Source organism: Citrobacter freundii complex sp. 2025EL-00176 (assembly GCF_053309355.1).
This window is the reverse complement of sequence record NZ_JBRYHT010000007.1, coordinates 1-57172: the sequence shown is the minus strand read 5'-3', so window position 1 is coordinate 57172 and position 57172 is coordinate 1. Positions and strand designations below refer to the sequence as shown.

57 protein-coding genes (1 of these 57 cut by a window edge) are annotated in these 57172 nt (G+C 51.8%); 13 read left to right on the top strand and 44 right to left on the bottom strand.

Annotation, left to right across the window (positions count from 1 at the left end; translation table 11 throughout):
- On the bottom strand, positions 1–570 hold the 5' portion of the coding sequence (cysQ, locus tag ACVXHP_RS14820) for a 3'(2'),5'-bisphosphate nucleotidase CysQ (protein ID WP_137371450.1). 171 nt of this gene lie to the left of the window's left edge; the window shows 570 of its 741 coding nt (coding positions 1–570); its start codon is at positions 568–570; its stop codon lies off the left edge, out of view.
- Between the two features lie 186 nt (positions 571–756).
- On the opposite strand from cysQ, the gene ACVXHP_RS14815 reads away from it, so the two are divergent.
- A complete protein-coding gene (locus ACVXHP_RS14815; RefSeq protein ID WP_447571724.1) occupies positions 757–2700 on the top strand; it encodes a bifunctional 2',3'-cyclic-nucleotide 2'-phosphodiesterase/3'-nucleotidase in 1944 nt (647 codons plus the stop codon).
- A 90-nt stretch (positions 2701–2790) separates the two neighbouring features.
- On the opposite strand, the gene ACVXHP_RS14810 is transcribed toward ACVXHP_RS14815, so the two are convergent.
- Entirely contained in the window at positions 2791–3165 is a 375-nt protein-coding gene (locus tag ACVXHP_RS14810) for a winged helix-turn-helix transcriptional regulator (protein ID WP_316128883.1), read from the bottom strand.
- A 90-nt stretch (positions 3166–3255) separates the two neighbouring features.
- Here ACVXHP_RS14810 and ACVXHP_RS14805 point away from each other — a divergent pair, with 90 nt between their 5' ends.
- The 3 genes from ACVXHP_RS14805 (at position 3256) to ACVXHP_RS14795 (ending at position 6055) form a co-directional block, all read left to right on the top strand.
- A complete protein-coding gene (locus tag ACVXHP_RS14805) occupies positions 3256–4104 on the top strand; it encodes an SDR family oxidoreductase (RefSeq protein ID WP_200008216.1) in 849 nt (282 codons plus the stop codon).
- Positions 4105–4185: 81 nt separating this feature from the next.
- A complete protein-coding gene (locus ACVXHP_RS14800; protein WP_304702484.1) occupies positions 4186–5010 on the top strand; it encodes an AraC family transcriptional regulator in 825 nt (274 codons plus the stop codon).
- A gap of 76 nt (positions 5011–5086) precedes the next feature.
- Positions 5087–6055, top strand: coding sequence for a DMT family transporter (locus ACVXHP_RS14795; RefSeq protein WP_447571791.1), 969 nt, complete (start codon positions 5087–5089; stop codon positions 6053–6055).
- 61 nt (positions 6056–6116) lie between these two features.
- On the opposite strand, the gene ACVXHP_RS14790 is transcribed toward ACVXHP_RS14795, so the two are convergent.
- Positions 6117–7688: a methyl-accepting chemotaxis protein gene (locus ACVXHP_RS14790; RefSeq protein ID WP_447571723.1), complete on the bottom strand. Its 1572-nt coding sequence runs from the start codon at positions 7686–7688 to the stop codon at positions 6117–6119.
- Positions 7689–7932: 244 nt separating this feature from the next.
- Here ACVXHP_RS14790 and ytfE point away from each other — a divergent pair, with 244 nt between their 5' ends.
- Positions 7933–8595, top strand: a complete 663-nt coding sequence (ytfE, locus tag ACVXHP_RS14785) for an iron-sulfur cluster repair protein YtfE (protein WP_079225626.1) — start codon at positions 7933–7935, stop codon at positions 8593–8595.
- A gap of 171 nt (positions 8596–8766) precedes the next feature.
- Here the strand turns inward: ytfE and cycA are convergent, their stop codons facing one another.
- The gene (cycA, locus tag ACVXHP_RS14780) at positions 8767–10176 is read right to left on the bottom strand and encodes a D-serine/D-alanine/glycine transporter (RefSeq protein WP_447571722.1); all 1410 of its coding nucleotides are present in this window, start codon (positions 10174–10176) and stop codon (positions 8767–8769) included.
- A gap of 308 nt (positions 10177–10484) precedes the next feature.
- Entirely contained in the window at positions 10485–11105 is a 621-nt protein-coding gene (gene fklB, locus ACVXHP_RS14775) for an FKBP-type peptidyl-prolyl cis-trans isomerase (protein ID WP_038642968.1), read from the bottom strand.
- A 219-nt stretch (positions 11106–11324) separates the two neighbouring features.
- Here fklB and ACVXHP_RS14770 point away from each other — a divergent pair, with 219 nt between their 5' ends.
- A complete protein-coding gene (locus ACVXHP_RS14770; protein WP_316128887.1) occupies positions 11325–11975 on the top strand; it encodes an OapA family protein in 651 nt (216 codons plus the stop codon).
- Positions 11976–12028: 53 nt separating this feature from the next.
- Here ACVXHP_RS14770 and ACVXHP_RS14765 read toward each other — a convergent pair whose 3' ends face one another.
- The 6 genes from ACVXHP_RS14765 to ACVXHP_RS14740 all read right to left on the bottom strand — a co-directional run bounded on the left by ACVXHP_RS14765 (position 12029) and on the right by ACVXHP_RS14740 (position 15456).
- Entirely contained in the window at positions 12029–12952 is a 924-nt protein-coding gene (locus ACVXHP_RS14765) for a DMT family transporter (protein WP_200008206.1), read from the bottom strand.
- A gap of 141 nt (positions 12953–13093) precedes the next feature.
- Entirely contained in the window at positions 13094–13543 is a 450-nt protein-coding gene (rplI, locus tag ACVXHP_RS14760) for a 50S ribosomal protein L9 (protein ID WP_003025676.1), read from the bottom strand.
- Positions 13544–13584: 41 nt separating this feature from the next.
- Positions 13585–13812 carry a 30S ribosomal protein S18 gene (gene rpsR, locus ACVXHP_RS14755; RefSeq protein WP_000135199.1) on the bottom strand — a complete coding sequence of 76 codons (228 nt, stop codon included), beginning with the start codon at positions 13810–13812 and terminating at the stop codon, positions 13585–13587.
- Between the two features lie 4 nt (positions 13813–13816).
- Positions 13817–14131 carry a primosomal replication protein N gene (gene priB, locus ACVXHP_RS14750; protein ID WP_006686338.1) on the bottom strand — a complete coding sequence of 105 codons (315 nt, stop codon included), beginning with the start codon at positions 14129–14131 and terminating at the stop codon, positions 13817–13819.
- Positions 14132–14137: 6 nt separating this feature from the next.
- Positions 14138–14533, bottom strand: a complete 396-nt coding sequence (rpsF, locus tag ACVXHP_RS14745; RefSeq protein WP_003025672.1) for a 30S ribosomal protein S6 — start codon at positions 14531–14533, stop codon at positions 14138–14140.
- A 158-nt stretch (positions 14534–14691) separates the two neighbouring features.
- Entirely contained in the window at positions 14692–15456 is a 765-nt protein-coding gene (locus ACVXHP_RS14740) for a TSUP family transporter (RefSeq protein ID WP_200008204.1), read from the bottom strand.
- 298 nt (positions 15457–15754) lie between these two features.
- Between ACVXHP_RS14740 and yjfY the strand changes: the two genes are divergently transcribed.
- Positions 15755–16030: a DUF1471 family protein YjfY gene (gene yjfY / locus ACVXHP_RS14735; protein ID WP_447571721.1), complete on the top strand. Its 276-nt coding sequence runs from the start codon at positions 15755–15757 to the stop codon at positions 16028–16030.
- Positions 16031–16200: 170 nt separating this feature from the next.
- Positions 16201–17394, top strand: coding sequence for an MFS transporter (locus ACVXHP_RS14730; RefSeq protein WP_447571720.1), 1194 nt, complete (start codon positions 16201–16203; stop codon positions 17392–17394).
- 62 nt (positions 17395–17456) lie between these two features.
- Here the strand turns inward: ACVXHP_RS14730 and ACVXHP_RS14725 are convergent, their stop codons facing one another.
- Genes ACVXHP_RS14725 through ulaA form a run of 6 tightly spaced genes read right to left on the bottom strand, consistent with a single transcriptional unit; the run spans position 17457 to position 21867 of the window.
- The gene (locus ACVXHP_RS14725) at positions 17457–18143 is read right to left on the bottom strand and encodes an L-ribulose-5-phosphate 4-epimerase (protein ID WP_447571719.1); all 687 of its coding nucleotides are present in this window, start codon (positions 18141–18143) and stop codon (positions 17457–17459) included.
- Complete coding sequence (locus ACVXHP_RS14720; protein WP_447571718.1) at positions 18143–18997, bottom strand: L-ribulose-5-phosphate 3-epimerase; 855 nt, start codon at positions 18995–18997, stop codon at positions 18143–18145. The genes ACVXHP_RS14725 and ACVXHP_RS14720 overlap by 1 nt, the downstream gene beginning before the upstream one ends.
- Positions 18998–19006: 9 nt before the next feature.
- Positions 19007–19657 (bottom strand): 3-keto-L-gulonate-6-phosphate decarboxylase UlaD, encoded by a 651-nt coding sequence (gene ulaD, locus ACVXHP_RS14715; protein WP_032940270.1) that lies wholly within the window; start codon positions 19655–19657, stop codon positions 19007–19009.
- A gap of 12 nt (positions 19658–19669) precedes the next feature.
- Positions 19670–20137, bottom strand: a complete 468-nt coding sequence (gene ulaC / locus ACVXHP_RS14710; RefSeq protein WP_038636563.1) for a PTS ascorbate transporter subunit IIA — start codon at positions 20135–20137, stop codon at positions 19670–19672.
- Positions 20138–20148: 11 nt separating this feature from the next.
- Positions 20149–20454 (bottom strand): PTS ascorbate transporter subunit IIB, encoded by a 306-nt coding sequence (gene ulaB, locus ACVXHP_RS14705; RefSeq protein ID WP_001577590.1) that lies wholly within the window; start codon positions 20452–20454, stop codon positions 20149–20151.
- A 15-nt stretch (positions 20455–20469) separates the two neighbouring features.
- Complete coding sequence (gene ulaA, locus ACVXHP_RS14700) at positions 20470–21867, bottom strand: PTS ascorbate transporter subunit IIC (protein ID WP_040232971.1); 1398 nt, start codon at positions 21865–21867, stop codon at positions 20470–20472.
- Between the two features lie 366 nt (positions 21868–22233).
- Between ulaA and ulaG the strand changes: the two genes are divergently transcribed.
- Both ulaG and ulaR read left to right on the top strand, forming a co-directional pair.
- A complete protein-coding gene (gene ulaG / locus ACVXHP_RS14695) occupies positions 22234–23298 on the top strand; it encodes an L-ascorbate 6-phosphate lactonase (RefSeq protein WP_304702495.1) in 1065 nt (354 codons plus the stop codon).
- 107 nt (positions 23299–23405) lie between these two features.
- Positions 23406–24161 carry an HTH-type transcriptional regulator UlaR gene (gene ulaR / locus ACVXHP_RS14690; protein WP_447571717.1) on the top strand — a complete coding sequence of 252 codons (756 nt, stop codon included), beginning with the start codon at positions 23406–23408 and terminating at the stop codon, positions 24159–24161.
- On the opposite strand, the gene yjfP is transcribed toward ulaR, so the two are convergent.
- Positions 24158–24907 carry an esterase gene (gene yjfP / locus ACVXHP_RS14685; protein WP_447571716.1) on the bottom strand — a complete coding sequence of 250 codons (750 nt, stop codon included), beginning with the start codon at positions 24905–24907 and terminating at the stop codon, positions 24158–24160. The two genes, ulaR and yjfP, sit on opposite strands and share 4 nt — an antisense overlap.
- Positions 24908–25089: 182 nt before the next feature.
- On the opposite strand from yjfP, the gene bsmA reads away from it, so the two are divergent.
- Positions 25090–25419: a biofilm peroxide resistance protein BsmA gene (gene bsmA, locus ACVXHP_RS14680; protein WP_200008191.1), complete on the top strand. Its 330-nt coding sequence runs from the start codon at positions 25090–25092 to the stop codon at positions 25417–25419.
- Positions 25420–25566: 147 nt separating this feature from the next.
- Positions 25567–25842, top strand: coding sequence for a DUF1471 family protease activator YjfN (gene yjfN / locus ACVXHP_RS14675; RefSeq protein ID WP_200008189.1), 276 nt, complete (start codon positions 25567–25569; stop codon positions 25840–25842).
- A gap of 87 nt (positions 25843–25929) precedes the next feature.
- Here the strand turns inward: yjfN and ACVXHP_RS14670 are convergent, their stop codons facing one another.
- The 26 genes from ACVXHP_RS14670 to nnr all read right to left on the bottom strand — a co-directional run bounded on the left by ACVXHP_RS14670 (position 25930) and on the right by nnr (position 55693).
- Positions 25930–27552: an isovaleryl-CoA dehydrogenase gene (locus tag ACVXHP_RS14670; RefSeq protein ID WP_447571715.1), complete on the bottom strand. Its 1623-nt coding sequence runs from the start codon at positions 27550–27552 to the stop codon at positions 25930–25932.
- Between the two features lie 120 nt (positions 27553–27672).
- Positions 27673–28404 carry a 23S rRNA (guanosine(2251)-2'-O)-methyltransferase RlmB gene (gene rlmB / locus ACVXHP_RS14665; protein WP_220393911.1) on the bottom strand — a complete coding sequence of 244 codons (732 nt, stop codon included), beginning with the start codon at positions 28402–28404 and terminating at the stop codon, positions 27673–27675.
- A gap of 72 nt (positions 28405–28476) precedes the next feature.
- Positions 28477–30939, bottom strand: coding sequence for a ribonuclease R (gene rnr, locus ACVXHP_RS14660; protein ID WP_200008184.1), 2463 nt, complete (start codon positions 30937–30939; stop codon positions 28477–28479).
- Positions 30940–30977: 38 nt separating this feature from the next.
- Positions 30978–31403, bottom strand: coding sequence for a nitric oxide-sensing transcriptional repressor NsrR (gene nsrR / locus ACVXHP_RS14655; RefSeq protein ID WP_003025609.1), 426 nt, complete (start codon positions 31401–31403; stop codon positions 30978–30980).
- A 216-nt stretch (positions 31404–31619) separates the two neighbouring features.
- On the bottom strand, positions 31620–32918 hold the full coding sequence (purA, locus tag ACVXHP_RS14650) for an adenylosuccinate synthase (protein WP_003025606.1): 1299 nt from the start codon (positions 32916–32918) through the stop codon (positions 31620–31622).
- A gap of 102 nt (positions 32919–33020) precedes the next feature.
- A complete protein-coding gene (locus ACVXHP_RS14645; RefSeq protein WP_304702500.1) occupies positions 33021–33218 on the bottom strand; it encodes a DUF2065 domain-containing protein in 198 nt (65 codons plus the stop codon).
- 51 nt (positions 33219–33269) lie between these two features.
- Complete coding sequence (locus ACVXHP_RS14640) at positions 33270–34007, bottom strand: SDR family NAD(P)-dependent oxidoreductase (protein ID WP_447571714.1); 738 nt, start codon at positions 34005–34007, stop codon at positions 33270–33272.
- A 2-nt stretch (positions 34008–34009) separates the two neighbouring features.
- Positions 34010–34258 carry an acyl carrier protein gene (locus ACVXHP_RS14635; protein ID WP_137361587.1) on the bottom strand — a complete coding sequence of 83 codons (249 nt, stop codon included), beginning with the start codon at positions 34256–34258 and terminating at the stop codon, positions 34010–34012.
- 10 nt (positions 34259–34268) lie between these two features.
- On the bottom strand, positions 34269–35045 hold the full coding sequence (locus ACVXHP_RS14630) for a MaoC/PaaZ C-terminal domain-containing protein (RefSeq protein WP_447571713.1): 777 nt from the start codon (positions 35043–35045) through the stop codon (positions 34269–34271).
- Positions 35045–36295: a beta-ketoacyl-[acyl-carrier-protein] synthase family protein gene (locus tag ACVXHP_RS14625; RefSeq protein WP_447571712.1), complete on the bottom strand. Its 1251-nt coding sequence runs from the start codon at positions 36293–36295 to the stop codon at positions 35045–35047. The genes ACVXHP_RS14630 and ACVXHP_RS14625 overlap by 1 nt, the downstream gene beginning before the upstream one ends.
- Positions 36292–37575, bottom strand: a complete 1284-nt coding sequence (locus ACVXHP_RS14620) for a TolC family protein (protein ID WP_447571711.1) — start codon at positions 37573–37575, stop codon at positions 36292–36294. Before ACVXHP_RS14620 ends, ACVXHP_RS14625 begins: the two co-directional genes overlap by 4 nt.
- Positions 37576–37670: 95 nt before the next feature.
- Entirely contained in the window at positions 37671–39596 is a 1926-nt protein-coding gene (locus ACVXHP_RS14615) for an ATP-binding cassette domain-containing protein (protein WP_447571790.1), read from the bottom strand.
- Positions 39589–40743, bottom strand: a complete 1155-nt coding sequence (locus tag ACVXHP_RS14610; RefSeq protein WP_447571710.1) for an efflux RND transporter periplasmic adaptor subunit — start codon at positions 40741–40743, stop codon at positions 39589–39591. Before ACVXHP_RS14610 ends, ACVXHP_RS14615 begins: the two co-directional genes overlap by 8 nt.
- Entirely contained in the window at positions 40733–42835 is a 2103-nt protein-coding gene (locus ACVXHP_RS14605) for a peptidase domain-containing ABC transporter (protein ID WP_447571709.1), read from the bottom strand. The genes ACVXHP_RS14610 and ACVXHP_RS14605 overlap by 11 nt, the downstream gene beginning before the upstream one ends.
- A 113-nt stretch (positions 42836–42948) precedes the next feature.
- The gene (locus ACVXHP_RS14600) at positions 42949–43146 is read right to left on the bottom strand and encodes a DUF4762 family protein (protein ID WP_447571708.1); all 198 of its coding nucleotides are present in this window, start codon (positions 43144–43146) and stop codon (positions 42949–42951) included.
- Between the two features lie 146 nt (positions 43147–43292).
- On the bottom strand, positions 43293–44237 hold the full coding sequence (locus ACVXHP_RS14595) for a hypothetical protein (protein ID WP_447571707.1): 945 nt from the start codon (positions 44235–44237) through the stop codon (positions 43293–43295).
- Positions 44237–44908 carry a DsbA family protein gene (locus ACVXHP_RS14590; RefSeq protein WP_316130027.1) on the bottom strand — a complete coding sequence of 224 codons (672 nt, stop codon included), beginning with the start codon at positions 44906–44908 and terminating at the stop codon, positions 44237–44239. The genes ACVXHP_RS14595 and ACVXHP_RS14590 overlap by 1 nt, the downstream gene beginning before the upstream one ends.
- Before the next feature lie 518 nt (positions 44909–45426).
- Positions 45427–46431 carry a protease modulator HflC gene (gene hflC / locus ACVXHP_RS14585; RefSeq protein WP_316130028.1) on the bottom strand — a complete coding sequence of 335 codons (1005 nt, stop codon included), beginning with the start codon at positions 46429–46431 and terminating at the stop codon, positions 45427–45429.
- 2 nt (positions 46432–46433) lie between these two features.
- Complete coding sequence (gene hflK, locus ACVXHP_RS14580; RefSeq protein WP_069324734.1) at positions 46434–47687, bottom strand: FtsH protease activity modulator HflK; 1254 nt, start codon at positions 47685–47687, stop codon at positions 46434–46436.
- A 126-nt stretch (positions 47688–47813) separates the two neighbouring features.
- Positions 47814–49094, bottom strand: coding sequence for a ribosome rescue GTPase HflX (gene hflX / locus ACVXHP_RS14575; protein ID WP_042312807.1), 1281 nt, complete (start codon positions 49092–49094; stop codon positions 47814–47816).
- Positions 49095–49168: 74 nt separating this feature from the next.
- Positions 49169–49477: an RNA chaperone Hfq gene (hfq, locus tag ACVXHP_RS14570; protein ID WP_003025584.1), complete on the bottom strand. Its 309-nt coding sequence runs from the start codon at positions 49475–49477 to the stop codon at positions 49169–49171.
- 84 nt (positions 49478–49561) lie between these two features.
- Entirely contained in the window at positions 49562–50512 is a 951-nt protein-coding gene (gene miaA, locus ACVXHP_RS14565; protein WP_447571706.1) for a tRNA (adenosine(37)-N6)-dimethylallyltransferase MiaA, read from the bottom strand.
- Positions 50505–52358 carry a DNA mismatch repair endonuclease MutL gene (gene mutL, locus ACVXHP_RS14560; RefSeq protein ID WP_447571705.1) on the bottom strand — a complete coding sequence of 618 codons (1854 nt, stop codon included), beginning with the start codon at positions 52356–52358 and terminating at the stop codon, positions 50505–50507. Before mutL ends, miaA begins: the two co-directional genes overlap by 8 nt.
- Before the next feature lie 9 nt (positions 52359–52367).
- The gene (amiB, locus tag ACVXHP_RS14555; RefSeq protein WP_304702503.1) at positions 52368–53696 is read right to left on the bottom strand and encodes an N-acetylmuramoyl-L-alanine amidase AmiB; all 1329 of its coding nucleotides are present in this window, start codon (positions 53694–53696) and stop codon (positions 52368–52370) included.
- 16 nt (positions 53697–53712) lie between these two features.
- A complete protein-coding gene (tsaE, locus tag ACVXHP_RS14550; RefSeq protein WP_008786002.1) occupies positions 53713–54174 on the bottom strand; it encodes a tRNA (adenosine(37)-N6)-threonylcarbamoyltransferase complex ATPase subunit type 1 TsaE in 462 nt (153 codons plus the stop codon).
- Positions 54146–55693, bottom strand: coding sequence for a bifunctional ADP-dependent NAD(P)H-hydrate dehydratase/NAD(P)H-hydrate epimerase (gene nnr, locus ACVXHP_RS14545; protein ID WP_447571704.1), 1548 nt, complete (start codon positions 55691–55693; stop codon positions 54146–54148). Before nnr ends, tsaE begins: the two co-directional genes overlap by 29 nt.
- Between nnr and queG the strand changes: the two genes are divergently transcribed.
- The gene (queG, locus tag ACVXHP_RS14540) at positions 55692–56831 is read left to right on the top strand and encodes a tRNA epoxyqueuosine(34) reductase QueG (protein WP_316130698.1); all 1140 of its coding nucleotides are present in this window, start codon (positions 55692–55694) and stop codon (positions 56829–56831) included. The two genes, nnr and queG, sit on opposite strands and share 2 nt — an antisense overlap.
- Positions 56832–57172: the final 341 nt, after the last annotated feature.

Genomic DNA, 57172 nt, shown 5'->3' with positions numbered 1-57172 from the left:
CCCTTCCGCCACCAGGCAGAATTTTAGCGACGAGCCAATCGACGTAGTCTGGTGTTCGCCCAGTTGTTGCAGATACTCTTTTAACTCATTGTCGGCATGCGAACGGCTAATCACCACCAGCGGTGGACGCGCGTCACGTACCTGAATTTGTTTGCGCACGCCGCACTCTTCTTTCCACGCTTTGCCTTCTGCCGCGCTGTACATCACCTTCATCACTGGCGCGTAAACCACGCCAAGTACCGGCTTTCCCTGCTCAATCAGCGCAATATTAACGGTAAATTCACCGTTACGTTTAATGAACTCTTTGGTGCCGTCCAACGGATCGACCAGCCAGTAGCGCTGCCAGTGCTGGCGAACATCCCAGCCAGGAGGGGCTTCTTCAGACAGAACCGGAATATCCGGCGTCAGCGCCTGTAATCCTTCGAGGATCACCGTGTGCGCAGCGATATCCGCCGCCGTGACCGGAGAATCATCCTGCTTGCTGGTAATCTCCATCGGTTTGATTCCATCGTAGACCTGCATAATGGCATCGCCCGCGTTCCGTGCAAGCTGGCATACATGTTCTAACATTCTCCACCTCGTTTGTCAGTGGTGTTAACTCGTTGTTTTACTTATACCCGATCGTCAGCGGATCCGCCAACTGTGATAGCGTTTGCGGTTTTAAACGCTATATTCATGTCATGATTCACAGTTCTGTAAGCAAGAAGATTTATATACATTTTCTTTTGTGGCTTAGATCTTAAAAGGATGCCCCTGATGATTAAGTTTAGTGCAACGCTTCTGGCAACGCTGATTGCAGCCAGCGTGAATGCCGCGACCGTCGATCTGCGTATAATGGAAACCACTGATTTGCATAGCAATATGATGGATTTCGATTATTACAAAGATACGCCGACTGAAAAATTTGGCCTGGTGCGTACGGCAAGTCTGATCAACGCCGCGCGTGGTGAAGTCAAAAACAGCGTGCTGGTTGATAACGGCGATCTGATTCAGGGCAGCCCGCTCGGGGATTACATGGCGGCCAAAGGGCTGAAAGCGGGCGAAATTCACCCGGTATATAAGGCGCTCAATACGCTGGATTACGCGGTGGGTAACCTCGGCAACCATGAATTCAACTACGGTCTGGAGTATTTGCACAACGCTCTGGCCGGGGCGAAGTTCCCCTACGTTAACGCCAATATCATCGACGTTAAGACCAAAAAGCCGCTGTTTACGCCTTATTTGATCAAAGATACTGAGGTGGTCGACCAGGAAGGTAACAAGCAGACGCTGAAAATTGGCTATATCGGCTTCGTGCCACCGCAGATTATGACCTGGGATAAAGCCAACCTCAGCGGCAAAGTGACGGTAAACGATATTACCGAAACCGCGCGTAAGTATGTGCCGGAAATGCGGAAAAAAGGTGCTGATGTCGTGGTGGTGGTTGCTCACTCCGGGCTTTCTGCCGACCCGTATCAAACGATGGCGGAAAACTCCGTTTATTATCTTAGTGAAGTACCGGGCGTGGATGCCATTATGTTTGGTCATGCCCACGCCGTCTTCCCGGGTAAAGATTTTGCCAACATTAAAGGCGCTGATATTACAAAAGGTACGCTCAATGGCGTGCCGGCGGTGATGCCGGGCATGTGGGGCGATCATCTGGGCGTCGTGGATTTGGTACTGAATAACGACAGCGGTAAATGGCAGGTCAGCCAGGCGAAAGCCGAGGCACGCCCCATTTATGACGCCGCGGCGAAAAAATCACTGGCAGCAGAAGACAAAAAAATCGTTGAGATCCTGAAAGCCGATCACGATGCCACACGTGAGTTTGTCAGCAAACCGATCGGTAAATCAGCCGACAACATGTACAGCTATCTGGCGCTGGTACAGGATGATCCGACCGTGCAGGTGGTGAATAACGCACAGAAAGCGTATGTGGAACACTTTATCCAGGGCGATCCGGACCTGGCAAAATTGCCGGTACTTTCTGCGGCCGCGCCGTTTAAGGTCGGTGGACGCAAGAACGATCCGGCCAGCTTTGTCGAAGTCGAAAAAGGCCAGTTAACCTTCCGTAACGCCGCTGATTTGTATCTTTATCCCAACACCCTGGTGGTAGTGAAAGCCAGCGGCAAAGAGGTGAAAGAGTGGCTGGAATGTTCCGCCGGGCAGTTTAATCAAATTGATATTCACAGCAGCAAGCCGCAGTCGCTAATTAACTGGGATGGATTCCGTACTTATAACTTTGACGTGATCGACGGCGTGAATTATCAAATTGATGTGTCACAGCCCGCCCGCTATGACGGCGAGTGCCAGGCCATCAATCCGAAAGCGGAGCGGATTAAGAATCTGACCTTTAACGGTAAGCCGGTCGATCCTAACGCCACTTTCCTCGTCGCGACCAACAACTATCGCGCCTACGGCGGTAAGTTTGCCGGAACTGGAGACAGCCACATCGCGTTTGCGTCACCAGATGATAACCGCTCGGTACTGGTGGCATGGATAGGTGCTCAGACGAAGAGCGCAGGCGAAATTCACCCGGCGGCAGATAACAACTGGCGTCTGGCGCCGATTCACAGTGATACGCCACTGGATATTCGCTTTGAAACATCACCGTCTGAGAAAGCCGCGGCGTTTATCAAAGAGAAAGGGCAATATCCGCTGAAAAAAGTCGCGACCGATGATATCGGCTTTGCCATTTATCAGTTGGATTTGAGTAAGTAAAAACCTGCCGGGTGGCGGCTTCGCCTTACCCGGCCTACGCGCGAGACCGCTTTGTAGGCCGGATAAGCGCAGCGCCATCCGGCACATCGTTCACGCCGGGATCCGTTGCGCCAAAACCTGCGGCAAATTCAGTTCTATCCAGTCCGCCAGCGCGGCGACTTTATCGCTCACCTGCTCACCCAACGGCGTCAGGCTATATTCCACGTGCGGCGGCACCACCGGATAAGACACCCGATTGATAAACCCGTCCTGCTCCAGCGCCTGCAGCGATTGCGCCAGCATTTTTTCACTGACGCCGCCCATCTTCCGGCGCAAATCGCTAAAGCGGTGGGTACCATCGCGCAGCGCCACCAGAATTAACACGCCCCAGCGGCTGGTGACGTGTTTTAACACCTCGCGGGAGGGACACTGTTCGGCAAACAAATTGCCGTCGCGTAATTGTTGGGAGAGGGTCGACGCTGTCATTTTCATACTAACCTTTTTGTATGTACTTACTAAAAGTAAGTTTAAGTGTTAGCGTGATTAAACACAAGACCAATACCAAGGAGTCACCCCATGATCGCAATTACCGGCGCCACCGGCCAACTGGGCCAACACGTTATTGAATCTCTACTGAAAACCGTTCCTGCCAGCCAGATTGTGGCTATCGTGCGTAATCCCGCTAAAGCGACGGCGCTTAGCCAGCAGGGCATTACCGTTCGTCAGGCGGATTACAGCGATGAAGCCGCCTTTACGACGGCTTTACAGGGTATCGACAAGCTGCTGCTGATCTCTTCCAGCGAAGTGGGACAACGTGCCCCACAGCATCGCAACGTGATTAACGCAGCAAAGGCTGCTCACGTGAAATTTATCGCCTACACCAGTCTGCTGCACGCCGACACCTCCCCGCTGGGGCTGGCTGATGAGCATGTGGCGACCGAGAAGATGCTGGCTGAATCCGGTATCGCCTACGCGCTGCTGCGTAACGGCTGGTACACCGAAAACTATCTCGCCAGCGCGCCGGCGGCACTGGAACACGGCGTCTTTATTGGGGCCGCGGGAGAAGGCAAAATCGCCTCGGCAACCCGTGCTGACTATGCCGCTGCCGCCGCGCGCGTCATCAGTGAAGAGGGGCACGCCGGTAAAACCTACGAACTGGCGGGCGACGCAGGCTGGACCCTAAGCCAGTTGGCTGCCGAGCTGGCAACACAGAGCGGTAAAAAAGTGGTGTATCAGAACCTGAGCGAAGCTGATTTTGCCGCGGCGCTGAAAGGCTTTGGTCTGCCCGCCGGTCTGGCGGACATGCTGGCTGATTCTGATGTCGGCGCCTCTAAAGGCGGTCTGTTCGATGACAGCCATACGTTGAGCAAACTGATTGGTCGCCCAACCACATCGTTGGCTGACAGCGTCAAAGGCATCGTGTAAGTGTTAAAAATTAGTTAATTGTGGTGGCATCCCCACGCATCCTCTCTGATAATGACAGGATGATGCGTGGGGAGAGAAAACGTGCAAGGTGTACCTGAGCAGTTTATTGATGAGAAAGACAGCGCCCGCTTTCGCCATCTGGCGCAGGTGCCGGGCGTTGAGCTGTATCATGCGCATATATCACGTTACGCCTTTGAGCCGCACACCCATGAAGCGTTTGGCATTGGCGCGATAGAAGCCGGAGCCGAACGTTTTCGCTATCGCGGTACGCAGTACGTCGCACCCGCCCATTCTGTCGTCACCATGAATCCCGATGAACTGCATACTGGCGAAGCCGAAACCGCCGACGGCTGGCGCTATCGGATGATCTACCTTGAGCCCGATCTTCTGGAAGAGGTCACCGGGATCCGCCACTGGTGGTTTCATGACGTCACGCGTCACGATCCGCTGCGCTCGCGGCAGATCTGCTCGCTGATCCATGGCCTGTGGAACACGGAGGATGCGCTGGCGCAAAAAGGGTTGTTGCTCGATCTGATCGATACGTTCCAGCCGCTGGCTCGCCATGCGCCAATATCTGCAGAGGGGGCGCATCGCTTTGAACGGGTACGCGAGTATCTGCATGATAATTACATGCACCCGATAACGCTCGACGAACTGGCGCGGGTGGCCTCACTGAGTCCCTGGCATTTTCAACGCCAGTTTAAATCTCATTTCCACGTTACGCCGCACCAAATGCTGATGGCCATTCGCCTGTGGCGAGCCAAAGGTTTTCTCACTCACGGAATGCCCGCCGCAGAGGTAGCCGCCGCCACCGGTTTGACCGACCAGTCGCATCTCACCCGCGCGTTTACCCATCGCTACGGCATTACGCCGGTACGTTATCAGAAGCAGGTTTATTCGCGCTAATGCGCAATCTCATACAATACGGCTGTGCTCTCCCTGCCTACACTCAACGCAATGTTTAATGATGTGGATGTTAACAATGATTAGCGGCGTGCTGTACGCCCTACTGGCAGGGCTGATGTGGGGATTAATTTTTGTCGGGCCGCTGATCGTGCCGGAATACCCGGCGGTGTTGCAGTCGATGGGACGCTATCTGGCGCTGGGGTTGATCGCGTTGCCGATCGCCTGGCTGGGACGCGCGCGTCTGCGCCAACTGACGCGTAAAGACTGGATAACGGCGCTGGCGCTAACGATGATGGGTAACCTGATTTATTACGTTTGCCTGGCCAGCGCCATCCAGCGTACCGGCGCGCCGGTATCAACGATGATTATTGGTACATTGCCGGTGGTGATCCCGGTCTTCGCCAACCTGCTCTATAGCCAGCGTGACGGCAAACTATCCTGGTGGCGTCTGTCGCCTGCGCTGATATTGATTGCCATTGGCCTGCTGTGCGTGAATATCTCGGAACTGAATCAGGGATTACCCGATTTTAGCGGCTGGCGTTATGGCTCCGGTATTGTACTGGCGCTTGTCTCGGTGGTGTGCTGGGCGTGGTATGCGCTGCGTAATGCCCGCTGGCTGCGCGAGAATCCAGATAAGCACCCAATGATGTGGGCGACGGCTCAGGCGCTGGTGACGCTGCCCGTTTCTCTGCTGGGGTATATTGCAGCGTGTCTGTGGCTGCATGGGCAAACGCCAGGTTTTGCCCTGCCCTTCGGCCCGCGTCCGGATGTGTTTATCGGTCTGATGATAGCCATTGCGGTATTGTGTTCGTGGGTGGGTGCCCTGTGCTGGAACGTTGCCAGCCAGAAGCTGCCGACGGTGATTCTCGGCCCGCTGATAGTTTTCGAAACGCTGGCCGGTCTGTTGTATACCTTTATGCTGCGCCAGGATTTTCCGCCGCTGCTGACGCTAAGCGGGATTGCGCTGCTGGTAATAGGCGTGGTAATTGCTGTGCGGTCAAAACCGCAGAAACCGGCGGTAGTGCCGGTTTCTGGGGATGCCTGATGGCGCTGCGCTTATCAGGCCTACAAGGACTGTACGATCTCATGTAGGCCGGATAAGGCGTTTACGCCGCCATCCGGCGCGACAATTTAAATACCGCCACGGTCTTGTTCAGTCGTGCTGCCTGCTCTTCAAGCGCGGCGGCGGCGGAAGCGGACTCCTCCACCAGCGAGGCGTTTTGCTGCGTCACGCGATCCATCTCGGCAACGGCCTGACCTACCTGATCGATACCCCGGCTCTGTTCATCAGAAGCCGAGGCAATTTCGCCCATAATGTCGGTCACACGGGTCACGGCGCTGACAATCTCCGCCATCGTTTCGCCCGCTTCATGCACCAGCGCCGTACCGGCATTGACCCGATTACCCGAGTCATCAATCAGCGCCTTAATCTCTTTTGCCGCCTGAGCACTACGCTGCGCCAGGGTACGAACTTCGCCAGCGACCACGGCAAAACCACGTCCCTGCTCGCCCGCACGCGCCGCTTCTACCGCCGCGTTCAGCGCCAGAATATTGGTCTGGAAGGCAATGCCGTCGATAACAGAGGTAATTTGCGCGATTTTGCTGGAACTGGTGGCGATCTCATCCATTGTATGCACCACGCCATCAACTACGGCTCCGCCTTTCTGCGCCGTCTGTGAGGCGTTTTTTGCCAGACTGGTCGCCTGACGCGCGTTATCTGCGTTCTGCTTCACGGTGGCGGTGAGTTGTTCCATGCTGGCCGCGGTCTCTTCCAGAGAGGCGGCCTGCTGCTCGGTACGTGAAGAGAGATCGTTACTGCCTGCGGCAATTTCACCCGCGCCGGTGTAGATAGTATCTGCCCCGTCACGCACCACGCTGACCGTATTTGCCAGCGCCTGTTGCATGTCACGCACATTACTTGCCAGCAGCGCCATTTCATTGCTGCCATCGGCGTTGATGCTATGCGTCAGATCACCCGCAGCGATGTGGCGAATATGTCCCATCACCTCGTGGAGCGGCTTGAGCAACACGCGCTGCATCGCCAGCCAACTGGCGACAATCACGGTAACAACAGTCAGCATCACGGCAGACAACAGCCAGATTATCTGGCGGTAATCACTTTCATTGTCCTGCACGCCGGCATTGGCCAACGCCGTTTGCGCGGTACGCCATTCCCGATACACTTCCTGCATGGCCGTCTGTTTTTGCTCAGCATTCTGCTTGAACATCTCTTCCAGCTTACCTTCAGCCAGCAGCGCGTTCATTTTAGTCAGCGTCGCAGAATAGATGCCGTACTGTTCTTCCAGTCGATCGGCCAGACGCTCATCCAGCCCCGGCGTTTCTGGCAGGGCGTAATATTTATCGTAATGCTCTTTCGACTCGGCCAGCAGACGATTTGCCGTGTTCACCAGCTCTTTCAACTGACCACCGTTGATCTCGCTGGCCATCGTTCCCTGTAAACGCAGCATACCCCGGTTGAGCGTGACGCGAGCCTGGTTCAGGCTAATCCACGCATCGGTAAATTCAGCCACGTTCTGGCTGGAAAGCTGAGAGACATTAAAGTTCTGTTTATCGTTATTGAGTGCGCCAATAAAGACGCCTGCGGAGATGAGCTGCATCGCGCCCAGCGCGAGTAACACGGTGATAAGTAAGGTTATCACTTTGATTCGTTTGAACATCTGTTGCCTTTTATTATGCAGGTATTGTCTGAGGTCTAACTATCGGCAGCGGCGTGCGCTTATTTAATTCTCTGGCGCAGCTTTTTTCGCCGTATCTCTCCTTTCCAATAAGATTCAGCACCTTAACGAAATAAGAAATTTTCGTGACGCTCATCACAAAACACCCCACCCCGAAAGGGTTATAGCCTTCCCTATAAGTTGCATTTAAAATACACCTTATATTATTGAGAATGAGGTAATGGCAATGTCTTATCGCGATCAACCTTTAGGTGAACTGGCGCTCTCTATTCCTCGCGCTTCGGCCCTGTTTCGTAAATACGATATGGATTACTGCTGCGGCGGTAAGCAAACGCTGGCACGCGCTGCCGCACGTAAAGAGCTGGATTTAGACGTTATTGAGGCGCAGCTCGCGCAGCTGGCTGAACAGCCACTGGAGAAAGACTGGCGTACCGTGGCGCTGGCTGAAATCATCGACCATATCATCGTGCGTTATCACGACAGACACCGCGAACAGCTGCCGGAGCTGATCCTGCAGGCCACTAAAGTTGAACGCGTTCACGCAGACAAACCGAACGTACCGCGCGGCCTGGCGAAGAACCTGAGCATGCTGCATGAAGAACTGTCCAGCCACATGATGAAGGAAGAGCAGATCCTGTTCCCGATGATTAAACAGGGCATGGGTAGCCAGGCGATGGGACCAATCAGCGTGATGGAAAGCGAGCATGACGATGCCGGTGAACTGGTCGAAGTGATCAAACACATCACCCACAACGTGACGCCACCGCCAGAAGCCTGCACCACCTGGAAAGCTATGTATAACGGCATTAACGAGATGATCGACGACCTGATGGAACACATCAGTCTGGAAAATAATGTATTGTTCCCGCGTGCCCTCGCAGGTGAATAAAAAAGGCGCCCGAGAGCGCCTTCCTGAAGTCCGAATTCGGCCACTGCTTATGTGGCCTTTTTTGTGTCAGAACATAGGCCTGATAAGCGAAGCCGCATCAGGCAATCCCGGCGGCATATTGCCGGATGCGGCGTAAATGCCTTATCCGGCCTACATCTCACGTCTTAGCGATTAACGCGTACCTGCCATACGTTTCTTGCCGATAAACAACCAGCCCAGACCCAGCGCGATGAACCACAGCGGCGTCACGATCAGCGCCTGGCGGGTATCATCTTCCAGCGTCAGCAGTACCAGTACGAAGACGAAGAACGCCATACATACCCAGCACATCAGTTTGCCGAGCGGCATCTTGTAGATTGATGTTTCATGCAGGTGCGGACGCTGCTTGCGGTACACCAGGTACGAGCAAAGAATGATGGTCCAGACGAACATGAACAGAATCGCCGACACGGTAGTGATCATGGTGAACGCGCCAATCACGCTCGGATTCACATACAGCATCACCACGCCGCCCAACAGGCAGATACAGGAGAAGGTTAAACCTTTCGCCGGAACCGCGCGCTTAGAGAGTTTGGCAAACGCTTTCGGCGCCACGCCTTCCTGCGCCAGACCAAACAGCATACGGCTGGTAGAGAACACGCCGCTGTTTGCGGAAGAGGCGGCAGAAGTTAGTACCACAAAGTTGATCAGGCTCGCCGCAGCGGGCAGACCGACCAGGACAAACAGTTCAACGAATGGGCTCTTGGTTGGCACCACCGAGCTCCACGGCGTGACGGACATAATCACAATCAGCGCGAAAACGTAGAACATGATGATACGGATCGGGATCGAGTTAATGGCGCGCGGCAGAGATTTCTCCGGGTCTTTGGTTTCCGCAGCGGTTGTCCCCACCAGTTCAATGCCCACAAACGCGAACACCGCAATCTGGAAGCCGGCAAAGAAGCCGCTCAGCCCTTTCGGGAACCAGCCACCGTCATTCCACAGATGCGTGAACGATGCCTGAACGCCAGTAGGCGACTGGAAGTGCGTCAGCACCATCACCAGGCCGACGACAATCAGACCGATAATGGCAACGATTTTGATCATCGCAAACCAGAACTCCATCTCACCGAACATTTTTACCGTGGCGAGGTTGAGGCTCAGCAGCAGCACGATCACCGCCAGCGAGGCGACCCAGTCTGAGAGTTCGGGGAACCAGAATTGCGCATACGCCGTAATGGCGACAACGTCTGCCATCCCGGTAACAACCCAGCAGAACCAGTAAGTCCAACCGGTAAAATACCCGGCCCATGGTCCGAGCAGGTCGGAGGCAAAATCACTAAAGGATTTGTACTCCAGATTCGAGAGCAGCAACTCTCCCATTGCGCGCATCACGAAAAACAGCATGAAACCGATGATCATATACACAAAGATGATCGACGGTCCGGCGAGACTAATGGTTTTACCGGAGCCCATAAACAGGCCGGTACCGATAGCGCCGCCAATGGCAATAAGTTGAATATGACGGTTTGTGAGATTGCGCCGTAGCGACTGTTCAGACGAAGCCTCTTCTGCGGCTTCGACTTTTACCTGATCTACCATGTTTTTTCTTCCTGTACCTGTCTGTGTTGTTCAGGCTCTACGGCCTTTAGTGTGTCTATGATACGACGATCCTGTTAGCAGGACTCATCGATATTAGGTAAGAATTGGCGGGATGAATACTAAGATTTAGATATAATGTTAATTTAATGTTTAAAGTGAGTGTCATATCACTCTGATAGCGCGAATCAGCTCACAAAAATACACGCTGGTGAGGCATTTGCAAGATAAAATATCGACAACGGCGTAACTATAGCTTTTCACGCTATTTCTTTGCTCCCCCCAGCCTCGGGGGGAACAGAAGTCACTGCTTACAGGATCTCAAGCAGTTCAACGTCGAAGACCAGCGTGCTGAACGGAGGAATGGACGCGCCAGCGCCACGCTCGCCGTAAGCCAGTTCCTGAGGAATAGTCAGTTCCCATTTGGAACCTACCGGCATCAGAGTCAGCGCTTCAATCCAGCCTGGAATTACGCCGTTAACCGGGAATTCAGCCGGTTCGCCACGTGCGACAGAGCTGTCAAACACGGTACCGTCGATCAGTTTACCGGTGTAGTGCACGCGAACGCGGTCGGTGCGTGCCGGGATAGCGCCTTCGCCCTGAGTCAGAACACGGAACTGCAAACCGGATTCAGTGCTGTTCACACCCTCTTTCTCACGGTTTTCTTCCAGATATTTAACGCCATCAGCGGCCATCGCCTGGAAACGCTCGCGACGAACGGCATCAGCACGTTCGTGGATTTCACGCAGTGCGCGATGCACAACATCAACAGGCACTGCCGGATGCTTGCCTTCCAGCGCGTCAGCGATACCCGCTACCAGCGCTTCAGGTAACAGCCCTTCCAGACCGGATTCGCTCAGCTGCTGTCCTACCTGCAAACCAATGCCGTAGCTTGCTTGCGCTTCGATAGTGTCAAAAGTCGGGGTAGCCATCATATTTCCTTTCATCGGATGTAAAGTAGCGGGCAGCATATCAGCCATGCCGCATCCGGTAAAACTTTGTCTCGGGAACTGATGACAAATCGCGAGGAAAAAGAAACAATGACTATTGTCCGCATGAATGTCACGAAAGCGGGTACCCGAACAAGTATCATAGAGTTAGCGATCTATACTCTATGACTGAGGAACGAGACGCGGAGCAGGAGGAAAGCCATGCCCGGGCGCTTTGAATTAAAACCAACCCTGGCGAAAATCTGGCATGCACCGGACAATTTTCGCATTATGGACCCGCTGCCGCCGATGCACCGCCGTGGCATTATTGCTGCGGCTATCGTGCTGGTGATAGGTTTCCTGCTCCCTTCCAGCGACACCAGCGATGCACCAGTGGTCGCGCGTACTGCTCAGTTGGATTTGCAGTCGCAGTCACAGCCGCCGACAGAGGCCCAGCTTCAGGCACAGCTGGTCACCCCGCAAAACGATCCTGGCCAGGTCGCGCCGGTAGCGCCGGAGCCCATCCAGGAAGGGGAACCAGACGCACAGCCACAGGCCCAGCAATCACAGCCGCAGACGCAACCTTTCCAGCCGGATAGCGGGATTGACCAGCAGTGGCGTTCCTACCGCGTAGATTCGGGCAAAACGCTGGCCCAGGTATTCCGTGACCACAATCTCCCGCCAACCGATGTGTACGCCATGGCGCAGGTAGAAGGTGCCGGAAAACCGCTGAGCAATCTGAAAGACGGACAGATGGTGCAGATCAGGCAGAACGCCAATGGCGTAGTGACAGGATTAACCATTGATACCGGAAATGGCCAGCAGGTCCTGTTTACCCGCCAGCCTAACGGCAGTTTTATTCGCGCCCGTTAGCCAGCACGCGCAGGACTGATAAGCGCAGTGCCATCAGGCAGCAAGGTGAAGCGTTAGCGTTTCACCTTGTTCACCCACCAGATCCCCGAACAGACCAGCACTAACGCTACCGCATATTTCCATTCGAGAATATTTTCGCCGAGGAAAATCGCCGACAGTACTGCACCTGAAACTGGGATCAGGAAGTTAAACGGCGCAATCATCCCAACGCGGTTGTGCTTGAGCAAAATACTCCACAAGGCAAATGCCACCGAAGAGAGCAACGTCAGGTAGCCCAGAATCGCCACCGAAGACGCGCCGTGTACGGTCAGCGTCCCGCCAAAAGCATAACCGCCGATTACCAGCGCCAGACCGCCTACCCCCAACTGATAACCCGTCATTACCGTTGGGTCGACCGTTTGAGAAATGCGTTTGCCGTATAACGTGGCGGCAGAGAGAATAAAGGCCGCCATCACCACCGAGCCGTCTCCTAACAGGCTGAAGCTAAAATCCAGCCCACTACTAAAGTTCACCACCATCACGCCGGTAAAACCCAGGATACAGCCCAGCGCCTTGTTGTAGCTGAGTTTATCGTTCTGATAGATAAAATGCGCCAGCAGCACGCTGAAGAACGTGCCTGTCGCGTTCATGATGGATCCTTTCACCCCCGTGGTGAAAGCCAGGCCAATATAAAAGAAAATATATTGCAGCGAAGTCTGCGTCAGCCCCAACAGCGTGAGCTGACCGTACTGACGCGGACTTAACCGGCCAATCGGTTTACGCTGTGCCACCGCCAGCAGGAGCAGCAATAATCCCGCAAACAGGAAGCGATAGCCGGCAAAGACAATTTTCGAGGGGATGTCATCCGTGGCAATCTGGAAGATTTCATATCCGCTTTTGATCGCCGGATAGGCACTTCCCCACAGCAGACAGCAGAACGCCGCACTCAGGTAGACAACATTTTTACGCGCAAACAGAGGTTGGTGCGTTGGTTCCATTCCATCACCACTTTGAAATAATGTTTTATTTTTGTGATTATCCCGAAAAGGACAAAGAATAGCCAGAGAGAAAAGCGGGGAACAGAAAAGCAAAACGCCGGCACAGGGCCGGCGCTTTTACGCGGTTATCAGAATAAAAACTTATTCTGCAACTACGTTTACAGTCAGCTTAGCAAACACTTCGCTGTGAACCTGGAAGCTCACTTCGTGCTCGCCAGTGGTACGCAGAACGCCGTTCGGCAGACGAACTTCGCTCTTAGCTACTTCAACGCCAGCTGCAGTTACAGCGTCAGCGATGTCGCGAGTACCGATGGAACCGAACAGTTTACCTTCGTCGCCAGCTTTAGACGCGATGGTTACGGTTTCCAGTGCGTTGATTTTCTCAGCACGAGCTTCAGCAGCGGACAGTACGTCAGCCAGTTTAGCTTCCAGCTCAGCGCGACGCGCTTCGAAAAATTCAACGTTTTTCTTGGTAGCAGGAACAGCTTTACCCTGTGGTACCAGGAAGTTACGAGCATAGCCCGCTTTAACGTTAACCTGATCACCCAGGCTACCCAGGTTTGCTACTTTATCAAGCAGAATAACTTGCATTACCTTATCCTCTCAAAGTCGTATTAATGGACCGTGACCGATTACTGATGACGATCAGTGTACGGCAGCAGGGACAGGTAGCGAGCGCGTTTGATAGCGCGAGCCAGCTGACGCTGGTATTTTGCACGGGTACCGGTGATACGGCTTGGGACAATCTTACCGCTTTCGGTGATGTAGTTTTTCAGCGTAGCGATATCTTTATAGTCGATCTCTTGAACGCCTTCCGCGGTGAAACGGCAGAACTTGCGACGACGGAAATAACGTGCCATATGGCTAGTCTCCAGAATCTATCAATTCAATCTGCTCGGCATGCAGAACCATTTTGCTCAGGCCGTTCTTTGCCTTATGGCAAGAGATGAACCCCTGAACGGTTACTGCGCTACCGACCGTTATACTGTGAGTAATGGCCTGGTTTTCGTGTCCGCTAACAATAACGGGCATTTGGCACCACGCCTGCCGGTGAAACCCGGCTTCCTCCTGCACAGAACGATGCTCAAGCACGAACTGGCAATGAGGAATTCCTGATGGACTGACCTTTCGAAGGGGGGCCCTGCACACGGTGCCGGACAACGCCAGACGGTTGGTCATCAGAAATTACTCTTCAGAATCCCCAGCTTCAGCATCATCTGCGGTTTCGTTTGCGAAATCATCGCGACGCTCACGGCGCTCGTCTTTCGCTTTAACCATCGGAGATGCTTCGGTAACAGCGTGTTTAGTACGCATAACCATGCTGCGGATAACGGCATCGTTGAAGCGGAAGGTAGTTTCCAGCTCATCGATCACTTCCTGCGGCGCTTCAACGTTCATCAGAACGTAGTGAGCTTTGTGCAGTTTGTTGATCGGGTAAGCCAGCTGACGGCGGCCCCAGTCTTCCAGACGGTGGATCGTGCCTTCTGCACCAGTGATGGCAGCAGTGTAGCGTTCGATCATACCCGGAACCTGTTCGCTCTGGTCAGGATGGACCATAAAAACGATTTCGTAATGACGCATCGAATTGCTCCTTACGGATTATTCAGCCTCCTGTCTGGGTCAGCCGAGGCCCATGGAGGCAAGGAACGTGTTAAAGGTCGGCTGAAAAATGACGCGTCATAATACTGGGGTCAGCCGGTAAACTCAAGGTGCTTGTACGATTATTTACCATGCCGCTATTAATACATATCCAGCAGCATTTTGACGCTGATGCAAATAGAGACAATGACAATCATCGGCCGGATAACTTTCTTCCCGCGCGTCAGTACCACCGTTGCGCCAAGACGCGCGCCGAGCGATTGCCCGGCAAACATCACCAGCCCCAGCGACCAGATCATTTTGCCACCGAAAATGAAGAACAAAATCGAGGCGATGTTCGATGCAAGGTTAATAAAATTCGAGTGAATTTGCGCCTTATCGATGCTGTATCCCCACAACAGGATATAGCAGAGCGTATAAAAGGAGCCCGCACCAGCGCCAAGAAATCCATCATAAAAGCCAATGCAGCCGCCGCAGATCAGTGAAAAGAAAAACAGGGAGACCTGCTGCTTTCTTTTCGGTTCGCTGAGGTTGGGAGCAGCAATAAAGTAGATGGCGACGGCGATAATCAGTACCGGAAGCAGTTTTTTCAACACTTCCGGTTCAATGAACTGAATGAGCGTCGTGCCTAACGCTGAGCCGATAAAAGCAGACAGGAACACATACTTGTGCTCCTGCACGTTGATATGTCCCCGGCGTAAAAAGTAAATACCGGATGTCAGCGAACTGCCCAGCGCCTGAATTTTATTGGTTGCCAGCGCGTTCGCCGGGGGTAAACCAGAAATTAACAGTGCGCCAATAGAGAGAAATCCACCGCCGCCCGACACCACGTTAATAAAGCCAGCCACCAGCGCGACCATAAACATAATCACGAAGTAGCTGAAATCCATGAATGAAGTATCCATAAGTTTTTGCCTTATTATCATAAAGTTATATTAATTATACGGCTCACTATAAACGGGGTACCCATCTGTTTAAATTGACGATTTGGTAAGAGTTTGTGCGCGAAAGACAGGTATTTTTTAACGCAGCGATATCTATCAGTTACTTGTAAATAAAAGAAAAGGCGGGCATGCGGTAATTTTTTGAACAACTGCATCAGAAATGGTCGCTAACGCCTGCGCCGGTAGCGGTTAAAATTACATCAGAAGCTAATCACTCACAGGAGAGAGGCAACCAGAGACCGCAGTCGAGGAGGTACATATGCGAGCCCGTGTTTTGACCCTTCTGGCTGTGCTTTTGCTCAGTGCAAATGCAACGGCAGCCATCAAAATTGACAATCATCAGGCCAGGAATATGGATGATGTGCAGAGCTTAGGCGTTATTTACATAAATCATAACTTCGCCACTGAAAGTGAAGCCACTCAGGCCCTGAATGAAGAGACCGATGCGCAAGGCGCAAACTACTACCACGTGCTCCTCACCAGGGAACCCGGTAGTAACGGAAATATGCACGCCAGTGCAGATATTTATCGCTAACTACCCGCAAACAACCAACGAGAACATTGCCACCGTTTGACTTGCCCCCTTCACCGGGGGCTTTTTTTTGCACATCAGGTAAATGAGAATTATTTTTCTTTGTATCTTATCCTGGTCATCATTTACTGATTAAATAAAGCATTACCGAACTGATTCTCTGGAGCAAAACCATGTTTGCACGCTATGCGACGCTGAACCGCATACCAAAAGGCGTTTGGGTGCTGGGCGGCGTGAGTCTGCTCATGGATGTCTCCTCCGAAATGATCCATAGCCTGCTGCCGTTGTTTATGGCAACCACGCTGGGAGCCAGAGTCATTATCATTGGCCTGATTGAAGGATTAGCTGAAGCCACCGCGCTGATCATTAAGGTTTTTTCCGGCGTCCTCAGTGATTATCTGGGAAAGCGCAAAGGTCTGGCGATGCTCGGTTATGGTTTGGGGGCACTGAGTAAGCCCCTGTTCGCGATGGCGGGCTCATCAGGCATGGTACTCAGCGCTCGCATGATTGATCGTGTGGGTAAAGGTATTCGCGGCGCCCCCAGGGATGCGTTAGTCGCGGATGTCACCCCGTCCGAGATCCGCGGTGCCGCCTATGGCCTGCGCCAATCTTTGGATACCGTTGGCGCATTTCTGGGGCCCCTGCTCGCCGTCGGGCTAATGCTGCTATGGAACAACGATTTTCACACTATCTTCTGGGTTGCCGTCATCCCTGGAGTGCTCTCTATTGCCCTGCTATGGTTTGGCCTGAGTGAACCGAAAACCCCCGTCACTGATAAACGCACCAATCCGTTACGACGGGAAAACCTGCAAAAGCTGAGCGCAGCCTACTGGTGGGTCGTGGGACTGGGCGCGCTCTTCACGCTCGCCCGCTTTAGCGAAGCGTTTCTCGTGTTGCGCGCATATCAAATGGATATTCCGCTGTTTGCCATTCCGCTGGTGATGGTCGCCATGAATCTGGTCTACAGTCTGTCGGCTTATCCTTTTGGTAAAATGTCTGACAGCATGAACCATACCCGCATGTTACAGGCAGGCCTGCTGGTCCTGATCGCGGCGGATATCACTCTGGCGCTGAGTCACCACTGGAGCACGTTACTAATAGGCGTGGGACTGTGGGGAATTCATATGGGCATGACGCAAGGGTTGCTGGCTGCCATGATTGCGCATACCGCGCCAGCAGAACTACGCGGTACGGCCTTCGGTATGTTTAATCTGATCAGTGGCATCGCCCTGCTGTTAGCCAGTACCGGCGCGGGCATTCTGTGGGAAACGTTGGGCGCAGCCTCGACGTTTTACGCTGGAGCTGTCATTTGTGCGATAGTTTTAGCAGGAATGCGATTTACACCAGCGGCTTACCAGCAACGCTGAAGATTGCCCCGAACAGATCGGTGACGCACATCCGCAGATGCACGTTGTCCGGGGCAAAGACGTTACTTCTGTCCGTAGTAGGCGTTTGGACCGTGCTTACGCATGAAGTGTTTATTCATCAGATAACTGTCGATGGGGCTGAGGGCCGGATTAATGCCACGCGCAATCCATGCCATTTTTGCGACCTCTTCCATCACCACAGCGTTGTGTACCGCGTCGTGAGCATCTTTACCCCAGGCAAACGGGCCATGCTGATACACCACCACGCCGGGCGTATGCAAAGGCTCCGCGCTCCCCAGCGTTTCGATAATCACCTTGCCGGTATTCAGCTCATACTCGCCCTGAACCTCTGCTTCAGTTAACGCCCGCGTACAGGGGATATCACCAAAAAAGTAATCCACATGCGTCGTACCGAGTGCCGGAATTGCTCGCCCTGCCTGCGCCCATGCCGTCGCGTGAGTTGAGTGGGTGTGCACCACGCCGCCAAGAGATAAATAGCGGCGATACAGCGCCAGATGGGTGGCTGTATCGGAAGAAGGACGATAGCGTCCTTCCACCACGTTGCCATCCAAATCCACGATCACCATGTCGCCAACCTGCATCGTTTGATAGTCGACGCCGCTGGGCTTAATCACCACCAGCCCCCGCTCGCGGTCGATGGCGCTGACGTTACCCCAGGTAAACGTCACCAGCCCGTAACGCGGCAGATCCATATTGGCCTCAAAAACCTGCTGTTTAAGTTTTTGCATTACACCGCCTCCACCAGACCTGCGCTGGCCATCCGCGCTTTCACCCAATCGCGCGCCTTCGCCACCTCACGCGCCGGATCGTCCGTCGTTTCACTCCACATCTCAATCAGGTATGGCCCGCAATACCCACTCTGTTTAAGAGTCGTAAAACAACGTTCAAAATCGACAACACCTTCACCAAACGGCACATTTTTGAACACGCCGGGTTTGGTGTCCTTCACGTGGACAGCCACGATATGGCCTATTCCAGCCTGTAGCTCCATCTGTACGTCGTTATCCCACGCTGACAAATTGCCAATATCGGGATACAGCTGGAACCACGGGTTATTGAGATAGTGGGCATAACCCAGCGCCTTACTGATCGAATTCATCAGCGGATAATCCATGATTTCCATCGCCAGCGTCACCTGCGCGCGACTCGCCATTTCAACGCTCTCTTTTAGCCCATCGCGAAATCGACGACGCGTTTCGTTGTTGGCCTGCTGGTAATAGACGTCATAGCCCGCCAGTTGAATCACGCGAATCCCAATATCCTGCGCAAACTGAATGGCTTTCCGCATAATCTCCAGTCCCTGATCGCGCACCGCATCATCTTCGCTCCCCAGCGGGAAACGGCGGTGAGCGCTCAGGCACATAGAAGGTACGCGTACTCCCGTTTCAGCGATGGCAGTCACCAGCGCCAGACGCTGCTCGCGGCTCCAGTCAAGGCGCGCAAGGCGGGCATCGGTTTCATCAACCGACATTTCGACAAAGTCAAAACCCAACTCTTTCGCCAGCCACAAGCGATCCAGCCAGCACTCCCCTCCGGGGAGCGCTTTTTCATAAATACCGAGCGGGACCTGTTTCGACAACATAGTCGCTCCTTAGCCCCACAACTGGGCGATGGAACGTTTGAACTGACGCGCTGCCTCAACCGGCGAAGCGGCATCACGAATACTGCGACCAGCGATAAACACGTGAATCGGGATCCCCTGGAACAGCGGCAGATCCTCCAGCGCCAGGCCGCCGGTTACGGTGACTTTAAAGCCCATATCAGACAGGCGTTTGATGGCACTGATATCCGCCTCTCCCCACGCCACACCTGCGGCCTGCGCATCACGACTGCGATGATAGACAACCTGCCCGATACCCGCGTCACGCCACTCCTGAGCCTGTTCCCAGGTCCAGTAACCGGTCAGTTCAATCTGTACGTCGCCGTTAAATTCTTTCGCCACCTCGAGCGCACCTTTGGTGGTATTGATATCCGCACAGCAGATAACGGTGACCCAATCAGCGTTGGCCTCGAAACACATGCGGGAGAGGATTTTACCCGCATCGGCGATTTTGGCGTCCGCCAGCACAATTTTATGCGGATAGAGCGCCTTCAGGTCACGTACGGCACGTACGCCCTCGGCAACACAAAGAATGGTGCCCACCTCAATAATATCGACCTCTTCGGCGATCAGACGCGTTGTTTCATACGCAGAAGACATTGATTGGTTATCCAGCGCAACCTGCAACATAGGTAATGACATTTCGGTATCCTTTTAAACAGCCGCCGCAGTGGCGTTATCAATTAAATCCAGCACTTCCTGCGCGGTGCGGCAGGCACGTAAACGGTCGAAATTGGCTTCATCGTCAAACAGATTCACGATCTGCATGATGCCCACTTCCTGATGCGTATTAGCGTCGACCGCCGCCATCGTGATTAGAATGTCTACCGGATCGTTATCTTCGTGGTTAAACACCAGCGGGGTTTTCAGCGTCACCAGCGCAAAGCCGGTCTTCTTCACCCCTTCTTCCGGGCGACCGTGCGGCATCGCCAGTCCTGGCGCAATGACGAAGTACGGACCAAACTGTTCTACGCCATCAAGAATGGCCTGGTAGTAGCGCGGTTCAACCACGTCAGCCTTAACCAGCAAATCGACGCCCAGTTTTACCGCTTCCTGCCAGGTGTTGGCCTCGGCCTGTAGCAGGATGGCGTTATTGTCTGCCAGCGAATCACGTAATTTCATATGCCGTGTCCTTACTTCACGTCCTGTGGGAAATGCGCTTTGATCACTTCCAGCAGTTTTGGTCCAAAATCGGCGGGCGACAGCATGTTGCGTACGCCAACAACATATTTATTGCCGGTTACGGTAATTTCACCGGCAATATGGGTAGAGGCGATGATGATATCCGCGCCGTTCAGTTCACTTTTGTACTCACCCACTGCGCAGCTGTTCACCGTATGGTCAATATTTGACTGGGTTAAAAACTGGTCCACTTTCATCTTCATGATCATGGAACTGCCCTGCCCATTGCCACACACAGCCAGAATACGTACGGTCATAATCGGAACTCCTTATTAAGCAGAGTGTTCTGCCAGTTGTTTTTCTGCGTCTTCCTCAGCGCGCAACGTGCGTCCTGCGAAAAACATATAAGCCAGTGCAATCAGAATAATGACGGCCATAAACACGATGCCGATGGAGGCAAAGCCCTGCATCATCGGCGGCGCCAGAATTGACCAGTCCGCCATCCCCATCCAGGCGCTCATACCGGTGAGTTTCACCGCCCAGACGCAGCCAAAGATTTCAATCATCCCCATCACCAGACAAATCTTGAGCGCCGCGCGCCAGCCGCCAAAGTGATTAGCAAACACGCCGATAGTGGCATTGGAGAAAAACATCGGGATAAAGCCGGGGATTATCAGAATGGAGGAGCCGCAGCCCACAAGGATGCCTACCGCAATCAGTTGGCCGATGGTGCCCCACATGAAGCCCCACACCACCGCGTTGGGAGCAAAGCTGTATATCGCCGCACAGTCAATCGCCAATACCGCACCGGGAATCAGACGCTGTGAGATACCGTTGAACGCTTCTGAAAGTTCGGCGACGAACATACGTACGCCCTGGGTGATGATGAAGATCGCGACGGCAAACGAAAAACCGGTCTGCAGGATGTACACTGTCCAGTGCGTTTTCCCCGCCATTGCCTGAACCACATCAATGCCGAAAGAGAGCAGGATCGCCCCGAAGAAAATGGTCATGACAATCGCGGTGGAAACGATGTTGTCATGGAAGATATTCAGCCAGCCAGGCAGTTTGAGATCTTCTACGCTCTCCTCTTTTTTACCCAGATAAGGCGCGACTTTGTAGGCAATCCATGAAGCGAACTGCTGCTGGTGACCGATGGAAAAACCGCAGCCGTCGGTCACTTCCTGTGTCGGCTTGTACATCATATTGGAGGTAATCCCCCAGTAGAGCGACACCAGCACCGCCGTGCAGATAATGGTGGTCCACATGGAGTAGCCGAAGATATAGAAAGAGACCGCAATCAAGCCCGCCTGCTGGAACATGATGTGCCCGGTGAGCATGATGGTGCGAATGCCGGTAATACGCCGTAGCAGTACGTAACAAATGTTCAGCGCCAGCGCCAACAATACGGCGTACCCTACCCAACTGTAGGCATCCCCCATTCGTTCGATGGTTGCCATCATGGAGGCATAGGTATCGGAAATCGCACCATTGATACCGTACACCTCGGACATCTTCGCCACTACCGGCTTAAACGTGCTGGTCAGAATGCCCGATCCCGCCTGCAGCAACATAAAACCGATAATCGTTTTGATCGTGCCTTTGATAATAACGCTGACGCTTTTGCGCAACAGGATGTAGCCGAGGCAGGTCACAATACCCAACAGCAACGGCGCGTTGGTCATGACCTGATTAAAAAAGACGGTAAAGATGTTGTAGAGGATCTCCATAACGATCTCCAGTAGACAAAGTTGCTGAACATTCATTACAGATGCTCAGGATGTTGTGCCTCCACTCTAATTTTCAAAAGTAATCACAACAAGATTGAATTTGATTAAATGTGATGGAGTACGCAAATAAATCTCTTACCAATGCCAGGGTTTTATTAGTTATTCATAGAGAAAAAAATAAAACTCATAAAAACAATAGAATACAAAAATAGATCTTTGCAAAGCATCCCGTTACGTTGTGAGTTATAGGCGCTTTACTGCGGAATCAGAAAAATCCACGCATTGCCTTCTTGATAAATTGATGTCAGTATCAATCAAAACAAATCATAATTTGATTCAACTTGAACCAACATGAAGGTAAATGCGATGAGTAAAGTAAAAAGCATCACGCGCGAATCATGGATTCTGAGCACATTCCCGGAGTGGGGAAGCTGGCTGAATGAAGAGATCGAACAGGAACAGGTCGCACCTGGCACCTTTGCTATGTGGTGGCTTGGCTGTACCGGAATTTGGCTAAAGTCGGAAGGCGGGACTAACGTCTGCGTCGATTTCTGGTGCGGAACAGGTAAACAAAGTCACGGTAATCCGCTGATGAAAACCGGTCACCAGATGCAGCGCATGGCGGGCGTAAAGAAACTGCAGCCAAACCTGCGTACCACGCCATTTGTGCTTGATCCGTTTGCCATTCGCCAGATCGATGCGGTGCTGGCTACGCACGATCATAACGATCACATCGACGTAAATGTCGCGGCTGCGGTCATGCAGAACTGCGCGGACGACGTGCCGTTTATTGGACCGCAAACCTGTGTGGATCTGTGGGTCGGCTGGGGCGTGCCGAAAGATCGCTGCATCGTGGTAAAACCCGGCGATGTGGTTAAAGTGAAAGATATTGAAATTCATGCGCTTGATGCTTTTGATCGTACCGCACTGATCACTCTCCCCGCCGATCAGAAAGCGGCGGGGGTGCTGCCAGACGGTATGGACGCGCGCGCCGTTAACTATCTGTTCAAAACGCCGGGCGGCACGCTGTATCACAGCGGCGACTCCCACTACTCCAACTATTATGCAAAACACGGCAACGAGCATCAGATCGACGTCGCGCTCGGCTCCTATGGCGAAAACCCGCGTGGCATTACCGACAAGATGACCAGCGCCGACATGCTGCGTATGGCGGAAGCGTTGAATACAAAAGTCGTCATCCCGTTCCATCATGACATCTGGTCAAACTTCCAGGCCGATCCTCAGGAAATTCGTGTGCTATGGGAGATGAAAAAAGATCGTCTGAAGTATGGCTTTAAGCCATTCATCTGGCAGGTCGGTGGCAAATTCACCTGGCCGCTGGATAAAGATAACTTTGAATATCACTATCCACGCGGCTTTGATGACTGTTTCACGATTGAACCGGATCTACCGTTTAAATCCTTCTTGTGATCCACACCAAATGCCGGGCCTAACCCGGCATTTTTTCCCATTTACTTTAGTATTTCCAGGCTATTTCAAATATCATCTTTTCAAATCAATTTGTATCGGAATAGCTCATGACTGAAGCACAAAGACATCAAATATTGCTGGATATGCTGGCGCAGTTGGGCTTTGTTACCGTTGAGAACGTAATTGAGCGCCTGGGGATTTCACCCGCCACAGCCCGCCGGGATATCAACAAACTCGACGAAAGCGGCAAACTCAAGAAAGTTCGTAACGGCGCAGAAGCCATCACTCAACAGCGCCCGCGCTGGACGCCAATGAATCTGCATCAGGCGCAGAACCACGATGAAAAGGTTCGTATTGCCAAAGCGGCATCCCAACTGGTGAATGCCGGTGAAAGCGTGGTGATCAACTGCGGATCGACCGCCTTCCTGCTCGGACGTGAAATGTGCGGCAAGCCGGTGCAGATCATCACTAATTATCTGCCGCTGGCGAACTATTTGATCGACCAGGAGCATGACAGCGTGATCATCATGGGAGGGCAATACAACAAGAGCCAATCCATCACGCTTAGCCCACAAGGCAGCGAAAATAGCCTATATGCCGGGCACTGGATGTTTACCAGCGGCAAAGGCTTGACCGCAGATGGACTGTATAAAACCGATATGCTAACCGCGATGGCGGAGCAGAAGATGCTTAACGTGGTGGGCAAACTGGTGGTGTTGGTCGATAGCAGTAAGGTCGGTGAACGCGCGGGGATGCTGTTCAGCCGCGCCGATCAAATCGATATGCTGATTACCGGCAAAAATGCGAACCCTGAGATCCTGCAACAGCTCGAAACTCAGGGCGTAAGCATTATGCGCGTTTAAAGGTGCTGGCGGAAAAACGCCGCCGTCGCAGCCAGCGCTTCTGGCGTAATGCGGTGGCGTACGCCTGCTTCCCACAGGCAGGTCAGATTATTGTCCAGACCTGCCTGAATCAGCGCCTGCTGTAAGCGGAAGGTTTCAACGGCCGGTACCACATCATCTTCCTGCCCATGCCACAGCAGCAACGGTCTGTCGGCCAGGCGTGGCAACTGGTGCGTCACTTCCCATTCGGCCAGCGGCGCGATGAGGGCATCAAACTCAGCCTGCTGTTCTGGCGTCTGGACCAATAAAGGCGGAAAAAGCGTCTGCGCAAGACGGGTAAAGTAGCCCGAACCCATCAGGCTGGCTACACATTTAACCTCAGGATGACGGGCCATAATGCCCAGGGCCGTCATTCCTCCCATTGACGCCCCGCCTACAGCAAGACGTTCATCTGACAGCCAATTTTCCGCCACCAGCGCCGCACGTAACGTCGAAAATTCTTGCATGTTTTGCTGCAAGATATGCCAAAAGCGGTACATACGCCCCTGTGCGTCCCCCTTGAAGCGGGCACCATGGTCTGGCGCATCTGGCATTACTACCCGGAACCCGGCCTGAGCCAGAGCAACGGCAAAATAGCTGTAGACCAGGCTGGAAGATGTAAATCCGTGATAGAAAATAATACAGGGGAGTGAACAGTCGCGTTTACCAGCCGGAACGGCGTGCAGAACAGGAATACCCGCCAACTGTCGTGTTTCAATTTCGATCATTTGTCGCCTCTTTCTTTCTGGTATGCCATGCAGCAATACTTAACGCAAGCGAATGTGTTCGACAATGATTCATAATGTTGAGAACTGGGTTACGCTTTCGCAACATTTTCATTCGAAAATCGCGTGAGAGATAACAATTCGGGAACATTCCCCCTAAAGGGAAATTAATAAGGCACTACACTATGGCTATCAGGAAACGAGATAGAGTTATGCGTCGGTTTGCCTCTTTGGTGCTGGTTTTATTTTTAAGCGCCTGTAGCGTACTACAGGGAACGCCGCAACCCGCACCGCCCGTTGCCGACCACCCGCAGGAGATCCGCCGTAACCAGAGTAATGGGTTACAGCGAATAGGGACGGTTAGCGCGTTGGTAAGAGGTTCTCCGGATGATGCGCTGGCAGAAATCCGCGATAAAGCCGTCGCGGCGAAGGCTGATTATTACGTGGTCTTATTAGTCGATGAGACCATTGTGACAGGCCAATGGTATTCACAGGCGATTTTGTATCGTAAATAACATTGGTTTGAAATTTAGTCAGCTTTACATTGCTTTGCGCCCCTATGCGTTTACCTGTGCACAATAAACCAACAGCAGGAAGCTTGAGGTTTATTATCGCGATGGAATGCCCTGCCGTGTGTAGGGGTACGAATAATGGAGCTGACGATGAAACAATCACTAGCCTTATCCTCACTGCTGCTTTCTACCGGACTGGTAGGTACTACGGCGCAGTCTGCCGAGTTCGCCAGTGCTGACTGTGTTACCGGCCTGAACGAAATAGGGCTGATATCCGTCAGTAACATTGCAGGAAATCCGCAGGATGTAGAACGTGTCGTTGCGTTAAAAGCGGATGAACAAGGTGCCTCATGGTATCGGATCATTCAAATGTACGAAGATCAACAACCCGATAACTGGCGCGTCCAGGCCATACTCTATGCGTAACAGATTGCCGGATGGCGTAAACTTATCCGGCCTACGTTAACGTAGGCATCATGATAAGACGCGCCAGCGTCGCCATCAGGCATATTATTACCGTAATCCTCCCGTTGCCCGTAGCAACAGATCGTTCTGTACCTGTTCAGACACTCGTCGTCCACCACGCGTATCCAACATCATCTGACACCAGGCCTGCGCCACTGGCGGAGAGGCATAGCGCAACATTTGCGCCCCGCAACCAAGCAGGAAAAGCTGCTGCGTAATCTCCCGGCCCAATTCTTCACTGGGTTTACGCAGGTGTTGCTGCAACTGACGAACCATCCGATCGTAATGACGATCCTGGCCTTTGACCTCGGCAAAGGCTTCACTGAGCATATCGTAAATACCGGGTTGTTTTGTCAGCACCCGCAATACATCAAGGCACATAATGTTGCCGGAGCCTTCCCAGATACTGTTTACCGGCATCTCACGGTACAAACGTGGCAACTCACTCTCCTCGCAGTAGCCAGCTCCACCCAATACTTCCATCGCCTCAGCGACAAACGGCATCCCGCTTTTGCAGACAGAATATTTCGCCGCTGGCGTAAACAACCGAGCCCACAACGCTTCTTTGGCATCAGCGCGGCGGTCCCAGGCCCGTGCCAGCCGAAACAGTAACGCGGTCTGGCCTTCCAACTGGAGCGCCATTCGGCTTAAGACCTGGCGCATCATCGGCTGTTCAATCAATGGCTTGCCAAATACCTGTCGTTGGTGCGCATGATAAATCGCCACGGAAAAGGCACGTCGCATCATGCTATGGCTGCCGAGCGCGCAGTCAAAACGCGTCATACCGCCCATTTTCAGGATATGCCGTATACCTTCTCCTTCTTCGCCCAGCAACCAGCCAATGGCATCCTGGAACTCAACCTCACAGCTGGCATTGGAGCGATTGCCTAACTTATCTTTCAGGCGTTCCAGACGGATGGCATTACGCCGTCCATCGGGTAAAAATCGCGGTACAAAAAAGCAGGATAATCCTCCTTTTGCCTGTGCCAGCACCAAATGAGCATCACTTTGCGGCACGGAGAAAAACCACTTATGTCCCACCAACCGATACGAGCCGTCTGCGAGACGTTCCGCTTGGGTGGTATTGCTCAGCACATCTGAACCCCCCTGTTTCTCGGTCATTCCCATGCCGATCAGCAGCCCACGTTTTTGCCCACCCGGCAGTAAATGCGAGTCATAACGGTCGCTTAGCAGCGGCGTAAACCAGTTGTGAAATTGTGAAGGTAGCATCTGCAGTAACAGCGGCGTGGCGGCAAAGGTCATGGTCACCGGACACAAAGTGCCGGCTTCCACCTGCGCATGCAGCATGAAACGCGCCGCACGGGCAACAAATGTTCCCTGCCGCGCTTCGTCTTCCCAGGCAAGGTTATGCACGCGGTTGGCGCACAGTCCCTGCATTAGTAAATGCCAGGCAGGATGGAAACGCACATCGTCCAGTCGCTGCCCCTGCGGGTCGTAACGCAAAAGTTCGGGTGGAAAAGCATTTGCCAGGCGACCCAGTTCGAGCGACTCTGCGGTGCCTAGCTGCTGGCCAATACTCGCCAACAGATCGCTGTCCCAGCCAGCCCCTTCGCGGATAACCGCTTCACACAGGGCGCCATCGGACAGGTATAAGTTACTGTTATTGAGCGGTACAGGTTGGTTAAAAACGGTATGCGTTTGCCAGTGCATTGTGTCTCCCTCCGTCAATGGCCGTGGCCTTAAGTATGGCCAGCCAGACAAGAGAGTGCCTGGGATGAAGGTCACAAAAAAGCCATCCCAGGGGATGGCTTGAGAGAAAGTGAGAATGAATTAGCCGCGCTGACGAACGGCCTCAAACAGGCAGATGCCGGTCGCGACTGAAACGTTTAGCGACGAAACGCTCCCTGCCATCGGGATACTGATCAGTTCGTCACAATGTTCGCGGGTCAGACGACGCATACCTTCACCTTCCGCCCCCATGACCAGCGCCAGACGTCCGGTCATTTTGCTCTGATAGAGAGTATGGTCGGCTTCGCCAGCGGTGCCGACGATCCAGATATTCTCTTCCTGCAGCATACGCATCGTGCGCGCCAGGTTAGTTACGCGGATCAGCGGCACGCTTTCTGCTGCGCCACAGGCCACTTTTTTCGCCGTCGCATTCAACTGTGCAGAGCGATCCTTCGGTACGATAACCGCATGTACACCAGCGGCATCCGCGCTACGCAGGCATGCGCCCAGGTTATGCGGATCGGTGACGCCATCGAGGATCAAAAAGAACGGCTGATCGAGCGCGGCAATCAGATCCGGCAGATCGTTCTCCTGATACTGACGACCCGGCTTCACGCGCGCAATAATCCCTTGATGTACCGCACCCTCGCTTTTCTCATCCAGGAACTGGCGGTTAGCCAACTGAATGACAACGCCCTGCGCTTCCAGGGCATGGATCAGCGGCAGCAGGCGTTTATCTTCACGGCCTTTGAGAATAAAGACGTCCTGGAAGCGCTCAGGCGCACGTTCCAGCAGAGCCTGCACCGCGTGGATGCCGTAAATCATTTCACTCATGAATGTACTCGTTAATAGTTTGTGCGTAACGCCGGGCAACATGACGGTTGCCCGACTTACAGTTTATGGCTGTTATTGTGCGACGTTCTTTTTCGCCGCGCGTTTAGCTTTGGTGGCGGCAGCGATTTTAAGCGTTTTTGCCGATGGCTTTTTCGCTTTTTTATCACCTTTCTTCTCAGCCGTTTTTTTATCCGCCTGAGGTTTGGCTCTGCCTTTCTTCTCGCCGCGGAAAGCGCTATCCGGCTCGAAATTCACCTTTTTACCCATTTGACGACGTTTACCGGTATTTTTACCTGCATCGCCTTTTTTGGCTTTTTCACGTGCGGTTTTGCCCTCATTGCGCGGCGCACGTTCGCTGGAGATCAAACTGAAATCGATTTTACGCTCGTCCATGTTGACCGCTTCCACGCGAACTTCCACGCGGTCGCCCAGGCGATACATCTGACCGCTTGATTCACCTGTCAGGCGCTGCCCAACCTGGTCAAAGCGATAGTAGTCGTTATCCAGGGAGGAAACATGCACCAGACCGTCGATAAACAGTTCATCAAGACGGACAAAGAAGCCAAACCCGGTCACGCTGGCAATTACGCCTTTAAAGACGTTACCCACCTGATCCAGCATGAAGTCACACTTCAGCCAGTCAGAGACGTCGCGTGTGGCTTCGTCAGCACGGCGTTCGGCCATTGAACAGTGCTGGCCCAGTTGCAGCATCTCTTCCATCGAATAATGGTAGCCACCCGTTTCCGTGGTGTTACCTTTATGGCCCTGCTCCTGCGCCAGTAAATATTTAATTGCACGGTGCAAAGAGAGATCCGGGTAACGACGGATCGGCGAGGTAAAGTGCGCATAAGATTGCAGCGCCAGACCAAAGTGACCCCGGTTTTCCGGATCGTAAATCGCCTGCTTCATCGAGCGCAGCAGCATAGTTTGCAGCATTTCTGCGTCAGGACGGTCAGCAATAGACTCCAACAGTTCAGCGTAATCACGCGGTTCAGGTTTATTGCCGCCAGGCAATTCCAGACCCAGTTCCGCCAGTACGGAACGGAAAGAGGTAATCGCTTCGGTCGTCGGCTTATCGTGAATACGGAACAACGCTGGCTCTTTGGCTTTCTCAACGAATCGCGCCGCTGAGATGTTCGCCATGATCATGCACTCTTCAATCAGCTTGTGCGCGTCGTTACGCTGCGTCTGCTCGATACGTTCGATACGACGTTCAGCGTTGAAGATAAACTTCGCTTCTTCACTTTCAAACGAGATGCCGCCACGTTCTTCCCGGGCTTTATCCAGCACTTTGTAGAGATTATGCAGCTCTTCAATGTGTTTCACTAACGGCGCATACTGCTCGCGCAGTTCCTGATCGCCTTGCAGCATATGCCAGACTTTGGTGTAGGTCAGACGCGCATGGGAGCTCATTACCGCTTCGTAGAATTTAAAGCCGGTTAACCGACCTTTCGACGAAATTGTCATTTCGCATACCATACACAGGCGATCTACCTGCGGGTTCAGCGAACACAATCCGTTAGACAGCACTTCCGGCAGCATTGGGACCACCTGCGACGGGAAGTAAACAGACGTGCCACGGCTTCGCGCTTCCTGATCCAGCGGAGTCGGCGGGCGAACGTAATAGCTTACGTCAGCGATCGCCACCCATAAACGCCAGCCGCCGCCGCGTTTCTTCTCGCAGTAAACCGCATCATCGAAGTCACGCGCATCTTCGCCATCAATAGTGACCAGCGGGAGATCGCGTAGATCGACACGTCCCACTTTCGCCTCTTCCGGCACTTCTTCTTTCAGCCCGGCAACCTGTTTTTCGACTGCCTGTGGCCAGATATACGGGATTTCGTGGGTACGCAGGGCCATATCAACAGCCATGCTGGTGCCCATGTTGTCGCCCAGGACTTCAACGATTTTACCCACCGCTTTGGTGCGACGGGTTGGACGCTGGGTCAGCTCAACCACGACCACAAAGCCCATACGCGCACCCATCACCTCTTCCGGCGGAATAAGGATATCGAAGCTCAGGCGGCTGTCGTCCGGAACGACAAACCCGACCCCAGCGTCGGTGAAGTAGCGGCCGACAATCTGGCTGGTTTTCGGCACCAGTACGCGCACAATACGCGCTTCGCGACGACCTTTACGGTCCGCGCCCAGCGGCTGCGCCAACACCTGATCGCCATGAATGCAGGTTTTCATCTGCTCGCTGGACAGGTAGAGGTCATCTTTGCGGCCTTCAACGCGCAGAAAGCCGTAGCCATCACGGTGGCCAATAACGGTACCTTTCAGCAGGTCGAGACGTTCCGGCAGCGCGTAGCACTGACGACGAGTGAAGACCAGTTGCCCGTCACGCTCCATCGCGCGCAGGCGACGACGCAGCGCTTCTTGCTGTTCTTCACCTTCAATGTTGAGTTCAGCGGCCAGCTCATCGCGGTTGGCCGGTTTTTCACGTTTAGTTAAATGTTCGAGGATAAATTCCCGGCTCGGGATAGGGTTCGCGTATTTTTCAGCTTCGCGTTCCTGGAAAGGATCTTGTGACATCTCGGTTCCTCCGTTGTCAGCTCTGATGAAGATTTTCGTCACTCCACCAGCAATAATTTATAAAGCGGTTGATTTTCTTCAACCAAATCAGCAAGTGTGTAGTTGTCCAGTTCCGTGAGAAAACTTTGCACTGCTTTAGAAAGCGCCTGTTTGAGTCGGCAGGCAGGGGTTATGTGGCAAAACTCGCTGCTACAGTTGACCAGCGATAAGGGTTCCAGCTCGCGAACCACATCACCAATACCAATATCCTTAGCCGGTTTGCCCAGGCGGATACCGCCATTTTTTCCTCGAATAGCAGTAACAAAGCCCGCCCGGCTAAGTTGATTGATTATTTTGACCATATGATTACGGGACACGCCGTAGACTTCTGTCACCTCAGAAATACTGGTCATACGTCCTTCGGGAAGTGACGCCATGTAGATTAGCGCACGTAATCCGTAATCGGTGAAACTTGTTAACTGCACATCAACCTCAGGAAAAGGGATAAAACGGATAAACCTGGTGGTATTAATTATATTGATGATAAACCAGCCACCAGCCAGGTCGCTAATTTATTTCAGTTCGGGAAGGAAAAAAGCGAGGAACTTACGTGATTTTAAGCCGGATTCTGATGCAAAGCGCCTCATCCGGCCTAAGATAGTGCAAGCGCAGCGCCAGTCGACGCTACGCCATAACCAGAATTATGCGTCGAACGGGTCGCGCAGGATCATGGTTTCAGTACGGTCTGGGCCAGTTGAGATAATATCAATCGGCACACCGGTCAGTTCTTCAATACGCTTGATGTAGTTCAGTGCTGCCTGCGGCAGACCGCTACGTTCCTTCACGCCAAAGGTGGATTCAGACCAGCCTGGCATGGTTTCGTAAATCGGCTCGATACCTTTCCAGTCGTCTGCCGCCAGCGGAGTAGTCGTAACTTCACGGCCATCCGGCATACGGTAAGCGACACAGATTTTCACCTCTTTCAAACCGTCCAGCACGTCCAGTTTGGTCAGGCAGAAGCCAGACAGGGAGTTAATCTGTACGGCACGACGCACAGCAACGGAGTCCAGCCAACCGGTACGACGACGACGGCCAGTAGTCGCGCCATACTCGTTACCTTGTTTGCACAGGAACTCGCCAACGTCATCAAACAGCTCTGTCGGGAACGGACCCGCACCGACACGAGTAGAGTAAGCTTTGATGATGCCCAAAACGTAATCCACATAACGTGGACCCAGGCCGGAGCCGGTCGCCACGCCACCCGCAGTGGTGTTGGAGGAGGTTACGTACGGATAGGTACCGTGGTCGATATCCAGCAGCGTACCCTGCGCGCCTTCGAACATGACGAAATCGCCACGCTTACGCGCCTGGTCCAGCAGATCGGAAACATCAACAACCATAGAAGTCAGGATGTCGGCAATCGCCATCACATCATCCAGCACTTTCTGGTAGTCAACGGCTTCGACTTTATAGAAATTCACCAGCTGGAAGTTGTGATATTCCATCACTTCTTTCAGTTTTTCAGCGAAGGTTGCTTTATCAAACAGATCGCCAACGCGCAGACCGCGACGAGCCACTTTGTCTTCATAAGCCGGACCGATACCACGACCGGTAGTACCAATCGCTTTCTCGCCACGCGCTTTCTCACGAGCGTTATCCAACGCAACATGATAATCAAGGATCAGCGGACACGCTTCAGACAGCAACAGGCGCTCGCGAACCGGGATACCACGATCTTCCAGCCCTTTCATTTCTTTCATCAGCGCGGACGGAGACAGCACAACACCGTTACCGATGATGCTGATGACATTCTCGCGAAGAATACCTGATGGAATAAGATGGAGGACGGTTTTTTCACCGTTGATTACGAGAGTATGGCCTGCGTTGTGACCACCCTGGTAGCGCACAACATATTTAGCCCGTTCAGTCAGAAGATCGACAATCTTCCCTTTACCTTCGTCACCCCATTGGGTGCCCAGTACGACGACGTTGTTACCCATTTTTCAAAATCACCGTTTGCTTAAAAATGGATTCTACCACCGCTTTTTCAGATATACAGCACTTTTTGCATGCAAAAATCCGCAAATTAGGCTACTTATTGATCAGCCAATCGTTTTCCTCAACATGTAGTAGACTACAACGCCCGCGACCACAAGACCTCCACCAAAACGACGCAAAGTATTTTCGGGAAGTTGCGTCATTGCGGAGATCATTTTCTTCCAGGCCTTGGGATAAAGCATCGGCCCCAGCCCTTCAAGCACCAAAACCAAGGCGAGAGCCAGCAAAATTGTGGAATTCATTGCGAGTCCTTATTGTTAGAAACCTGCCTGGTACCAGGCAGGCCTGGCAATCTACACGCTCATTCCACCATCAACCACTAAACATTGGCCGGTAATCCATTGACTCTCTTCATTCAAGAAAAATCGCACAGACGATACTACATCAGCTGGGTGACCAATACGTCTTAACGGGATTTGACGGGAAAGGGCTTTAAGCTTATCCGTTGGAATAGCGTTAATCAATTCACTGTCAATAATCCCCGGTGCGATACAGTTAACCCGGATGCCAAACCGCCCGACTTCAAGCGCCAACGATCGACACAATCCTACCATTGCCGCTTTACTGGCACTGTATGCCGTTTGCCCCGAATTCCCTCTAACAGCGCCAGACACCGAGGTAATGAATACTATAGACCCCGAATTCATCTCAAACATGGCTGGCAGCAGCTTCTGATGCCAATAAAAAAGCGCATTCAGATTCGTATCCATAACCTTTCGCCAGCGCTCTGCCGTTTGATGAATGTGTAAAGCATCCATCGGAACACCCGCATTATGCACAATGCCAGAGGGAGCGCCGTATTGTTCAAGTAACCACGTTGCCGTTTGGTGAACCTGTTCCTCATTGGTGCCATCACACTGAATCGCCTCCACCAGACGCCCTTGCCTGCGGCAGTGATCCACGACTTCTGAGGCAGCAATCGCGTGGTTTCTCCAGGTGAAAACCACGCGCCAACGCTCGGATAGCGATACCACCAGCTCTTTGCCAATGCCCCTGCTACCGCCAGTAACCAAAATCCATGGCTGACTCATACTTACCCCAGTTGCTCACAAATATGCTGACACAGTGCAGCGAGAGTAATATCGGGATTATTAATAAACAGCTCGGCTTCCAGCGTAATACCATAGTTACGTTTAATGGCGACCATCATCTCGACATAATCGAGGCTATCCAGCTCCAGAGTTCGCAACATCGTTTCTGCAGACAGATCATCCACAGCAACATCCTTCACATCGGCAATTAAATTAACAATATTTGTCCAGACATCCTGAAAATTACTCATATATGTTCCCTCATCCGTTTCTATTTACTAAAGGCCAAATTTTTAATGTCACCGTCGTCGACATGATTAATTTTTGCTGCTGTAAGCACGCAGCGCTCATTTGTAAAATAAACCCGCTTTGGCGATCGCCCATGACCAGCGAAGGCAGGATCGCGCCTTCGATATCTTGCTCAGCCCAGGTTTGATGCAATAAATATTCCGGCAACCAAACATCGTGATGGGTTTGCACGATCGGTAACTGAACAAAAACGTCACCTAACGTTTTTGCGGGGAGTTCAGGTAAAACCTTATGCACGACTTCCATGGATTCAGGGGCATCAACAATCATCCTGAATAAAAGCGCATCCAGAAAACACCAGTCATAACCAGGAAGTGGATAAGAGCTTTCTTGTAAACGCCCGAGGATCAGACGGGGAGCTAACCCTGTTTCATCGAGCACTGGTCGCCGGCTTTTTGATAATTTTCCCGAAAAGCAAACAGCAGAACTGTTGGCGTCAATAATCTCGCCACGCGCGCAGTCAGCCCCCACCTTGGTCTTCAAACAATAATCACGTTCAATAAGAATTGGGCTACGCAACCGAATTGCGCAATGTAACCCTTCTTCTTCTGAAGAAGGTGGCGACATTTCGGCAAGGGCTTGTTTGAGATGCCACATCGACCTCATCCCATGAACCGTTATGCCATTCGCGCCAGTAGTTATTGCGGCATCGTTGTCAAAATGTATCGGGTTTTCATCCCCTGAAAAGATGGCCCACTGGCGGGCGTCCTCAGCGCTCCATCGCAACATCAGACTTCTCCACGAGAGATAACCAACGCCGCATTCGCGCCACCGAAGCCAAAACTTAAATTCAACGCATAGTGAATATCTGCCTGTCGATGTCCCTGGGCGACAAAATCTAAATCGCAGTCGGGATCGGGGTTATAAAGATGATGCGTGGCTGGAATCCTGTGATGATGCATTGCCTGGAGGCAAATAATGGTCTCAAAACTACCTGCTGCGGCGATTAAATGACCAGAATAAGATTTGGTACTGGAAACAGGAATAGAAAGCGCCGTCTCACCCAGAGCGATTTTAATTGCCTCGCATTCATTTTTATCATTGAGCGGTGTAGAGGTGCCATGCGCATTAATATAATCCAGCATGGAAGCCTCAATTCCTGCCTGACGGAGCGCATAGTCAATAGTTTTAACCCGCGCGATTTTATCCTCTGCCGGAGCCGTAAAATCAGTGGCATCCGAGAAATTGCCGTAACCGGTAATTTCTCCCAATATTGTAGCCCCTCTGGCAATCGCATATTCACGCTCTTCAAGGCAAAGTACCGCAGCACCTTCTGATAATACAAAGCCGTTACGATCTTTACTAAATGGGCAGCAAGCCTTTGTAATATCATCCTGTTCACGCGTCAGGGCACGTAATACATCAATATTCCAGATTGAGGTATGACTGCGTAATGACTCTCCGCTGCCCGCCAGCATCATATCCGCCCGCCCGCAACGAATAGCCTCGAAAGCATCACCAATAGCTATCGTACCCGTTGCACAAGCAGCGATTGGGGTATTTTGATACCCACGCAGGCCCCAAAATTGACTACAGGCAGCCGTAGCGACATTTGGCATAGAAAAAATACAGCCAAAGGTTGAACCCAAGCCTGTATCACGATATTGGTCATGATTTTGAATCGATTCATCCTGGCCGGCCCAACCGGTGCCAATAATCACCCCGCAGCGACAGGGATCATAATAATCCTTGATAGCCCGATCGCCATATGCCTGCTCAATAGCTTCTTTAGCAGCAAACATTGCTAAACGGGCAAAGCGCGGTAACCGTCTGCGGATACCCGGCGGCACAAATCGAATACTGGGCTCGTCTTCAATTTCACCGTAAAACGCCGATTTGATCCCGGCACATTCCAGCGAACGGTGTTTGTATCCCAGCCGATAATCCATGATAGCTTGCCAGCACTCATCAACGCTGTTCCCCAGGCTGGTGATCGCCCCTTGTCCTGTTATGACAACTCTGCGATATTGTGTCTTCATGTTCCCTCACTTTTTTGCTGTACCGGCACGCCGGTTTTATTACTATCAAATGTGAGCCACAGCTTCATAATCCCTGAAAGATAGTCGTAGTTCACATTCTGAATATCGTTCTCAGCCTGAAGCCAGTTGCTTTCTGCATCCAACACATCCTGGAGACTTGAGTCGCCTTGTATAAAGCGGATTTTTTCCTGCTGCCACAATGCCTGGCTTAACCGGAGGTTATGGCCTCGCATCTTATATTGCGTTAAAGCATGTTGGCTCTCGGTGAGAGCATCCTCTGCTTCAGAGAGCGCTTTCCAGACCTTCGTGCGGAAATCAGCCTCTGCTGCTTTTACATCCAGATCAGCGTTCTCAATGGTCAGCATGATGGCATCCCATTGCAGAAAAGGGAGCGCCAGGTTTGCCGACACGCTACGAGACGGATGAGCAAACCATTGTGAAAACACCGCGTTTGCCGCTCCGACAGTGCCACTTACGGAGAGGGTGGGATAAAAGTTGAGTCTGGCGACATCAGAACCTGCCAGCGCCGCCCGCAGTTGCATCTCAGCGCTGTGCACATCTGGTCGTTCAGATAATGCACTTACAGGAATCGCTTTTGGCCCGGGCGTGGTGCCAGCATTGGGTAAATGAAGTTTTTCTGGGCGTTGTTTGCGCGGACTACTGTCAAATAAGATAGCCAATGCATGCCTGTCTTTGTCGCGTTTTGCCACCAGCGCGTCATAAGAAAGCCTCATCTGTAAAACGCTCTGTTCCGCGCGAAAACGATCGCTCGCCGAAACTGCACCTGCCTGATATTGACTTTCCACCAACTGTTTCAATTGCTCACTGATAACCAGTTGCGACTCATAGTTTTTCAATTGCGCATTACTTAATGCAATCGACCAGTACAGTTCCGCTGTGGTCTTAATTAATGACAGCGCTGTCGCCAAACGATCCGAATCGCTGGCCTGCGCCTGCCAGACGCTTTGATCGTGCTGGCGAGCAACCTTACCCCACAAATCAATTTCCCAGCTCAGCGAGGCGTCACTTTGCCAGCTTTCCATGGAAGGTTGTTTGGGCTTAAGCTGTTGACTATTCGTCGCGCCACCTGAGGCAGACAGGCCAGGATAACGTGTTTCATCAATTAACCCAGCAGCCAGCCACGCCTGCTGTAGATGGAATCCAGCCACGGCCAGATCATTATTGTTAACCAGCACATCACTAACCAATTGCGTCAATTGTGGATCGTTAAAATGATCCGTGACGCGCATTGCACGCGCCATTACGCTTCTGCCGCTCATCGTGGTTAGCCATTCTCCTTTAGCGTTATTTAATGACGACGACTCAGGTTGGATGCAGCCAGTCAGTAAAAACACGAGAATCAAGAAACAAAATTTCATTCTCTTGCTATCGCCTCTACAGGGTTTAGCTTGGCAGCATTACGGGCGGGGAAAAATCCAAATATCAATCCGGTTAAAGTAGAGATCGCAAATGCACCCAGAACCGGTGTCAGCCCGATTTTCATGACGATGGTGGTGGCAAACATTCCAATCGCCAGTGACGTCAATAACGACAGGAGCACGCCCACTGACCCGCCAAGCAGGCAAATTACTACCGACTCGGTGAGGAACTGGCGCAGAATATCGTGTCGGGTGGCTCCGACAGCCAAACGTATACCAATTTCACGAGTACGCTCAGAAACTGAGACCAACATAACGTTCATGACACCTATACCGCCAACGAACAGAGAGATACAGGCAATCGCGGTGATTAACAGATTAAGAGACTGCGAGGCGTTGCTTACCGCATTCAGCACTTGCTGATTGGTTTTCACTTGAACACTACCGGCACCATGTCGGGCCTTCATCGCCACAGAGATTTGTCTGGCGGCATCCGTTTCATCAACGTTTTCAGCTATGCGAACATCTATCTGGCTTACTGTAGCGGATGGAGAGATACGCTCCATAAATGAGGTAAACGGGACATAAAGTTGCCCTTCTCCCGTGAAAAGACCATTACTCACCAGGCCAGTGACACGCCACAGCGAGCCACCGATATTAACGAGCTGCCCTATAACGTCCCCCGATGCCTCGGGGAAGAGTTTCTGACGGGCGATCTCATCAATAATGACAGCCTGTGCGGCAGACGATTGTTCACGCAGAGAAAAAAGATTTCCACTAAGAATATGTTGGTTATTCAGCGCGAACCACTCCCGGCCAACACCACGAACGCCCATCGCTCCTGCTTTTTTCTGACTGGCTACGGCCATATGTTGGCTGACAAAAGCCGAAACCTCTGTCACGAATGGAAAACTTTTGAGATAGCGCAAGTCGTCAGCGCTCAGTACTCCATAAAGCGGATTGCCGCGAACATCAACGCCTGGCTGAATCTCAATTTTATGCGCCCCCAGACGCGCAATATCATTAAGGACTTTTTGCCGGGCCCCCTCACCGATGGCAACCGTATTAACGACTGACATAATGCCGATAATAATGCCAAGCATAGAAAGGAAAGCGCGAACGCGATGCCCCATCAAGGCAAGCCAGGCGGTATAGATAGCGTCACGTAAGCGGAAACGGGCGCACTGCACCTGCGTTAGAAGCGCGGGCAAACAGACATCAGGCATGTCTGCTGTATGCTGGTAAACGATTTTGCCATCTTCCAGATGGATCTGACGCTGGGTCTGGGCGGCAATTTCCGCATCGTGAGTCACTATCACGATAGTATGGCCCTCACGGTGCAGCTCTTTTAGTAAGGCCATCACCTCCTGACCATTTTGTCGGTCCAGAGCTCCGGTAGGCTCATCCGCCAGAATAATCGGCGCGCCGTTCATCAACGCACGGGCAATCCCTGTACGCTGCTGCTGCCCCCCGGATAACTGGTTAGGCAAATAGCTAAGCTTGTCAGCCATACCCAGCCGGGCCATTAGCGTGCGCACTCGAATCAGCGCCTGCTGATGTGTTTGTGTAGTATAACGAGCGGGCATCATCACGTTATCTATGACACTAAGCCAGGGCAACAACTGATAACGTTGAAAAATAAAACCGATATATTTTTGACGACACTCAGCGAGACGATCATGACTAATTTCAGCGGTATCCCTGTCAAATAAAGTCAACTGGCCCGCGTCAGGTTTATCCAGGCAGCCAATAATATTCATCAACGTGGATTTACCTGAACCTGACGGACCAACAATTGCCACCATTTCGCCCTGATGAATGGTTAAATTAATATCTGCCAGTACCGTATTAGCAACATTATTAATAATGTACTCTTTGCGGATGTTTTTAAGACAGATAGCGGCAGGTAAATCATTAATCATCACCGTCTTTCCCTGACCTTTTAACAATTACCAGATCCTTCTCCGAAAGTCCGGACGTTATTTCTGCATAGCTCTCATTTTGCAATCCTACCGTTACTGGGGTGTCTATAATCTGGTCGTTGACCTTTTTTCTGACATAATCCTTTCCAGATGATTCGATTGTTGAAAGAGCAGACAGTGGCACCAGCAATACATTTTTTGCCTCCGCGCTGGTGACAAAAACATTAGCCGTCATTGAGGTTTTAAAACACTGGCACGCATTATCGACTTCAAATGTGCCCGTGTAATAAACTGGATTATTTCTCCCGGACGAGCTTGCAGATGAATCGTCCTCTTTATTTATATCATCGGGAGAACTTTGGATTTTCCCCATTTTTCCCTGCCACTCTTTTTTAGCATCAGCAAGAGTATAAAACGAGAGTGGTTGTCCTGTGTGGATCTTTAAAATATCCACTTCGGGAATATTCACACCCACGCTAACTTTACTCAAATCAGCAAGAATAAGAATGGTGGTTGCTGTTTGAGAAGAAACGATGGTTTGCCCCTCTTCTGTTACAATAGCCAGCACTTCACCATCCATCGGTGCATGAATTTTTGTATAGCTGAGATTGGTTTTAGCGCTTTCAACTTCCATTTGCGCCTGAACCACGCTAGCTTCTTCAATTCGTGTCTGCTGGATCTGCGATTCATACTGGCTTTTTGCCTGTTCAAGCGTTTTCTCAGGCGTTGCGTTATCGCGTTTCATGTTTTGTTGGCGTTTATATTCCGCCTGATACTGCCAAAGCAATACCTTTGCCGCCTCCTGCTGTGCCAGAGCACGGGATAAACTCGCTTCGGCTTTTTTGAGGTCGGCTTCCTGAATAGAAGGATCGATCTCCGCTAACAATTCGCCCTGTTTAACATGCTGCCCGTCCTGCACATAGAGCCGCTTTAACTGCCCGGTGACTTGTGCCCCCACTTTCACTTTGCGAAAGGGTTTAACTATGCCGGTTAGCATCACTGTTTCTTTAATATCGCCGCGAATAACCGGCTGCGCCGCAAAATCCTGAACAGGAACCTCGTGGCTGTTCATCACAGTAAGATAGACGCCAAAGCCAACGACAATCAGTACTGCGCTAAGGCAGAGTGCTTTCACCTTACTGCTCATGAGCGTAGCCTTCTCTCGATAAACGCCCATGGGAGAATTGATAAACCGCGTCAAATGCGCCAAGTAAAGCAGGATTATGCGTTACGGTAATAAGCGTTTTATTATGCTGCCTGCAGTGTTCAACGATCGCCCTCATAGTCTGCTGCGCCGCTGCCACATCCAGATTGGCAGTTGGTTCATCAAGGATAACCAGTTCATGGTTACAATAGAGAGCCCGCGCAAGCAGCAATCGCTGGTGTTGCCCAGCCGACAGTCCGCTATTGCCCTCCCGGATCCGTGCATTGAGTCCGCCGGGAAGATGTTCAATCACATCGGCAATACCCAGCGCATCGAGTATATGCCGAATCTGACGATCTTCATTAATGGTGTAATCGCTCCTGAATAGTGTAATGTTGTCCCGCACACTACCTTGCAAAAGAATATGATCGGTGCTGTTCATAAAGGCCATGCTCGCCCATTGACCCGGTGATTGCACCACATCGTCAATAGCGATCTCCCCACTGTCTGCCATCAGCAACCCAGCAGCAATTGACAGAAAGGTGGTCTTACCCTCTCCGGACTCACCAATAATAGCCACGCATTCCCCTTTACGGAGCGTTAATGTAAGCCCATTGATCACATTACACTCTGGAGTCCAGGCAAAACGTAAATTGTCGAAACGAATACTTCGTTGGAAATGCTCAGTTGTATCTGTACTGTCTGACGAAGCATCTTCGCTAAATAAAAAATCTTGTGCTCGCTTATCAATAACGCCAATTTCATTTTTCTGTAATACGGTAAAAAAAAGTTTTGACATATAGTTACCGTATATCTGCTTGATCAGACCGTATGAAACAAAAGTACCAAAGTGCATCTCGCCACTTTGTAACAACGGCAGTGATATAGCAATATAGAGAATGGTTTCGCCATTACTGGTCAGTTGGTAAAGATTACTTTTTATTTTATTATATACTGCATAGTTACGTAATGCCTGAACCATTCTTTTATTTTGTTCTGCAAAAGCAATCTGACGATATTCATGCAGCCCGGCAGATTTTATTGTATGAATACCACTCACCGTTTCCATAATAAAATCATTCTGCTCGGCACTCAGCATTTCAATTTTCTCGGTATAGATTCTGTCTTTCCAGGCTGCCCATAAACTGATTAAGCCCATCAGTGTGATGCTGAACAATGACACTAAAGACAGAACAGGGTTAATCCAAAACATCACGCCGAAGGAGAGTAAGGCAATGAGCCAATCGATGCGTAACGTATTATCCAGCGCTATTTTACCTCTTAACGCCCCACACCAATGGCTAAAACGACTGTAAATATCACCCGCATTACGTTTCTGAAAGTAACGTAACGGTTGATGTATCAAGCGCCTGAACCCTGAGGTATTACTGATATGAGAAAACCGCTTCACAACGTTTGCAGAAAAAATGCCGTTTAGCAGATCTATACCTGCAATCCCGATAAAAGTAATAATATAGAGCCACCATGATACCTCAACCTGCTGCTGACTGTATAAGGCATTCAGCGAGGAGCTCATCATGACAGGAATGATAAATACCGCCATTGAGATAACAAAAGTTGTTATCATTAATATATAGATATAGGGTACGTTTGACGTGGCCTTAACGCTTAGCCAGGAAGGGAGCCAACCTTTACTTCTTTTTACTTTTGCCCCCTCAGGAAGAATTCGTTTGTCTTGTTCATCAATAATTAAAGCAAAGCCGCTTATTTCGCGTTTTAAGGCATCGAAAGTCAGGAGTTGTTTACCAAAGGAAGGGTTCAGAACACAGACATTGTTGCCACTACGCCAGGCTAAAACCACATAATGCCCGGCACCATAATGCAAAATAGCCGGTAACGGTAGAGCATTTAATTCGTCGTAATTAAACTGTACGGGTACGCCGGGAAGTCCCATCTCGTTTAGAATTGTGCTCAAACGAGCCAGTGTGAATCCATGCAAAGAAGTGGGGTATTTAAGGCGTAACTTTTCTAATGGAGCTTCAATACCATAGTAATCCGCGAGCATAGAAATGCAGGCCAGACCACATTCACTGACTTCATTTTGCATGGCTATCGCTGGGATTGCATTTCTCACAACTGCTACCTTCTATCAAAACATTTTCAGTAAAATTAAAATAAAATAATTCTATCAATACCCCGAACAGCAAATAAAAAACTGCACAACATATGTTGTGCAGCTTAATTTAATTATACCCACCAATTAGGGCAACTTGCCAGGAAGATATCCTCAGTCTTTCTGCTGGTATTGCCATGTTTATCAGTACAAACAGTATCTTTGACACATGCTCTGGTACCGTTTGACCGAAACTCTAATCGTGTATTTTCATAATGGCACTCGTCACCACCAACAATTCCTGTCGCCTGTTCAATTGTAATTCGTTTCATAAAATATCCTTACTTTAAGTTATAACACACTTTTTGAATTGAACATATTCACTGATCTCAACCAAGAAATATGTTCTATTAGTCCATAACAAAAATGTTATGAATTATCCAATAAACAACCACTACAATAATACATATGGAGATTGTTATTCATTAAAAAAATAGAGGCAGTGTTGATGCCATAATAACCAATCCTGTGGAAACTGAGTGATTGCCTGTTCGATCACACCAGGCAATTCATTTCTTACATTTTTGTAACTTATGGCAGGTAACACTCTTATCTTAATTTGCCGATCGTAATAAAGATGAAAAAATATAACATCGGATTTCGTCACTTTTGAAAGACGTATTAATCCATTGTGTAAATAGGCTGGGCGATCAAACAGCCGGCACAGAAACGTGTCCTGAGCCTTCTCGGAGCTGCGCATTGAGTAATCAGGCACCATATCGGCAAACACGATCAATCCTCGCTTCCCCTCGTTTACATCAATGCACGCCGTAGCAAGACTCAAACCTATACCGTGTGTAGTCTGCTCCACAGAGCAATAGTCCACGTCAATATTCCCCTGCGCTCTTGCTCGCGCATTCCACTCATTGGCGTTGGAGGAAACAACGACCGTTGACTTTATGGGATTCGCTTTGCTCGCCACTATCACGGCCGCAACATCGGACACCATATGCAAAGGTGCCAGTATTAATGGCGTACCCGCATCAACCACTTCGTTGACAGCTCTACGGAGTTCCTCTGCACAGCAATCAATTTGTTGAAGAATTTGAGTATCCTGTCCCCAGGTTGAATAGAACTCAATAATCTCGCGCCTGTTTGCCGTCAAGGTGTAATTTAGCGACGATTGTGGCAATAAGCAGCGCTGATTCGCATTTGCAACACATGCCCTTAATCGATATCCCTTTGCATAAAGCCCTGTTAACCTCTTAATGTATGTCCATGCAAACACATAGCGAACCGGTATTCGTAGAGCCATACGAAATTTTATAATGCTGTATTTCCGGTGTGCTCTCTGCGCCAGTGCGTTGAGCTTACTTAATGTATGATTATATAAAGCCCATACACGCAGGATGAAAATATCCATTATTTTTCGAGCGGCTTATCATTCATCAGTAATGACATAAGATGATTACCCATAGCAGGCCATTCTCTGTCTGTAAACGTTACCCACTTTTTGCCGACGATATATTCCGGCGTGCCATTAATGCCGTAAACTTCGGTTAGCTGTTTAGAAAGCTGTAGCAGTGCTTTAGCCTGCTCTGATTTCTCAGTTTTTTCATACTCGGCAACGTCTACGCCATTATCAATAAGCCACTGATTGCGTATGGTCGGTTCGGCAAGATCTTTTCTCTCTTGCATCACGGCATGAAAAGCTGCTCCACGTAATTTAGGCTCCAGCCCCATGACGGTAAGCGTTGCATAAAGCGGTGCAAAACGCCCCAAGCCGCCATTGTTACTCACATGCATTCGTATAAGTTTCTTCGATGCCGGGAGCGTTTTCTCAAATTTATCAAGTTCCTTCTCTGAATTTTCACAGTAGCCACAGCCATAAGAAAACATCTCAACAATCGTATCTGGGGAGATTTGTGTTATTTTCGCAACCTGCTTATCATCGATACGACGCAACACTTCCTGATTAGAAGACAAAACAACTTTAAATATATACTGGGTTGTAATAATGGATGACGCCAATATAATTAATAATGTATACATTATCAAAAATAAATAAAATTTCTTCTTGTTCACAGTCAACATTTCATACACCCATATAATAAGAAAAATACTACCATTTGGTTGTTTAATATGATTAAAGAAACATTGATCTTATTTAATCCAAAAACAACCAAATATGTTTTAGCACTATCGGCACCGATAATATACACACAAATTAATACAAAAATTCATCATGAAACATGAAATTTATTAAATACGAAATTAAGCATATTTTCACTGATAAGAAAAACCCTATAATTTTAGATTAATCCAAACATTAAATAAGCCACGGCAATAAATACACATGAAGCATAATCAAAAAAAGTAACTAAAAGTTATTTTCGATATAACGAAACCTTTATAAAAAAAACTCAACTATTAAATGGGGAAATATTTCTGCAGACGCGGTGATTGATGGAAAGACAGGGAGAAGCATACGACTCCTGTTGGATTCTTAGTATTGATACTACGCTACGATAAACATCCTATTGAAGTGATTTACTTGCAGGCAAAAAAAACCAGCTCTACTAGAGAGCTGGCTTTTTCTTTCCTGTGATACGTTAGCGTGTCGTCGAACTCGGAGTCTTCATGTAGCGGAAGAAATCGCTGTCCGGGCTCATGACCATCACGTCCTGGTTACCTTCGAAGCTCTTCTCGTAAGCGCGCAGGCTACGGATGAAGGCGTAGAAGTCAGGATCCTGGCTGAACGCGTCGGCAAACAGTTTCGCAGCTTCTGCATCGCCTTCACCGCGCATGATGCGGCCCTGACGCTCAGATTCTGCCAGCGTTTTCGTCACTTCATAGTCCGCTGTCGCACGCAGTTTTTCCGCTTCTTCCTGACCTTGTGAACGATGGCGACGCGCTACCGCTTCACGCTCAGCGCGCATACGGTTGTAGATAGCCTCAGACACTTCAGCAGGCAGGTTGATTTGCTTAATACGCACGTCAACCACTTCGATGCCCAATGCCGCCATACTGTTCGGGTTGATCACCGGTACTTTACCGTTCGTTTCAGCCTGAACACGCTCAGCCGCTTCGGCAATCGCACTATCCGCCGCCGGCGTCGCGACTTCATCTTCCGTGCCAGCAGAACCGGAGTTCAGCGCGTCACGGACTTCCAGAGTCAGACGGCCACGGGAATCGGTAACGATGTCTTTCACGTCGAGACGACCGATTTCAGAACGCAGACGGTCAGAGAATTTACGTTTCAGCAGGACTTCTGCCTGAGAAACGTCGCCACCGCCCGTTGCCAGGTAGTAACGGCTAAAGTCACTGATGCGCCACTTGATGTAGGAGTCAACGATCAGGTCTTTTTTCTCTTTGGTAACAAAGCGATCGGCCTGGTTGTCCATGGTCTGAATACGCGCATCCAGCATCTTCACTGACTCAATAAACGGAATCTTGAAGTGCAGGCCTGGTGCAACGACCAGCGGCTTGTTTTCATCGTCACGCAGAACTTTACCAAAGCGCAGAGTAATACCGCGCTCGCCTTCTTTGACCACAAAGACAGACATGAACAGAACTACCAGAACGATGATGATAATCGCAATAACTGACTTACGCATCGTTATTCCCCCTGACGCTGGTAGTCGTTACGCTGCGCGTTCGCGCGGCGTTGGTCCATAATATCGCCCTGACTGGTGGACGACGTATTGCTTGCTCCAGTGCTGGAGGTCGTCGCTGGCGGCAGACGCAGCAGGTTTGAGCTGCTGTCACTCTTTGCTGCTGGCGCACTACCGCCTTTCAGCATTTGGTCCAGCGGCAGAACCATCAGATTGCTGCCCTTATCGTTAACCAGGACTTTGCGGGTATTGCTCAGCACTTTTTCCATGGTCTCGATATACAGACGCTCGCGAGTAATTTGCGGCGCGGCTTTATATTCCGGCAGAATTTTAGCGAAGCGAGCCACTTCACCCTGTGCTTCCAGGATGGTTTGCGTTTTGTAAGCACGCGCTTCTTCCAGAATACGCTGCGCCTGACCGTTCGCACGCGGCTGAACTTCGTTGGTATACGCTTCCGCTTCACGGATGTACTGCTGTTCGTTTTCTCGCGCGGCAATCGCATCGTCAAACGCAGCTTTTACCTCTTCCGGCGGACGCGCAGCCTGGAAGTTGACGTCCAGCAGGGTGATACCCATGTTATACGGACGGATTGTTTCTTCCAGTTCACGCTGGGTATCGCTACGAATAACGGTACGCCCTTCGGTCAGGATACGGTCCATAGTGTATTTCCCGATAACGCCACGCAGTGCGCTGTCGGTTGCCTGACGCAGACTGTCATCCGCGCTGGTTACGCTAAACAGGTAACGCTGCGGATCGGTCACGCGGTATTGCACGTTCATTTCAACGCGCACGACGTTTTCGTCAGATGTCAGCATGACGCCGGATGCGGCAAGTTCACGCACGGCTTCAACGTTGACCGGGGTCACTTCGTCGATAAAGGTCGGTTTCCAGTTCAGACCCGGCTCAACCAAATGGCTGAATTTACCGAAGCGTGTCACCACGCCGCGTTCCGCTTCTTTAATGGTGTAGAAACCGCTGGCCGCCCAGATAATGACGATAGCGGCCGCTGCGATAGTAAAGACCCTACCGCCCAGTTGCGGACGCGGACCTTGCGATGAACTACCGCCGCCAGAACCAGTACCTTTACCGCCGCCCAGACCACCGAGCTTTTTGCTCAGTTTGCGGAAGATATCATCCAGATCGGGAGGTCCCTGATCGCGACCACCTTTGTTTCCATTTCCCTCAGGGTTGCCGCCAGGTTTGCTGCTTCCCCACGGGTCGCGGTCTTGTCCGTTATTACCGGGCTGATTCCACGCCATGTTTGTGCTCCATATTTGTTATGCGGTGATATACCCCGTTTTTTGCACTACAGGGGCGTTACCGCCGACCTGCAACCCAAAATTCGATGAGTATTGGGCAAAAAATCCCCAGGCATTTCCTCCCGGTCAGATGATGTAATCTGCCAGGGTCGGTTCTTGTTTACAGAGGCGACGCCAGTCTACGATCGGCATACGAACCTGCAGACCTACGCTGCCGTCCTCCTCCATCCACTCTTTTTCTATTGCCTGAAGTTGGTAAAACCGGCTTCTCAGACGCCCTTCCTGCGGCGGCAAACGCAACGTATGCTGCGCCACCTCACCGGAAAGCCGCTCAGTCAAAGCCTGAAAAAGCTGTGGTATACCTATTCCCGTTTGCGCTGAAACCCAAACGCGAATGGGTTTATTCTCTTCATCTCTGTCGATACGCGGTTCAAAGTCATCCAGCATATCGATTTTATTCATCACCAGCAGGGTCGGGATCTCATGCGCATCGATCTCCTCGAGCACCGTATCGACGGCCTCGATGTTTTCTTGCACACGAAAATCTGCTGCATCAATAACGTGCAGCAGCAATGTCGCCTGACGTGTTTCCTGCAAGGTGGCTTTAAACGCCGCCACCAGGTCGTGCGGTAAGTGACGGATAAACCCTACGGTATCCGCCAGCACGGTTTCACCGACATCCGCAACGTCGATCCGGCGCAGGGTCGGGTCCAGGGTCGCAAACAGCTGATCCGCTGCGTAGACCCGGGCTTCGGTGATCTGGTTGAACAGGGTGGATTTTCCGGCGTTGGTATATCCCACCAGTGATACGGTCGGGACATCCGCTTTCTTACGCGACTGTCGCCCCTGCTCACGTTGCTTTTCAACTTTTTCCAGGCGCGACTGTATCTGCAAAATGCGATTACGCAGCAAACGACGGTCGGTTTCGAGCTGGGTTTCACCCGGACCGCGCAAACCAATCCCGCCCTTTTGCCTTTCAAGGTGGGTCCAGCCACGGACCAGACGCGTAGCCATATGGCGCAGCTGCGCCAGCTCAACCTGCAACTTACCCTCATGGGTTCGCGCACGCTGGGCAAAAATATCCAGAATAAGACCAGTCCTGTCGATAACCAGACACTGGCACAATTGTTCCAGGTTACGTTCCTGGGCAGGGCTTAGAGCATGATCAAAAATCACCACCGCAGCGCCAGTCGCTTTTACGGCTTCGGCAATTTCGATTGCCTTACCTTCACCAACAAAATACTTCGGGTGCGGTGCTTTACGGCTCCCGGTAATCACCTGCATTGCTTCGACACCGGCGGAAGAGACCAGAGATTCAAACTCCTGGAGGTCTTCCATATCTTTGTCTTGCGAAAAATAGATGTGTACCAGTACCGCCTGCTCACCGGCATCATAACGGTCAAACAAGCGTCAACCCCTTAATATGTATCAACGGGGAACGCAGGTTCGCTGGCTCCCCGTATGTAAAACAGCGATCAACCTTATTCGGTTTCTTCGCTGTCCTGTTGCGCAGATGAACCTTGCGCGTTGCTACCGTGATGGTAGTTGCTGCCAGTGCCGCCGGTGGCATTATTGCTGTGATGAGAAACCGGGCGAGACGGGACAACAGTAGAAATCGCGTGCTTATAAACCATCTGGCTGACCGTGTTTTTCAACAGGATCACGAACTGATCAAAAGACTCGATTTGACCTTGCAGCTTAATACCATTCACCAAATAAATAGAAACTGGAACACGTTCCCGACGCAGTGCGTTCAGGAACGGATCTTGTAAAGATTGCCCCTTAGCCATTCTCTCTTTTCCTTATATGCTTATTTGTACTTTGAACCTTTCGATTCTGAAAAATTGCGCACGATACGTTTCAATTGTACACATTCAGTTCGCGATAGCACCAACAACCTGTAATACTTCGTTTCGCGCCTGGTCAGGATTTTCACTGTCAAGCCAGTGCACCCCTTCCCAACCACGCAACCAGGTTACCTGCCGCTTCGCCAACTGCCTCGTGGCGCAAACACCTCTATAAACCATTTCATCGTATGAAATTTCGCCTTCAATGTATGACCACATCTGGCGATACCCGACACAACGAATGGAAGGCAAATCCGTATGCAAATCTCCACGGGCAAAAAGCGCCCGGACTTCTGCTTCAAAACCTGAAGCTAACATCTGATGAAAACGCTGCTCAATTCGCTGATGGAGCAGTTCACGGCTCGCCGGGGCGATTGCAAACTGATGCACCTCATACGGCAAAGCATCTCCTGACGTTTGCGTCAGCTCCGTTAAAGTTTTACCCGAAATGAAAAAAACTTCCAGTGCCCGGGAAAGTCTTTGCGGATCATTTGGATGAATACGCGCTGCAGCCACGGGATCTATCTCCTGAAGCTGTCGGTGTAACGCGTCCCACCCGTGCTCTGCCGCCTGCTGCTCAATTCTGGCCCTGACCTCCGGGTCTGCCGACGGTAACGGCGACAGCCCTTCAAGCAAGGCTTTGAAATATAACATTGTGCCGCCCACCAGCAGCGGGATACGCCCCGCGGCGGTGATATCGGCCATCTCGGCTAACGCATCGCGGCGAAAATCCGCAGCAGAGTACGCTTGCGACGGATCGCGAATGTCCAGCAATCGGTGCGGCGCGGCCTGTAATTCATCTGCATCAGGCTTGGCTGTACCGATATCCATCCCCTTGTAAATAAGGGCGGAATCAACGCTTATCAACTCTACAGGCAAAACTTTACGCAATTCAATTGCTAATACCGTTTTACCGGAGGCCGTTGGCCCCATTAAAAAAATCGCCTTTGGCAGGCTCGCCTTACGGGTATCACTCATGTTTCAGGGCATTCATTACCGAATGTAAATCAACAGGTTGTAACAGACCACCCGGCGGCGCCTTCACGAGTTGTGGGCAAAGCCGCTCAACATCCGCTAGCAGCGTAATCGCCTGGGCCATGCTCCACTGCGGATGCTCGCTCATCAGGTTACGTGCAATCCACTGTGCAATATTGCCCGGTTCGAATACGGACTGCTGCGCCAGGTAGCCTATCAGTTCAGGAATCAAGATTTGTAAATTTTGTTGGCGTAAGGGTAAAGGCACCGCCCGGATGGTCACATGCTGCGCATCCAGTTGAAATTCAATGCCCAGATCGGCCAGTTGGCTCTGCCCTTTCTGCAGGGCCGCTTTTTCATCGGCGGTCACTTTTAGACGTAAAGGAATCAGTAACGGCTGGGCGCAAACAGTACCCTCTCCCGGCGTTAACTGCGCCTGACGCAACCAACGTTCCGCCACCGGTAATGCCAGTAACCGAATATGACCATCACATTCGAGTAACGCACAGTCCGCACCGACAATCGTTAGCACCCGACCAAAACCCTGACTGTTGCCGGTCAGAGGGGTAGATGGCGCTTCAGATACCGGCGCTTTATGCGTTGGAATTGGCGTTTGCAGCAGTTGCTGATAAATATCACCTTGCTGCTTTTGATAGCCAGGCTGGGCATGAGGCCAGCTGGCCCCCGACTGACGGCCAGCGCCGCCAGAGGGGGCTGAGTAGCGAGGTGCAGCAGCTTCACGCGCCGGAGCGGGCTCGGCAAAATGGTTACGCCCGGCTGCAACGCGGTTTTCCGGGATGTGCCGTGGGGCGGGCTCATCGTCATCAGTCAACGGCAGCGGCGTTTCAAGCTGCTGTTGCAGAACGCTCAATACGCCCTGGTAGATAAAATCATGCACCAGACGCGACTGATGGAAACGGACCTCATGTTTGGCGGGATGCACGTTGACATCCACCTGATGCGGATCGATTTCCAGATATAAAACAAATGCAGGCTGCTGATCGGCGCCCAGCTTATCTTCACAGGCCTGGCGAATAGCGTGGTTGATCAGGCGGTCACGCATCATCCGGCCATTCACGTAGCAGTACTGGATTTCCGCCAGCGCCGTCGTCGTGTGATGAGGATCGGCTACCCAGCCCCGCAGCGTCAAATCGCCATGCTGCCATTCAATCGCCAGCGCATGTTCCAGAAACGGCATACCGCAAATCGCGCCCAGCCGGCGCTCTTTTTGCCCATCCGCAGCCACTGCACGGTACTGTCGCACCACTTTGCCGTTGTGCGACAGATTAATCGTCACATCGAACCGCGCCAGCGCAATGCGGCGGATAATCTCGTCGATATGATTAAATTCGGTTTTCTCGGTGCGCATAAACTTGCGCCGCGCCGGGGTGTTGTAGAACAGATCCAACACCTCCAGCGTGGTGCCCACCGGATGCGCGGCGGGCTTCACCGTGACATCCATGTCGCGCCCTTCGGCATAGGCTTGCCAGGCTTCAGGCTGCTCTTGCGTGCGCGACGTCAGGGTTAAACGAGAGACTGAGCTAATGCTGGCTAACGCTTCGCCGCGAAACCCGAGGCTCACGATGGCTTCGAGATCGTCAAGCGAGGCAATTTTACTGGTGGCATGACGCGCCAGCGCCAGCGCCAGCTCGTCTTTTTTAATTCCGCAGCCGTTGTCACGAATACGGATAAGCTTCGCACCACCGCGTTCGATATCAATATCAATGCGCGTCGCACCAGCATCGATGCTGTTTTCCACCAGCTCTTTCACCACTGACGCAGGCCGTTCCACCACCTCGCCCGCGGCAATCTGGTTCGCCAACTGTGGCGGTAGAACCTGAATCGGCATGACTAATCCTTAATTTGTTAACGTGTTGCCAGGCGACACGGCACTGGCAGTTTGCGCCGGTGCGCCCTGCGGCCCGGTTTGCATCGGGTGCGCCTGGAAATAGTTACGCAATCCTTTGTAAATCGCCTCGGCCAGTTGCTGCTGGTAATCATCGCTCGCCAACAGACGCTCTTCGCTGTTGTTACTGATAAAACCGGTTTCAACCAGCACTGACGGGATATCAGGCGAACGTAGTACCCCAAGGCTGGCGTGTTCCGGACGGCGCTTATGCATTGAGCCAATACGTTCTAACTGACCGATCATGCTGGTCGCCACATCATACCCGACGCGTTGCGAATGACCGAACTGCAGGTCCAGCACGGCCTGGCTGAGGTAAGGATCGGCCTGGCTGTTGGCCAGCACGTCGCCCGCACCGCCTAACAATTCTGATTGCTTCTCGTGCTGTTCCAGCCAGCCGGCCATTTCACTGTTCGCCCGGCGGTTTGACAGCACCCAGACGGAAGCGCCAGTGGCATCCCTGTTTGGCGCGGCATCCGCATGAATCGAAACCAGGAAGTTGGCGTTTTGTTTACGCGCAACGTCGGAACGCCCCATCACCGAGATGAAGTAATCGCCATCGCGGGTGAGTACGCCTTTAAACATCGGGTCATCATTCAGCAAACTGCGTAGTTTACGCGCCACGGCAATCGTGACATTTTTCTCACGCGTACCGCCGGGACCAATTGCGCCGGGATCCTGTCCACCATGCCCGGCATCAATGGCGATAACCACTTTGTCGCCGCTATTGGTGCTGGCGCGCGCCGCAGGTCGCGTGGACGTATTACTGCTGGTAACCGCCGTGGTGCGGTCGTTTTCCGCTTTAAATGGATTACGCGCAGGCTCGGCAGGACGCGGGGCGATAACCGGCGCCTCGACACGCTTGGCAACCACCGGAGGCGGTGGCGGCGGTGGCGCATCCGCTTTGATGGTAAACACGACGGTATAATTGCCGCCGTTTTGTCGTTTAACGGCTTCGGCTTTACCGTTCTCGGTTAAATCCACCAGCAGGCGCAGAGACTGCGCGTCTTTAGGCGTACCGGAACGGATAGATTTGACCAGATTATTACCGCTAAACAGCAGCGGTAATCCCTGAATCACACCGGTTTGTTTAATATCCAGCGCGACGGTTCGTTTCCCATCCAGCGAAACGGCGTATTCAGGATCGCCGATAAAGCTCAGCGTAATCCGCGCCTGTTGATCGCCATTGGAAACCTGAAGATCGGAGAGGCTGGCAGCCCCTGCCTGCGCGCACAGCAGGACCAGGGCTGCCATCAGCCAGTTTCTGATGCGATAAATCATCCCGCCACCCTTAAGGTTAATCGGCTAAACGCGCCAGCAATAAATCACCCGATGAGGAGACTGCGCTTACGCGCGCCTCTCGACCTTGTGCCTGGTATTCAATGTGTATTTCGACGTCCGGGTCTGGCAGTACACCTTTACCTTGTTGCGGCCATTCCACCAGGCAGATGGCATCATTGGCAAAATAATCGCGGATCCCCATAAATTCCAGCTCCTCCGGGTCCGCAAGTCGATACAGATCGAAGTGATAAACCATCAAATTATCGAGCGAATAGGGTTCAACCAGCGTGTAAGTCGGGCTTTTTACATTACCTTTGTGACCTAACGCCTGCAGGAATCCCCGGCTGAAAGTGGTTTTGCCCGCTCCCAGGTCGCCGTACAAATAAATTACCGTCGCGCCGTCACAGGCTTTGGCTACCCGCAGTCCCAGGTCTAAAGTCGCCTGTTCATCAGGTAGTGGAATTACTCGATTCATCATGATAAACGTCAATCACATCAGGGTTAACAATACGCTGTAGCGTGGTAAAGAGATCTGTCGCCAGCATGCCGCGCGTACCAAAACGCGCTGCCAGCACATCCGCCGCCGCACCGTGCGCAACACATCCCGCACATGCTGCATCATACGGGGTAAGCTTCTGTCCGAGCAATGCGCCAATAATACCGGAAAGCACATCCCCCATCCCGCCGCTGGCCATGCCTGCATTGCCGGTATCAATAATACCCAACTCAGCCTGTTCAGCAGCAACAACCGTACCCGCGCCTTTCAGCACTACCACGCCTCCATACCGTTTTACCAGACGCTGTGCACAAAGTAAGCGATCGTCTTCAATTTCTGCAATAGAACAGCCCAGCAGTCGCGCGGCTTCTCCCGGATGCGGCGTGATCACGCGATTGTGACGTTTATCGGGGTTGATTGCCAGCAGGTTCAGCGCATCGGCATCCCAGAGCATCGGTTTGCGAAAATTCTCAACCTTTTGCAGTGCTTTTTTGCCCCACTCTTGCTGACCAAGCCCAGGGCCAATCACGACAACATCCGCCCACGCCAGACTTTCATCCAGAGTCTGCGGCGTTAGCGTATCAACCATCAGTTCCGGCCTGGCGGTCAGAATCGGCGCTATGTTTTCACTGCGGGTCAGCACTTTGACCAGCCCGGCTCCCGCACGCAGCGCCGCTTCACCAGCCATACGTATTGCGCCTGCCGTACCGTGGTCCCCGCCGATGATCACCAGCCGACCGTGAGAACCTTTGTGCGAGGTAGGTCGGCGTGGCGTCAGCCAGTGTGCAAGCTGTTGAGCATCAAAACGTTGAATTGGCGCATTCTGCCCAGCCAGCCAGTCGTCCAGCCCAAGCGCGTTAACATGCAGGCGTCCGGTGACATCACGCGCTTTACCGGTTAACAGGCCGGGTTTGAGCGCAATAAAGGTGACGGTATGCGCCGCATTGATGACCGCACCCGGTGTCGCTCCTGTTTGCGCCAGCAGGCCGGAAGGAATATCTATGGCCACGGTGGGGGCAGGATGGGTATTGGCACGTTCGATCAATACCGAGAGCAACTCACGCGGCGCGTACTTTAAGCCAGTCCCTGACAGCGCGTCGATGATGACATCCAGCCTACCAGGCCAGGCGATATCCGCAGCATGAATGACGCCACCGGCATTAAGCCAGGCGTCGCGCGCCTGCTGCGCTTCCTCCGGGAGTGGTTTGTCACTCTCTTGCGCCAGTAGCGTGACCTCAAGCCCTTGCGCTTTGGCAAGCCTCGCCAGCACATAACCATCGCCGCCGTTATTACCATGACCGCACAGCACAAGCCAGTGATGAGCATGCGGATAGGCCTCGCGGGCGACCTGAAACGCGGCCTCTCCCGCCCGTTGCATCAGTTCGTATAACGTTAGTCCTAAACTGTCTGCCGCCTCTCGCTCCATCCGCCTGATGTCATCGGCGTGCCAGATGGAGTGTGGTATACTTACGGGGTTTTTCTTCATTGTATGGTCCGTCATGTCAGAGCCCCTCGATCTCAATCAGTTAGCGCAAAATATTAAGCAGTGGGGGCTGGAGCTTGGCTTTCAGCAGGTCGGTATTGCCGATACTGACCTCAGCGAAGCGGAGCCCAAACTGCAGGCCTGGCTGGATCAACACTATCACGGCGAGATGGACTGGATGGCCCGTCACGGCATGATGCGCGCCCGACCTCATGAATTATTGCCCGGTACGCTACGTGTCATCAGCGTACGTATGAACTATCTCCCTGCCAACGCGGCCTTTGCCAGCACGTTGAAAAACCCCACTCTGGGCTACGTCAGCCGCTACGCGCTGGGGCGCGACTACCATAAGCTGCTGCGTAACCGCTTAAAAAAGCTGGGCGAGATGATTCAACAACACTGCGTTTCGCTGAATTTTAGACCTTTTGTCGATTCCGCGCCCATTCTTGAGCGTCCGCTGGCGGAAAAAGCCGGGCTTGGCTGGACAGGTAAGCACTCACTTATCCTCAATCGCGAAGCCGGTTCATTTTTCTTCCTCGGTGAATTACTGGTCGACTTGCCCTTGCCGGTCGATAAGCCAGCAGAAGAAGGATGCGGGAAATGCGTCGCCTGTATGACCATCTGTCCCACCGGGGCCATCGTTGAACCCTACACCGTAGATGCGCGCCGTTGTATCTCTTACCTCACTATCGAACTGGAAGGCGCTATCCCGGAAGCGTTTCGTCCCTTGCTGGGGAATCGAATTTACGGCTGCGATGATTGTCAGCTCATTTGTCCCTGGAACCGCTATTCGCAGCTGACGGCAGAGGATGACTTTAGCCCACGCAAGCAACTGCATGCTCCGGAGTTAATAGAGCTGTTTAGCTGGAGCGAAGCGTGGTTTTTAAAAGTCACGGAGGGGTCTGCCATTCGTCGTATTGGCCATCTGCGCTGGCTGCGAAATATCGCTGTTGCGTTGGGTAATGCCCCCTGGGATGAAGCCGTAATTAACGCCCTGGAAAACCGCAGAGGTGAGCACCCACTTCTCGACGAACACATAGCGTGGGCGGTTGCTCAGCAAATTGAGAAACGAAATGCCTGCGTAGTTGAGGTGCAGTTGCCGAAGAAACAACGTTTAGTCAGGGTCATCGAAAAGGGGCTACCGCGCGACGCTTAAGTCATCCACAGCTTGTGTATAAAAATAAAAACACATTGATATTCAAGAGGGAAAAAATCGTCAAGTGATCGCATCAACAATTTGAAATGATAATTAATCCAATAATTTCAATACGTTAAAATGATACTATTAACCCAGCGAAGTTTTTTGCATTCCAGGAATAATACCCGAACCTGTGGATAAGTCTGTTTACAAGAGTATGTCAACGACGAAACAAAACGTCCCCAACGCAATTCTTCGTTGTGGATATTTTTTTGAGATAAGAATTTGGAGCGGGAAACGAGACTCGAACTCGCGACCCCGACCTTGGCAAGGTCGTGCTCTACCAACTGAGCTATTCC

Excerpts from the sequence above, each read along its gene's own strand:
- ACVXHP_RS14815 (WP_447571724.1), top strand. The coding sequence starts at position 757 with ATGATTAAGTTTAGTGCAACGCTTCTGGCAACGCTGATTGCAGCCAGC.
- ACVXHP_RS14810 (WP_316128883.1), bottom strand. The coding sequence starts at position 3,165 with ATGACAGCGTCGACCCTCTCCCAACAATTACGCGACGGCAATTTGTTT.
- ACVXHP_RS14805 (WP_200008216.1), top strand. The coding sequence starts at position 3,256 with ATGATCGCAATTACCGGCGCCACCGGCCAACTGGGCCAACACGTTATT.
- ACVXHP_RS14795 (WP_447571791.1), top strand. The coding sequence starts at position 5,087 with ATGATTAGCGGCGTGCTGTACGCCCTACTGGCAGGGCTGATGTGGGGA.
- ACVXHP_RS14790 (WP_447571723.1), bottom strand. The coding sequence starts at position 7,688 with ATGTTCAAACGAATCAAAGTGATAACCTTACTTATCACCGTGTTACTC.
- ytfE (WP_079225626.1), top strand. The coding sequence starts at position 7,933 with ATGTCTTATCGCGATCAACCTTTAGGTGAACTGGCGCTCTCTATTCCT.
- cycA (WP_447571722.1), bottom strand. The coding sequence starts at position 10,176 with ATGGTAGATCAGGTAAAAGTCGAAGCCGCAGAAGAGGCTTCGTCTGAA.
- fklB (WP_038642968.1), bottom strand. The coding sequence starts at position 11,105 with ATGGCTACCCCGACTTTTGACACTATCGAAGCGCAAGCAAGCTACGGC.
- ACVXHP_RS14770 (WP_316128887.1), top strand. The coding sequence starts at position 11,325 with ATGCCCGGGCGCTTTGAATTAAAACCAACCCTGGCGAAAATCTGGCAT.
- ACVXHP_RS14765 (WP_200008206.1), bottom strand. The coding sequence starts at position 12,952 with ATGGAACCAACGCACCAACCTCTGTTTGCGCGTAAAAATGTTGTCTAC.
- rplI (WP_003025676.1), bottom strand. The coding sequence starts at position 13,543 with ATGCAAGTTATTCTGCTTGATAAAGTAGCAAACCTGGGTAGCCTGGGT.
- rpsR (WP_000135199.1), bottom strand. The coding sequence starts at position 13,812 with ATGGCACGTTATTTCCGTCGTCGCAAGTTCTGCCGTTTCACCGCGGAA.
- priB (WP_006686338.1), bottom strand. The coding sequence starts at position 14,131 with ATGACCAACCGTCTGGCGTTGTCCGGCACCGTGTGCAGGGCCCCCCTT.
- rpsF (WP_003025672.1), bottom strand. The coding sequence starts at position 14,533 with ATGCGTCATTACGAAATCGTTTTTATGGTCCATCCTGACCAGAGCGAA.
- ACVXHP_RS14740 (WP_200008204.1), bottom strand. The coding sequence starts at position 15,456 with ATGGATACTTCATTCATGGATTTCAGCTACTTCGTGATTATGTTTATG.
- yjfY (WP_447571721.1), top strand. The coding sequence starts at position 15,755 with ATGCGAGCCCGTGTTTTGACCCTTCTGGCTGTGCTTTTGCTCAGTGCA.
- ACVXHP_RS14730 (WP_447571720.1), top strand. The coding sequence starts at position 16,201 with ATGTTTGCACGCTATGCGACGCTGAACCGCATACCAAAAGGCGTTTGG.
- ACVXHP_RS14725 (WP_447571719.1), bottom strand. The coding sequence starts at position 18,143 with ATGCAAAAACTTAAACAGCAGGTTTTTGAGGCCAATATGGATCTGCCG.
- ACVXHP_RS14720 (WP_447571718.1), bottom strand. The coding sequence starts at position 18,997 with ATGTTGTCGAAACAGGTCCCGCTCGGTATTTATGAAAAAGCGCTCCCC.
- ulaD (WP_032940270.1), bottom strand. The coding sequence starts at position 19,657 with ATGTCATTACCTATGTTGCAGGTTGCGCTGGATAACCAATCAATGTCT.
- ulaC (WP_038636563.1), bottom strand. The coding sequence starts at position 20,137 with ATGAAATTACGTGATTCGCTGGCAGACAATAACGCCATCCTGCTACAG.
- ulaB (WP_001577590.1), bottom strand. The coding sequence starts at position 20,454 with ATGACCGTACGTATTCTGGCTGTGTGTGGCAATGGGCAGGGCAGTTCC.
- ulaA (WP_040232971.1), bottom strand. The coding sequence starts at position 21,867 with ATGGAGATCCTCTACAACATCTTTACCGTCTTTTTTAATCAGGTCATG.
- ulaG (WP_304702495.1), top strand. The coding sequence starts at position 22,234 with ATGAGTAAAGTAAAAAGCATCACGCGCGAATCATGGATTCTGAGCACA.
- ulaR (WP_447571717.1), top strand. The coding sequence starts at position 23,406 with ATGACTGAAGCACAAAGACATCAAATATTGCTGGATATGCTGGCGCAG.
- yjfP (WP_447571716.1), bottom strand. The coding sequence starts at position 24,907 with ATGATCGAAATTGAAACACGACAGTTGGCGGGTATTCCTGTTCTGCAC.
- bsmA (WP_200008191.1), top strand. The coding sequence starts at position 25,090 with ATGGCTATCAGGAAACGAGATAGAGTTATGCGTCGGTTTGCCTCTTTG.
- yjfN (WP_200008189.1), top strand. The coding sequence starts at position 25,567 with ATGAAACAATCACTAGCCTTATCCTCACTGCTGCTTTCTACCGGACTG.
- ACVXHP_RS14670 (WP_447571715.1), bottom strand. The coding sequence starts at position 27,552 with ATGCACTGGCAAACGCATACCGTTTTTAACCAACCTGTACCGCTCAAT.
- rlmB (WP_220393911.1), bottom strand. The coding sequence starts at position 28,404 with ATGAGTGAAATGATTTACGGCATCCACGCGGTGCAGGCTCTGCTGGAA.
- rnr (WP_200008184.1), bottom strand. The coding sequence starts at position 30,939 with ATGTCACAAGATCCTTTCCAGGAACGCGAAGCTGAAAAATACGCGAAC.
- purA (WP_003025606.1), bottom strand. The coding sequence starts at position 32,918 with ATGGGTAACAACGTCGTCGTACTGGGCACCCAATGGGGTGACGAAGGT.
- ACVXHP_RS14645 (WP_304702500.1), bottom strand. The coding sequence starts at position 33,218 with ATGAATTCCACAATTTTGCTGGCTCTCGCCTTGGTTTTGGTGCTTGAA.
- ACVXHP_RS14640 (WP_447571714.1), bottom strand. The coding sequence starts at position 34,007 with ATGAGTCAGCCATGGATTTTGGTTACTGGCGGTAGCAGGGGCATTGGC.
- ACVXHP_RS14635 (WP_137361587.1), bottom strand. The coding sequence starts at position 34,258 with ATGAGTAATTTTCAGGATGTCTGGACAAATATTGTTAATTTAATTGCC.
- ACVXHP_RS14630 (WP_447571713.1), bottom strand. The coding sequence starts at position 35,045 with ATGTTGCGATGGAGCGCTGAGGACGCCCGCCAGTGGGCCATCTTTTCA.
- ACVXHP_RS14625 (WP_447571712.1), bottom strand. The coding sequence starts at position 36,295 with ATGAAGACACAATATCGCAGAGTTGTCATAACAGGACAAGGGGCGATC.
- ACVXHP_RS14620 (WP_447571711.1), bottom strand. The coding sequence starts at position 37,575 with ATGAGCGGCAGAAGCGTAATGGCGCGTGCAATGCGCGTCACGGATCAT.
- ACVXHP_RS14615 (WP_447571790.1), bottom strand. The coding sequence starts at position 39,596 with ATGATTAATGATTTACCTGCCGCTATCTGTCTTAAAAACATCCGCAAA.
- ACVXHP_RS14610 (WP_447571710.1), bottom strand. The coding sequence starts at position 40,743 with ATGAGCAGTAAGGTGAAAGCACTCTGCCTTAGCGCAGTACTGATTGTC.
- ACVXHP_RS14600 (WP_447571708.1), bottom strand. The coding sequence starts at position 43,146 with ATGAAACGAATTACAATTGAACAGGCGACAGGAATTGTTGGTGGTGAC.
- ACVXHP_RS14595 (WP_447571707.1), bottom strand. The coding sequence starts at position 44,237 with ATGGATATTTTCATCCTGCGTGTATGGGCTTTATATAATCATACATTA.
- ACVXHP_RS14590 (WP_316130027.1), bottom strand. The coding sequence starts at position 44,908 with ATGTTGACTGTGAACAAGAAGAAATTTTATTTATTTTTGATAATGTAT.
- hflC (WP_316130028.1), bottom strand. The coding sequence starts at position 46,431 with ATGCGTAAGTCAGTTATTGCGATTATCATCATCGTTCTGGTAGTTCTG.
- hflK (WP_069324734.1), bottom strand. The coding sequence starts at position 47,687 with ATGGCGTGGAATCAGCCCGGTAATAACGGACAAGACCGCGACCCGTGG.
- hfq (WP_003025584.1), bottom strand. The coding sequence starts at position 49,477 with ATGGCTAAGGGGCAATCTTTACAAGATCCGTTCCTGAACGCACTGCGT.
- miaA (WP_447571706.1), bottom strand. The coding sequence starts at position 50,512 with ATGAGTGATACCCGTAAGGCGAGCCTGCCAAAGGCGATTTTTTTAATG.
- mutL (WP_447571705.1), bottom strand. The coding sequence starts at position 52,358 with ATGCCGATTCAGGTTCTACCGCCACAGTTGGCGAACCAGATTGCCGCG.
- amiB (WP_304702503.1), bottom strand. The coding sequence starts at position 53,696 with ATGATTTATCGCATCAGAAACTGGCTGATGGCAGCCCTGGTCCTGCTG.
- tsaE (WP_008786002.1), bottom strand. The coding sequence starts at position 54,174 with ATGATGAATCGAGTAATTCCACTACCTGATGAACAGGCGACTTTAGAC.
- queG (WP_316130698.1), top strand. The coding sequence starts at position 55,692 with ATGTCAGAGCCCCTCGATCTCAATCAGTTAGCGCAAAATATTAAGCAG.
- nnr (WP_447571704.1), bottom strand. The coding sequence starts at position 55,693 with ATGACGGACCATACAATGAAGAAAAACCCCGTAAGTATACCACACTCC.